This window comes from Geodermatophilus sp. URMC 61, from assembly GCF_052931555.1.
This window is the reverse complement of sequence record NZ_JBRFHZ010000002.1, coordinates 685,876-743,546: the sequence shown is the minus strand read 5'-3', so window position 1 is coordinate 743,546 and position 57,671 is coordinate 685,876. Positions and strand designations below refer to the sequence as shown.

Below are 57,671 nucleotides of genomic sequence, written 5' to 3'. Positions count from 1 at the left end.
GAGGCCGAGATCATCGAGCGGGTGGCGGTGCTGGATGTGGGCAAGGCCGAGGTGGTGTGCTGCGCCCGGGTGCCCGGCCCGGGCGGGCGGCGGATGCAGGAGGTCCGCACAGTCAGCACGATGACCCCGCGCTGCTGGCGCTGGGCGACTGGCTGGCCGGCCTCGGGGTGAGCCGGGTGGTCATGGAGGCGACCAGCGACTACTGGCGGGCGCCGTTCTACCTGCTGGAGGACCGCTTCGAGACCTGGCTGGTCAACGCCCACGACGTCAAGCACCTACCCGGGCGGCCCAAGACCGATCGGCTGGATGCGGTGTAGATGTGCAAGGTGGCCGAGCGGCAGATGCTGCGGCCCAGCTTCGTGCCGCCGCCGGCGATCCGGGTCCTGCGCGATCTGACCCGCTACCGCGTCGACCTGCTGGCCGCCCGCACCGCGGAGAAGCAGCGGGTGGAGAAGCTGCTCGAGGACGCGCTGATCAAGCTCTCGGTCGTGGTCAGCGACCCGTTCGGCGCCTCCGGGCGGGCGATCATGGCCGCGCTGATCGCCGGCGAGCGGGACCCCGCGGTACTGGCCGACCTCGCCCGCGGCAGCCTGCGGTCGAAGACCGCCCGGCTGACCGAGGCGCTGACCGGCCGGTTCACCGAGCACCACGGGTTCCTGCTGACCCAGATGCTGCGCCGGGTCGACGGCATCACCGCCGACATCGCCACCGTGCAGGCGCGAATCGACGCCCAGATGGGCGAGCTGGCGCCCGCGGTGGCCCGGCTGGATGCGATTCCCGGGGTCGGGCCGGTCGCCGCGCAGATGATCCTCGCCGAGATCGGCACCGACATGAGCCGCTTTCCGACCCCGGGCCATCTGGCCTCCTGGGCCCGCTTCGCGCCGGGGGTGAGTGAGTCCGCCGGCCGGCCGAAGGGCCACGCCGGCAGCGGACACGGCAACCCTTACCTGGCGCGGATCCTCGGCGAGGCCGCGGTCAGTGCAGGCCGCACCGACACCTTCCTTGGCGAGAGGTATCGGCGGATCGCCCGCCGCCGCGGCAAGAACCGCGCCATCGTCGCGATCGGACGCTCGATCCTCGTCATCGCCTGGGCGCTGCTCTCCGACGAGCAGGCGCAGTTCGTCGACCTCGGCCCGGACTACTACGCCGCCCGCACCAATCCCGAACGCAAGGTCCGCCAGCACGTCCGCGAACTGCAGGCCCTCGGCTACTCGGTGACCCTCAACCCCGCGGCCTGACCAGGAGCTCCGGACATTTTCGGACTAGCCGCCCTTAGAGACAGTCGCTAGGGGATCCCCGTCGGGACGACGGTTCCCGGTGAGTGAGCTTCCGGGCCACACGGGACCACCCACTGACAGACGTCCGCCGTCCGCACTCCCCTGCGCTTCCCACAACCCGCCCGGACCGGCTGCCGCTGGTCGGGGGAAGGGTCGGCCGCAGGCCGATCCCGAAGGGACGCGAAGCGCCCTTCCCGCGACCGAGGCAGCCGGCACGCTGATCGGGTGGGATGCGCATCGCCGACACCGCGGGCGTGCCGACGTGCGAGCCGGATCCCGGTCCGCAGCCACGGGTCAAGGCAGCCAACCCCGCGCCGCGCCGTCACCGGGGAGCTTGCCGCCAGTCCCCATCCAGTCCCCAAAAGGTTCAACAAGACCCATCCGTCTCTAAACGTCGCCAACCATGAAAGACCAGGTCAGAGCCCATATTAATGAAGAGCCACAAGTGCTCAATCACGCGGGGGGAGTTCGCGATGTACTACGACATCTGAGTCTCACCCGCCGCTGACCTGCGGGTTACCGCAGGTCAGCGGACTTGGTCCGCACAGAGTCCGCACGAGCAGCCAGCACCGCACCCACGGCTGCCCGTGCGGACTCGTCGCCGTCGGGCCACAGGTGCCCGTAGGTGTCGAGCGTCGTCTCTGCCGAGCCGTGCGGTGGCGGTGCTCAACGACCTTGACGTCCAGGCCGCTGCCGATCAGCAGGGACGCCAGGTGGTGCCGGAGGTCGTGGAACCGGAACGCCTCGGGTCGCCCCTCGGTCCTCGACCGCGCCGGGCTCACAGCCCGGTCGATCGCCCACGGGGACGTCTGTCGCCCGAGGCCGTCGGCGACGACGTGGTTGCCGCCCCAGCGAGCCACCGCGGCAGACGGTCCCAGCGCCCGATCCGGCGGGATGGGCAGCGGTGTCCGGCTCGTCTCCGCCGGCTCCCCCTCCGGCCCCTGTCTGCGCGAATAGTGATGAGGTCCGAGCGGTTGGCGCCGCCCTCGTCCGGCGACCCGGGATGGCAGTCCACGTTCGACCGCAGCGAGGACGACCTGGGCTGTGAGACCCCCGTGAACGACAGTGCTCCCTCGCCCGGACCGGCCGAGGGAGCACTGTTCCCGGCATCGGCCACCTGTGGCAATGGAGGGGCCTCGCCGTCGGCGGGACGGCGATCCGGCCCGGCGGCAGCAGTCCCCAGGAGCTCGACCGGGCCGGTGAGCTCTCCGTGCCCATCACCGGGCCATCGGTCACCGACTCGCTCGAACCTGTGCGGGACCGGTCCTCGTCACCAGCGTGAGACCGCTGTCCCTACAGGGTCAGGTCACCAGCGGCGCGTCCGGGAAGAACTCGCTGCAGCGGGCCAGTCCGTGGTCAAAGCCGTACTGCGTGGAGACGCCCCGTTCCTCGAGGGTTCCGTGGTCGCGTTCGGGGCCTTCGGCCGAGGCGATCCTCTGCAGGATGCTGGCCATGTCGCTGTAGTCGTCCGGCTCGAGCATGCCTTGCTCGTTCAGGTGCTTGAGGAAGGCACCGCCGATGCAGTCGGCCTGGTTCTCCAGCTGGATCTTCTCCGTAGGGGTATCGACCAGGTTCGATACGCCGGCGACATGCTGCACGTGGTGGCCCCACTCGTGAGCGATGCCGAAGGCAGCCGCCGCATCGCCATTGATGGTGTAGAAGCTCCAGAGTTGGTCTTGGCCGACGTAGATGCTGTCGTCAGGCCCACAGAAGTGAAATGCGGCCGAGTCTGCGATACCCGGATCGCAGCTCATCGGCATCGTGGTCCCGTTCGCGATGTAGTAGTAGGCTGCCGGTGATGGCATGGCCGAGTAGCTCGCCGCCGAGAACCCTTCGACCAGAACAATGATCTCATCGTAGAACGACTGCATGCTTGCGTAGTTGTAGCAGCCCTCGAGGCTGGGGCAAGGCTGTGATGACGACGCGCTCGGCGCCTCTGCCTGCGCCATGCCCGGCGCGAGTCCGACCGCGACCAGGGCGACCGCAAGGACGACCAACCACCTCTTGAGAACTCGCATTGCTCTGCCTCCTCTCCCTGCTGATGACCTGGATCGGCTCGGTCGTGGCTCGGTTCTGCTGCACTGGCTGCGGGTCGCGTACAGCATGCCGCGACACTCGCCCAGCGGAGTAGGAACGCCGTCCGCCAACGTGGTGCGATCGCCGCGATGACGGACGTGTCGAGCATCCGGCAGCCGCCCCTGGCCCCCCGGAAGCCTCGCATGGTGCTGCGGCGTGGTCGCCGCACCACCCGGGTTGGCCTCGAAGGCGAGACCAGCGATGCACGAGCCTGCGTTCTGCCGCGCGCACCGCAACGTGATGCCCAGCGTGTTCGGCCACAGCCCGCAGATGCCCATCGGCGACGGTGATCCACTCTCTGTTGCTGATCAGGTACCACCTCCCTCCAGCGACTCTCCACTTCTCTCAGCGAACTCATCCCGTGCCGATGGGTACAAGGACGGTGTTGTCATTGAAGGCGGGTGTCGAGGGAGAAACGGGCCGGCCGATGGAAGAACGGTCATCGCCGAAACGAGGTATGGGTCAACACAGCTCTGTGGTGATCCGCGGTCGTCAACCGGAGTACTCAGCCGCTGGGGAATCGGACGGCGCACCTTGTCCGGCGGGCAGGTCGGGACAGGTGCGCTCGTATGGGATGTCTGGTAACAGCTGCTTCCATTCGGTCATGGACAGGTTGCGGTTGACCAGTTCACAGCCGACGGACTGCCAATCCGAAAAATAGGGATTCCACAGTCGCACCGCGCCATCCCGGCTGGCGGTGGCCAGCAGAGACCCGTCCGGGCTGAACGCCACCCCCCACACCGTGTCGGTGTGGCCGCTCAGCGGTTGCCCGTGGGGTCGGCCGCTGGCCACGTCCCACAGCCGGACCGTCTTGTCGGCGCTGGCGGTGGCCAGCAGCCGCCCGTCCGGGCTGAACGCCACCCCCCACACCGTGTCCGTGTGGCCGGTGAGCGGCTCGCCGTCGGGTTGGCCGGTGGCCACGTCCCACAGCCGCACCGTCTGATCCCCGTGGGCGCTGGCCAGCAGCCGTCCATCGGGGCTGAACGCCACCGCGAGCGCTGCGTTACTGACGCCGGTCAGTGGTTGGCCGTGGGATTGGCCGGTGGCCATGTCCCACACCCGCACCGTGCCATCGCCGCTGGCGGTGGCCAGCAGCGCCCCATCCGGACTGAACGCCACCCCCCACACCGTGTGGGTGTGGCCGGTGAGCGGTTCGCCATGGGGTTGGCCGGTGGCCACGTCCCACAGCCGCGCCGTCTGATCGGCGCCGGCGGTGGCCAGCAGCGCCTCGTCCGGGCTGAACGCCACCGCGTACACCGTGTTGATGTGGCCTTGCAGTGGGGCGCCGTGCGGCTGGCCGGTGGCCACGTCCCACAGCCGCGGCGTGGTGTCGGCGCCGGCGGTCGCCAGCAGAGACCCGTCCGGGCTGAACGCCACCCCGTTCGCTGCGTCGGTGTGGCCTTGCAGTGGGGCGCCGTGCGGCTGGCCGGTGGCCACGTCCCACAGCCGCACCGTCTGATCCCCGCTGGCGCTGGCCAGCAACCGCCCGTCCGGGCTGAACGCCACCCCGTTCACCGCGTCGGTGTGACCTTCCAGCGGTCGGCTGACGGAGATGGTCTCGGCGACGTCCCACAGCCGCACCGTGGCATCTCCGCTGGCGGTGGCCAGCAGTTGCCCGTCCGGGCTGAACGCCACCCCCCACACCGTGTCGGTGTGGCCCGTCAGTGGGGTGCTGTGGGGTTGGCCAGTGGCCACGTCCCACAGCCGCGCCGTGCGATCAGAGCTGGCGCTGGCTATCAGCCGCCCGTCCGGGCTGAACGCCACCCCGTACACCGTGCTGGTGTGGCCGGCCAGTGGGGTGCTGTGGGGCTGGCCGGTGGCCACGTCCCACAGCCGCACCGTCGTGTCCCAGCTGCCGCTGGCCAGCAGAGACCCGTCCGGGCTGAACGCCGCCCTGGTCACCGCGTCGGTGTGGCCTGCCAGTGGGGTGCCGTGGGGTTGGCCGGTGGCCACGTCCCACAGCCGCACCGTCTGATCCCCGCTGGCGGTGGCCAGCAACCGCCCGTCCGGGCTGAACGCCACGCCGTTCACCCAGTCGGTGTGGCCGGTGAGCGGTTCGCCGTGCGGCTGGCCGGTGGCCACGTCCCACAGCCGCACCGTGGTGTCCTGGCTAGCGGTGGCCAGCAGCGCCCCGTCCGGGCTGAACGCCACCCCCCACACCGTGCTGGTGTGGCCGGTGAGCGGTTCGCCGTGCGGCTGGCCGGTGGCCACGTCCCACAGCCGCACCGTCCGATCAGAGCTGGCGCTGGCCAGCAACCGCCCGTCCGGGCTGAACGCCACCGCATTGACCCTGTCGGTGTGACCTTCCAGCGGTCGGCTGACGGAGATGGTCTCGGCGACGTCCCACAGCCGAACCGTCTGATCCCCGCTGGCGGTGGCCAGCAACCGCCCGTCCGGGCTGAACGCCACGCCGTTCACCCAGTCGGTGTGGCCGGTGACACGCTGGGACGCGTGGGTGATTCGGGCCATCCCCGCTATGAGTCCGGCTGAGGGCTCTGGTGATTGACCTCGGGCCAGGCTGAGGCTCTGCAATCCGGCCAGGATCGCAACTTCCGGCCGGGTGTCGACCAGTTGCTCCGCCTCCCCGGCCGCCTGCCGGGAGAGCGTCAGCCGGGTCAGTGCTTGAGCTTCCCGTTTCGCGTTCAGAGCCAGGACGCCGGCCACCAGCGCAACTGCCAGCAGCGCCGCCAGGCCGCTGGCCAGCGCACGCAGTCGTCGATTGGACCGGCGGGTGGTCTCCAGCTCGCGGGTAGCCAGGGCGCGACTGGCCTCCAAGAATTCTTGCTCCAGCGGGCCCAGTTCGCCGGGGTGCTGGGTGGTCCACTCGTCGACGGTGGTCAGCCGGCCCCCGCGCAGCAGATAAGAGTCGTCGCGCTGGCCGTGCTGCCAGTCGGCGGCCAGCCGTTCCAGTTCCGAGCGCAGCCGCAGCAGCTCCCGGTCGGCCTCGATCGCCTCCCGCAGCGGTGGCCACTGTCGCAGCAGCGCCTCGTGCGCCACCTCCACCACGGCCTCGGCGTCGGGAGCCGCGGGATCCTGGTCACTGACCAGCAGGGAGGCGTCGACGAAGGCGTCGATCACCACCCGCTCCTCGGCGCTGAACGCGTTGCAGCGCACCCGCCGGCGAGTGGGCTGCTCCTCGCCGGTGACGGTGGCCAGCCGGGTCAGCGTGGGCAGCACCGAGGAGCCCAGGCCGCGCCGGTCCAGCTCGTCAGAGAGCCGGTCGGCGCGGTGGCGCAGGGCGCCGACGACGCCGCCGACGGCGTCGTAGTCGGCCGCGGTGATGCGGCCCTCGGGTCCGGCTCTCTGGTAGAGCTCGTGCAGGGTGTAGCCCAGCAGCGGGAGCGCGTCCCCGCCGGCGGTGTCCTCCACCATCCGCTCGATCAGCCCGGGGTCGAGGTCCAGCCCGGCCCGCTGGGCGGGGCGGGCGATCACCTCGGCCAGCCGGGCGCGGCTGAGCGGCTCGATGACCAGTGGATCGTCGACGGCCTCGGCCAGCCCGGCGCGGTCGGGGGCGGTGCTGAGGAACTCCGAGCGCAGGGTGGCCACCGCCCACACTGGGCTGTCCTCGTGCAGCGCGCCGGCCAGCAGCTGCAGGAAGGCCTGCTGCTCTCGGGCGCCGGTGCGGGTCAGCAGCTCCTCGGCCTGGTCCACGATCACCAGCACGCCCGGCCGGCCGGTGCCGTTCGCGGCCAGCTCGGCCAGCTGCCCGGCCAGCTCGACCAGCCCCGCCGGGCCCCGTGCCAGGGCCGCGGCCACCTCCTCGGCCGAGCGCGGCCGGCCGCGGGCGGCGAGGGCCCGGGCCAGTGCGCCGGCCAGGTTGGCGGTGGGCTGCCGTCCGGGGCGTAGCGGCGGCAGCACCACCCACCGCTGCGGCTGCCGGGCCAGCCGGGGCAGCAGGCCCGCGTGCAGCAGCGAGGACTTGCCGCTGCCCGACGGTCCGATGACCGCCACCATCCGGCCCGGGCCGTGCTGCAGGGTCGGGGTGAGCAGCTCCATCAGCCGGTGGGTCTCCGGTTGGCGGCCGAAGAACACCGCGGCGTCCTCCGGGGCGAAGGGCTTCAGGCCCGGATACGGTGAGCGGGCCGGATCCCAGGCGAAGGAGTCGGCCGGATCCAGCCCGGCCGACCGCAGCCCGGCCAGCAGCCGGGCCAGCCCCGGCCCGGGGTCGGTCAGGTCGGTCAGGTCGGTCCACTGCACGTCGGCCAGCAGCGGCAGCTCGACCCCTGGCTGCAGCCGCACCGGGAACACCGGCCGGCCCAGCGAGCGGGCCAGGCCGATCTCGATCGAGCACCACCGGGAGGCGACCGACGCCTCGCTGGCTAGGAAGACCACCGCGTCGGCGCGGCGCAGCTGGGTGTACAGCTCCCGCTCCCAGCTGCGCCCGGCGGGAATGCCCTGTTCGGGGTCGAAGTCGACGAACAGCGCGGCGAACCCGGCGGCCCGCAGCCTCTCCACCACCCGCTCGGTGACCGTCTGATCTCGGCTGCTGTGGCTGACGAACACCGAGGCCATGGACCGTGCCCTTCGCTGGCGCGTCGCTACTGGCACGTGGACGACGCATCAAGGGTCGGTCCGGCACGTCACGATGACGTCACCTGTACGTCACCGCGCTCGACCGGTAGAGGCTGCAGCGGCCGCGTCAGGACAAGCGCTTGACGTGTAGCCGCAGGACAGCAGACGGCACGAGGAGTCGCCGTCCTCGGCCCGAGGACAGGTCGCGGTGCGCCTGTGGCGTGGAGGTGGCATGGAGGCGGCATGGAGGCGGCATGGAGGCGGCATGGCCGGGGGCAAGCGGCCCACGTACCGTGCAAGGCGAATGTGCCAATCCCATGGGACGGGGTCGTCCGGAACGGTCGGGGTCGTCCAGACCGCGTCGTCGTGGGTCCAACAGCGAGAAGGCGAGAGTTCATGACCACCGACGGCAACCGCCCCAGTGTGGCGGTGATCGGCGCCGGCCCCGCCGGGCTGACCGCCGCCTACGAGTTGGTGCGTCGCCAGGTCCCGGTCACCGTGCTCGAGGGTGACTCGATGGTGGGCGGGATCAGCCGCACCGCCGAGCGGGAGGGCTGGCGCTTCGACATCGGCGGCCACCGCTTCTTCACCAAGGTGCCCGAGGTCGAGGCCCTCTGGCACGAGATCCTCCCCGACGAAGACTTCCTGCTCCGGCCGCGGATGAGCCGGATCTTCTACGACGGCAAGCTCTACGACTACCCGCTCAAGGCGAGCAACGCCCTGGGCAACCTCGGCCCCGTCGAGGCCGTGCGGTGCGTGGCGTCCTACCTGTGGGCGCGGATCCGCCCGCCGAAGAACCAGGACACCCTCGAGGGTTGGATCGTCGCCCGCTTCGGCAAGCGCCTGTACCAGCACTTCTTCAAGACCTACAACGAGAAGCTCTGGGGCGTCCCGGTCGACCAGCTGCCGGCCGACTTCGCCGCCCAGCGGATCAAGAACCTGTCGCTGACCGGTGCGGTGATCAACGCGCTGACCCCCAAGCGCAACCAGAAGGAGATCACCTCCCTCATCGAGGAGTTCCAGTACCCGAAGTACGGGCCCGGGATGATGTGGGAGACCGCGGCGCGCAAGGTGCAGGAGCGCGGCGGCACGGTGGTCATGGAGGAGAAGGTCCGCACCGTGCACTGGGAGCCGGGCCGCGGGGTCACCGGCCTGACCACAGTGGTCACCGGCGGCTACGGCGCCGGCGCGGGCGCGCCCGAGGCCAGCCGCAGCGACATCGGCGCCGAGAGGCACTACGAGGCCGACGAGTTCATCAGCTCGATGCCGTTCTCCTCGCTGGTGAACGCCCTCGACCCGAAGCCCCCGGCGGAGGTGCTGGCAGCGGCCGACGGCCTGAAGTACCGCGACTTCCTCACCGTGGCGCTCGTGCTCCCGGTCGAGGCCGGCTTCCCCGACAACTGGATCTACATCCACTCCCCCGACGTCCAGGTCGGCCGGATCCAGAACTTCGGCTCCTGGTCGCCGTACCTGGTCAAGGACGGGCGCACCTGCCTGGGCCTGGAGTTCTTCGTCAACGTCGGCGACGACACCTGGAACCGGTCCGACGAGGACCTCATCGCGCAGGGTGCCCGTGAGCTCGAGCAGCTCGGGCTGGCCAAGGCCTCCGACGTCGAGCGCGGTTTCGTCGTCCGGATGCCGAAGGCCTACCCGTTCTACGACGCCGGGTACAAGGACAACGTCGAGGTCATCCGGCGCTGGATGGAGGAGAACACGCCGAACCTGCACCCGGTCGGGCGCAACGGCATGTTCCGCTACAACAACCAGGACCACTCGATGCTCACGGCCATGCTGACCGTGCAGAACATCGCCGACGGCACGCACCACGACATCTGGGACGTCAACGTGGAGGAGGACTACCACGAGGAGGTCTCGTCGCAGCGCACGGACGCCACGGCGGACGACCAGGGGAGTCCCCGCCCCACCGCGGCGTGACGCAGGCACCAGGCGCCCGTCGCCGGCCGGAGTCCCCCGAGGACCCCGCGCCGGCGGCGGGCGCGTCCGCGTCCGGGGCAGCCGACGCCCGCCCGGGCCCGGTGGCCCGCACGCTGCGGCTGGCCCGCCGGCACGCCGCCTTCCTCGTCGTGCTGGTCCTCGCCGCGATCGCGCGCGGCTACGTGACCGCGGCGTACTCGACGGCGCTGTGGTTCCCCGACTCGGGCACCTACGTCGACCGGGCCGCGTGGGTGGAGCCGGCCGTCGACCGGCCGTGGGGCTACTCGGCCTTCCTGGCCCTGCTGAACCCGGTGACCACGTTCCGCGAGGTGGCCGTCGTCCAGCACCTGCTCGGCCTGGCCGTCATGGTGCTGGTCTACGTGCTGCTGCAGCGCCGGGACGTCCCCCGCTGGCTGAGCCTGCTCGCCGTCCTGCCGCTGGGCTTCGACGCGCATCTGCTCAACGTCGAGCACTTCATCCTGGCCGAGACGCTGTTCGTGTTCCTCATGGCCCTCGCACTGGTGCTGCTGCTCGTCCGCGAGCGGCCGGGGCCCTTGCTCGTCGCGGCGGTCGGCGCGGTCCTGGGCCTGCTGACGCTCACCCGCACGGTGGGGCTCTTCCTCGTGGGCGTCGTGTTCGTCTACCTGGTCGTCCGGTTGCTGGTCCGGACGCTGCGCTGGCCGGTGGTCGTCGCCTTCCTCGGCGGCGTCACTGCGGTGCTGGTGCCCTACGCGGCCTGGTTCGGCAGCGTGCACGGCTCGTTCGCGCTCACCGACTACACCGGCCACTTCCTCTACGGGCGGGTCGCCACCTTCGTCCAGTGCGAGCGGCTCGACGTGCCGGAGCGGCTGCAGCCCCTGTGCCCGACCGAGCCGCCGGAGGAGCGCCGCCCCGGCGACCAGTTCGTCTGGTTCACCGACAGCCCGGCCAACGCCGTGGTGGACGGCGAGCGGGTGTGGTCGGAGGAGGACCTCGCGGAGTTCGCCACCATCGCCATCACGGGGCAGCCGTGGGACTACCTGCGCCAGCTGCTCTCGGAGACGGTCCACTACGTCGAGCCCGGCCGGGTCTCCGGCCCGCAGGACACCTGCCCGACTTGGTGGGCGTTCCCGTACCCGGAGCCGGTGGAGCAGTACAACTGCACGCCGGTGCTCGCCCCCGGGCCGTTCGGCTACGACGAGGAGATGGTCGGCGACCTGCGCTCGTACCAGCGCTACTTCTCCACCCCCGGACCGGTGCTGGGCGTGTGCCTGCTCCTGGGTCTGGGGGCGCTGGTGCTGCGCCGGCGTGACTGGCGGGACCGGCTGGACCCGGCGCTGCTGTCGCTGATCGGGCTCACCCTCATGGCGGGGCCGGCCGCGACCGCCTCGTTCGACTTCCGCTACGTGCTGCCGACGCTGGCCGTCCTGCCCCCGGCCGCCGCGCTGGCGCTGCGCGGGGTCTCGCTGCGGCGACGGCAGGACGAGCAGGTTCCCGTGGAGGAGCCCCGGCCCGAGCCCGCGCCGGCGGCCGGCTGAGCCGCCCTCTCCCGGAATGCACCGCGGCCCCGGTCCCCTGTGCAGGGGGCCGGGGCCGCAGTCGTCGTCCGCCTCAGCAGCAGCGGCTGACCGGGTTGCGCTCCAGCTCGTCGGCGCGGCGCCGCTCGAACTCGCGCCGGCTCATCGGCGCGTGCCCGTGGTCGGCACAGTGCCGCAGGTAGTCGTCCCAGCGAGCCTCGCCGCTCCACTCGCGCAGGTACCAGCGGACCCCGTGCCAGGCACGGCCGGCGGCCGACCGGACGGTGGTGGCCATCCCCCCGGTCACCGTGGCGGACCCTCCTCGGTGAAGGTGCCGTGGCCCCGCGTGCCCGCGCCGACCAGCCGCTCCTGCTCGGCCATGGCGCGCTTCTCCTCCGCGGTCGCGAACAGCCCGGAGGGCTCGACGATCGAGGACGGCACCGCCGGCTCCTCGGTCGTCGGCACCGGTCCCCCGGTCCGCAGGGCCCGGGCGATCACGACCACCGCGTTGACGACCACGACCAGGACGAGCAGGGCGAAGACCGCTTGGAGCACGCCGTTCAGCGTGGAGTTGTAGATGATCCGGTCCATCTGGTCGGCGCTCTTCGCCGGCGCCAGGAGCTCTCCTGCCGCCGCGGCGTCGGCGTACCGCTGGCGCTGCGCGAAGTAGCCCACCGCCGGGTCGGCCGAGAACACCTTCTGGAAGCTCGCCGTCATGGTGACCACGAGGTCCCACGCCAGCGGGACGGCGGTCACCCAGGCGTACTTCACCTTGCCGTGCTTGATCAGCAGCACCGTGACCAGCGTCAGCGCGATGGCCGCCAGCAGCTGGTTGGCGATGCCGAACAGCGGGAAGAGCTGGTTGACGCCGCCGAGCGGGTCGGTGACCCCGACGTAGAGGATGTAGCCCCACAGCGCGACCACTGCGGCGCTGGCCAGGATGTTGCCGGGCCGCCACGACAGGTCACCGAAGCGCTTCCAGACGTTGCCGATCGTGTCCTGCAGCATGAACCGGCCCACGCGGGTGCCGGCGTCGACGGCGGTGAGGATGAACAACGCCTCGAACATGATCGCGAAGTGGTACCAGAAGGCGGCCATGCCGGCGCCGAACGCGTCGGACAGGATGTTCGCGATGCCGACGGCGAGGGTGGGCGCGCCACCGGTGCGGGAGACCAGGCTCGGCTCCTGGACCGCGGCCGAGGCCGCGGCGAGGTCCTGTGCCGAGGTGGGGAACCCGAGCCCGGTCACGTAGGCCGCCGCCGTCTCCGGTGTCCCGCCGGTGGCGCCGGCCGGCGCGTTCATCGCGAAGTAGAGCCCCTGGTCGATGACCACCGCCGCGATCAGCGCGCTGATGGCGACGAAGGACTCCATGAGCATGCCGCCGTAGCCGATCAGGCGGACCTGGCTCTCCTTGGCGACCATCTTCGGGGTCGTCCCCGAGGAGATCAGGGCGTGGAAGCCCGACAGCGCGCCGCAGGCGATGGTGATGAACACGAACGGGAACAGCGACCCGGCGAAGACCGGGCCGGTGCCCTCCCGGGCGAACTCGCTGACCGCGTCGGCCTGCAGCACCGGTCGGGCCAGGATCAGGCCGATGGCGAGCAGGACGATCACGCCGACCTTCATGAAGGTCGACAGGTAGTCGCGCGGGGTGAGCAGCAGCCACACCGGCAGCACCGAGGCGACGAAGCCGTAGACCACCAGGGCGAGGACCAGCCACTCCTTCGACAGCGTCAGCGCCGCGCCGAGCCCGGTGTCGTCGATCAGGCCGCCGCCGATGACCGCGGCCAGCAGCAGGACGACGCCGATGGCGGTGGCCTCGAGGACGCGGCCCGGGCGGATGGTGCGCAGGTAGACGCCCATGAACAGGGCGATCGGGATGGTCAGCGCGATGGAGAAGACACCCCACGGCGACTCGGCGAGCGCGTTGACCACGATCAGCGCGAGCACGGCCAGGATGATGATCATGATCGCGAAGACGGCGATGAGCGCCGCGATGCCGCCGACGATCCCGATCTCCTCGCGGACCATCTGGCCGAGGCTCTTGCCGTTGCGGCGCATCGAGAAGAACAGGACGGTCATGTCCTGCACCGCACCGGCGAAGATGACGCCGACGATGATCCAGATGGTGCCGGGCAGGTAGCCCATCTGGGCGGCGAGCACCGGCCCGACCAGGGGACCGGCGCCGGCGATCGCGGCGAAGTGGTGCCCGAAGAGCACGCGCCGGTCGGTGACGTCGAAGTCGATGCCGTTGTGGAGCCGCTCGGCCGGGGTGGCCCGCCGGTCGTCGACCCCCAGCACGCGGCGCGCGATGAACTTCGCGTAGAAGCGGTACGCGATGGCGTACGAGCACAGCGCGGCGAACAGGATCCAGAGGGCCGAGACGGTCTCCCCGCGGGCCAGCGCGAGCACCGTCCACGCGACGGCGCCGACGATCGCCACCGCCGTCCAGACCAAGATGCTCTTCAACGTCGGACGGCGACGGCCGGCCCCTCCGGGGGGTCCTCCGTCGGTGTCGTGCCTGCTGACGGTGGTGGACACGTTCGCCCTCCCTGCGTGTGCAGACAGCGCCCGGACGACGCCGTCCTGTGGACGCTGGGAGCATGCCAAGCCCTCCGCCGTCCCACCAGCAGGGGGCCGGGTCGTGACCGGCCCGTGATCGAGGATCTCCTCGCCCCCCCACCACTCGCACGCTCGCGACGGGGCCGGCAAGGGGCCGGAGTCCTCCTAGCAGCCCCAGACCTCCTGGGCGGTCTCGACGACGAGCGCCAGCTTGGCGACCTGCTCGTCCCGGGTCAGCGCGTTGCCCTCCACGGTCGAGGAGAAGCCGCACTGCGGGGAGAGCGCGAGTTGCTCGAGCGGCACGTACCGTGCGGCCTCGTCGATGCGCCGCTTGAGGTCGTCCTTGTCCTCCAGTTGCGGGCGCTTGGTCGTGACCAGGCCCAGGACGACGCGCCTGCCCGGCGGCACGAAGCGCAGCGGCTCGAACCCGCCGGAGCGGGCGTCGTCGTACTCCAGGAAGAACCCGTCGACCTCCAGCCCGCCGAACAGCGCCTCGGCGACGAAGTCGTAGCCGCCCTCGGCGACCCACGAGGAGCGGAAGTTGCCCCGGCACATGTGCGTGGTGACGGTCAGTCCCTCCGGCCGGCCGGCGAGCGCGGCGTTGATCTGGTGGATGTAGCGCTCGTGCTGGTGCTCGGCGTCCCGGCCCTGCGCGGCCAGCTCGGCGCGCTGCGCGGGGTCGTTGAGGTAGGCCAGGCTGGTGTCGTCCAGCTGCAGGTAGGTACAGCCCTGAGCCGCGATGCCCCGCACCTGCTGGGCGTAGGCCGCCGACAGCGCGTCCCAGAAGGCGTCCTCGTCGGGGTAGACGGCCGGGTCGATCGCCGCGGCGCCCCCGCGGTAGTGGACCATCGACGGCGAGGGGATCGTGAGCTTCGCCGTCTGTCGCCCGGAGACCTGCCCCTGCAGGTACGCGAAGTCCGCGGCGAAGATAGGCTCGTCGATCGACAGCGGCCCGTCGACGTGCAGGCCCGCCGGCGTGAAGTCGATCGTCCCGTCGGCGTTCTTGAAGTGGACGACGATGTCCTCGCCGGTCACCTTGCTGATGCCGCCGATGGCGTAGATGAAGTCCATGTGCCACGAGGCGCGGCGGAACTCGCCGTCGGTGGCGGTGCGCAGGCCGACGTCGGCCTGCATGCGGACGGCGTCGGCGATCGCCCCGTCCTCGACGCCGCGCAGCTCGGCCGCGTCGATCTCCCCGGCGGCGAAGCGGGCCCTGGCCTCGAGCAGGCCCTGCGGCCGCAGGAGGCTGCCGACGTGGTCGGCGCGGAACGGCGGTCCGGAGGTGTCGGTCATGTCCCCGAGCTTGCTCCCCGGCGCGGTGCGTCGCAGCGCCTCCCCCGCTGCGGTGCGCCACCCCCGCGACGGGGTAGACCACCCACATGACCGACCCCTTGGAGATCGAGGCACAGGGCGAGTCGGAGTTCCTCGTCCGGCTGCGCGGCGACGGCGGGGAGACCGAGTCCTGGTTCCGGCTCACGCCCGAGCTCCGCGAGGAGCTCGACCTGGACGTGGACGACGAGGAGCTGGTCCGGCGGACCGTCCACTTCCTCCTCGGCCACCAGGACGTGGCCGACTTCCCCGACATCGTCGAGATCGAGGACGTGGCCGCGGCCTACCCCGACTACCTCGACGCCGTCCGCGACTGACCGCTCCGGGCACTCCGGTGATCCGGATCATGCGGGTCCACGAGCTCGACCCCGACGTCCCCGGTGCCCGCTTCCTCGTCGACCGGTTGTGGCCGCGCGGGGTCGCCCGGGACGCCCTGGCGCTGGACGGCTGGCTCCGCGACGCCGCACCCAGCGACGAACTGCGCCGGTGGTTCGGCCACGACCCGGCCCGGTGGGCGGAGTTCCGCCGCCGCTACGTCGCCGAGCTCGAGGCGTCCCCCGAGAGCTGGGCGCCGCTGCGGGCCGCGGCCGCCGAGGGCGACGTCGTCCTCCTGTACGCCGCCCGGGACCGCGAGCACAACAACGCCGTCGTCCTGCGCGACCACCTCGAGGGCCGGCTCAACCGGTAGCCCGGGTCACGGCGGCCCGTGGCGGAGGTCGCCGAGGGCCTCCGGCGGGAAGGTGCAGGTCGTGTCGCCGAGCAGCAGGGCGCGGTAGGTCGCCGTGGCCGCCTCCTCCAGGTTCAGCGCCCGCCGGTAGGCCATCCCGACGTCGGGTCCCACGGTCGAGCAGCCGTGGTGCGACAGCACCAGGCAGTCGTGCTCGCGGAGCTGCTCGGCGGCGGCGTTAGCGAGCTCGTCGGAGCCGTTCGGGAGGTACGGCACGGTCCCGACCGACCGCACGTAGGCGGCGTGGTCGAGGGTGATCAGCCGGATCCGGTGGCCGAGCGCGTCGACCAGGACGGCGTGCTGCGGGTGCAGGTGGACGACGGCGTTCACGTCGGGCCGGGCGAGATAACTGCGCTGGTGCAGCTTCCACTCGGTCGACGGTCGCCCGGCGCCGCCGGTGACCTCGCCGTCCAGGGTCACCACGCTGAGGTCCGCGGGCGTGAGCCGGTCGAGCCAGGTGCCGGCCGCCGTCACGAGGAACTCGCGGTCGTCCGGCAGCCGGGCCGAGAGGTTGCCGCCGCTGGCCAGGGCCAGGCCGCGCTGGACCGCCAGCCGGCCGACCTCGACGAGCTGGTCGACCACCTCGTCGCGGGTCGTGGGCGCCCTCACGCCGAGAAGTAGGAGGCCACGTCGGACGGCGCGAACCGCCCCCGGTCGGTGACCACGACGCTGACGAAGCGCGGGGGTGTGACGTCGAAGGCCGGGTAGACGCCGGTGACCAGCTCCGAGGCCGTGCGCTGCCCGAGGCAGTGCAGCACCTCGCGCCCGTCCCGGTCCTCGAGCTCGACGGCGGCCGCGTCCGGCGCCAGGGGATCCGGGGCCTGCACCAGGGCCAGGTACGGCACGCCGAAGGCGTGCGCCGAGACGGCGATCTGCAGCGTGCCGATCTTGTTGACGACGGAGCCGTCCATCGTGACGCGGTCGGCCCCGGTCACGAACACGGAGACCTCGCCGCGGCTCATCAGGTGCGCCGCCATCCCGTCGGTGACCACCCGCGTGGCCACGCCCATCTCCGCCAGGCTCTCCGCGGTCAGCCGGGCGCCCTGCAGGTAGGGACGCGTCTCGGTGCAGACGGCGTCGATCCGCCGGCCCGAGCGCAGCACCGCCGCGACGGTCTCGGTGAGATAGGACTCCGCCCAGCAGTGGGTCAGGACCGTGGCGCCGTCGGGGACCAGCGCGGCGGCGTGCTCGCCCAGGCGCCGGTGGCCGGCCCGGTGCCGCTCGGCGGCGTCCCGGGCGGCCTGCTCGACGGCCGGCCCAGGCGGCTCTCCGGCGTCCACGGCGGCCGTCCCGACCGCCAGCAGCTCGGCGACGACGTCCCGGATGCCGTTGTTCGTCGGTCGGGTGGACACCAGCCGGTGGCCGGCCGCCGTCAGGAGGTCGCGGCGGGCTCGTGCCGTGGGGAGCCGGTCGGCGTCCCGGGCGGCCAGCGTCATCCCGCCGGCCGCCGCGAACAGCGGACCGAGGCTCTGGGTCACCATGTCCTCGATCGCCCGGGCGACGTCCTCGTGGCTGCGGCAGGTCACCCACCGGCGCTGGAAGGGGAAGACGCGGCGATCGAGGATCCGCACGGCGTCCGGTTCCACCACCACGCTCTGCCCGACCAGGGTCGGTACCGGGATGTCCACGGTGGCGGTCACGGTCGGTCGCTCCTCGGGGTCGATCATCGGCGAGTGGCCGGCCGACGTGCCGGCGGGGGCAGCCACTCGACGATGATCGCGGCCCGATCGGGCGTCGGCTAGATGCCGGTGACGCGCGTCGGTTCGGGAATCTACAGCCGCCACTGGAGGTTCACGGAGGTGTCGGACACGACGAGATCTCGAGAGGAGGACGCACCATGACGCTCCCCGTCCGTTCCCCGTCCCGCTCCACTGCGCGATGGGACCCCTTCCGTGAGCTGGACGAGCTCTACGAGCGGGTGAACACGCTGTGGCAGTCCGGGCTGACCGGCGCCCTGGACCACTGGTCCCCGCTGGCCGACGTCGAGGAGGCCGACGACGCCTACACCGTCGAGCTCGACCTCCCGGGCGTGGCGCGCGAGGACGTCGACATCCAGCTCGACGACCGCCGGCTGACGGTCTCCGGCGACATCGAGGAGAAGGAGCGCAAGGGCATCCTGCACCGGCGCACCCGCCGGGTCGGCCGCTTCCACTTCTCGGTGACCCTGCCCGGCGACGTCGACGCCGACAACGTCAGCGCCCAGCTGCACGACGGCGTGCTGACCGTGCACGTCCCGAAGGCCGCGCAGGCCAGGCCGCGGCGGATCGCCATCAGCAGCTGACCCCTGACGCGAGTGCGCGCTGCTGGTCGCCTCCCCGCACCGGACGCGTCCACCAGCGCGCACTCGCAGGGGCGCTCAGACCCCGGTGATGTGCTCGGGGCGGATGGGCACCCGGCGCAGCGGCTTCCCGCAGGCGGCGCGCACCGCGGCGGCGACCGCCGGGCCCGAGGAGATGGTCGGCGGCTCCCCCACCCCACGGACGCCGTAGGGCGCGTGCGGGTCGGCGTACTCGAGCACCTCCACCCGCATCGGCGGCATGTCGAGGATCGTCGGCAGCAGGTAGTCGGTGAAGGACGGGTTGCGCACGTGGCCGTCGCTCACCACCACCTCCTCCATGAGCGCCAGCCCCATCCCCTGCGCCGACCCGCCGTGGATCTGGCCGACGACGGCGTCGGGGTTGATCGCCCTCCCCACGTCCTGGGCGGTGTCGAGGGCGACCACCTTGACCAGGCCGAGCTCGGTGTCGACGTCGACCACCGCGCGGTGCGCCGAGAACGCGAACTGCACGTGCGCGTCGCCCTGGCCGGTCTCGGGGTCGACGGCGTGGGTGGGCCGGTGCCGCCACTCGACGGTCTCCTCGACCGCGTCGTCCCCCAGCACGTCGGCGAGCCCGGCGAGCACCTCGCCGCCGGCGCCGACGACCTTCTCGCCGTCCAGCGCGAGCCCGGCGACCGGCCGGCCGAGCGCGACGGCGGCCCGCCGCAGCACCGCCGTCCGCACCGCCTCGCAGGCGGCCTTGACCGCCCCGCCGGTCACGTAGGTCTGCCGGGACGCCGACGTCGAGCCGGCCGAGCCGACCGTGGTGTCGGCCGGGACGACGACCACCCGTTCCACGCCCAGCTCGGTGCGGGCGATCTGCTGCTGCACGGTGACCAGTCCCTGGCCGACCTCGGCGGCCGCGGTGTGCACGGTGACCACCGCCTCGCCGGCGACCACCTCGAGCCGCACCCGTGCGGTCGAGTAGTCGTCGAAGCCCTCCGAGAACCCGATGTTCTTGTAGGTGACCGCGTAGCCGACGCCTCGGCGCACGCCCTCGCCGTGGGTGGTGTTGCCGACGGCCCCGGGCAGGTTCCGCAGGTCGGAGGTCTCCAGCGGCGGTGGCAGCGGCATCGCCGCCACCCGCTCCAGCAGCTCGGCGACCGGGGCGGCCGAGTCGATCACCTGGCCGGTGACGTTGCGGTCGCCCTCGCGCATGCCGTTGCGCCGGCGGATCTCCACCGGGTCGACGCCGACGGCGGCGGCGAGCTCGTCCATCAGCGCCTCGTGCGCGAAGGCGGCCTGCACGCAGCCGAAGCCGCGCATCGCCCCGCACGGCGGGTTGTGGGTGAACACGCCGCGGGCGTCGACGGCCACCGAAGGGAGGCGGTAGGGGCCCAGGCCCAGCAGCCCGGCGTTGCCGACCACGGCGGCGGTCGAGGAGGCGTAGGCACCGCCGTCGAGCAGCACGTCCGCCTTCGCGTAGACGAGCGTCCCGTCGCGCTCGGCGCCGAACTCGTAGGTCATCGTCGCCGGGTGCCGGTGCACGTGCCCGTAGAAGGACTCCTCCCGGCCGTAGCTCATCTTCACCGGCTTGCCGGTGCGCAGCGCCAGCAGGCAGGCGTGCACGTGCACCGAGAGGTCCTCGCGGCCGCCGAACGCGCCGCCGACCCCGGCCAGGGTCAGCCGCACCTTCTCGGGCGGCATGCCCAGGGCCAGGCACACCTGCCGCTGGTCGACGTGCAGCCACTGGGTGGCGACGTAGAGGTCGACGCCGCCGTCCTCGGCCGGGACGGCGAGCCCCGACTCCGGCCCGAGGAACGCCTGGTCCTGCATCCCGACCTCGAAGTCGAGGCTGACCACGACCGGCGCGGTGGGCGCGGGGTCGCCGCGGCGCAGCCGCAGGTGGCGGACCAGGTTCCCGCCGGGGTGCACCTGAGGCGCGTCGTCGTCCAGGGCCCGGCGGGGGTCGGTGAGGGCGGGCAGCACCTCGTAGTCGACGCGGATGCGCGCCGCGGCCCGGCGGGCGGTCTCGGGGTGGTCGGCGGCGACGAGCGCCACCGGCTCGCCCTCGTAGCGGACGACGTCGGCGGCCAGCACCGGCTGGTCGGCGTGCTCCAGCCCGAAGGCGTTCTCGCCGGGGACGTCGTCGGCGGTGAGGACGGCGCTGACCCCGGGCACGGTGAGCGCCTCGGCGACGTCGATGCGCCGGATGCGGGCGTGCGGGTGGGGGCTGCGCAGCGTGACGCCCCAGACCATGTCGTCGTGCCAGAGGTCGCTGGCGTAGGCGAACTCGCCGGTGACCTTGAGCGTGCCGTCGGGTCGCTGCGCGCTCTCGCCGATGCGGCCGGTGGTGCGGGCCCCGGTCTGCGTGGTGGTCATCGGGTCGCCTGCCGCCGGGCGGCCAGCCGGACCGCGTCGAGGATCTTCTCGTAGCCGGTGCAGCGGCACAGGTTGCCGGCCAGCGCCTCGCGGATCTCCGGGTCCGACGGCTCGGGCACCCGCGCCAGCAGGTCGGAGGCCATGACGACCAGTCCGGGCGTGCAGAACCCGCACTGGACGGCGCCGGCCTCGACGAAGGCCTCCTGCACCGGGTGCAGCGCCTGCCCCTCGGCCAGCCCCTCCACGGTGGTGACCTCGCGGCCGATGGCCTGCCCGGCGGCGACCAGGCAGGCGCACACGGGCTCGCCGTCGAGGTGGACGGTGCAGGAGCCGCACTCCCCCTGCTCGCAGGCGTTCTTGGCCCCGGGCAGGCCCAGCCGCTCGCGCAGCAGGTGCAGCAGGCTCTCCCCCGGCCAGACGTCGTCCGCCGTGCGCTCGATGCCGTTGACGGTGGTGGTGACGCGCATCAGGCAGCCCTCCTCAGGTCGTCCCAGGCCCAGGTGACGGCGCGGCGGGCCAGCACTGCGAGCGAGTGCCGCCGGTAGGCCGCCGTCCCCCGGACGTCGTCGATGGGTGCGGCCGCGCCGGCCACCCGCTCGCCGAAGGCCTGCGCCAGGCCCTCCGGCAGCGGTCGGCGGGCGGCCCAGTCGAGCTCGCCGGCGAGGAACTCCTCGGCCTCGGTGGCGCGGCGCGGGGTGGGCGCGGCCGACCCGATGCCGGTGCCCACGGCCTGCCGGTCGGGGTGCAGGGCGAGGGCGAACGCCGACACCGAGATGACCATGGCGTTGCGGGTGCCGACCTTGCAGAACTGCTGCGGCCCTCGCGCGGTGCGCACGTGGACGGCGGCGATGAGCTCGTCGGGGGCGAGGGCGTTGCGCTTGACGCCGGTGAAGAACTCCGCGACCGGCACCCGCCGGGTACCGCGGGCGGCCGAGGCCACCTCCACCTCGGCGCCGGCGGCGAGCAGCGGCGGGTGCGCGTCGCCGGCCGGGGACGCCGACCCGAGGTTGCCGCCGACCGTGCCGCGCACCCGGATCTGCGGCGAGCCCACGGTGCGCGCGGCCATGGCCAGGCCGGGCAGCCGGTCGCCGAGCTCGGTGATCACCCGGGCGTAGGGGACGCCGGCGCCGAGCCGGACGACCCCGTCGTCGACCGACCACTCCCGCAGCTCCGCGATCCGGGTGAGGTCCAGCAGCGCCCCGGGACGGCGGCGGTCGAAGTTGAGCTCGACCATGACGTCGGTGCCGCCGGCGATCGGCAGCGCGTCGGGCCGTTCGGCCCGGACCGCGAGTGCCTCGTCCCACGACGACGGCTGCAGGAAGTCCATCGCCCCTCCTCGTCCCCCGCTCGGTGTGCCGAGCACTGTGCACGAGGTCCGTCACGAAGAGGGAACAGCGCGTCGCGGGCGCTGACAAGGAGGGTCAGCCGGCGGTCGGCTCCAGGGTCTGGACCATCTCGTCGAGGACGGCGACCGCGCGCTCGTGGTCCCCGCCGGGCAGCTCGACGGCGTCGGCGACCAGGGTGCGGCCGTCGAGGTCCAGCGCCCAGGTCGTGATGCGGGTGCCCTCCGGGTAGAGGCCGACGGTCGTCACCTGCTCGGTGCGCACCGCCGAACGGCCGCCGACCTCGAGCTCGGTGCGCGCCACCTCGTCCGGCACCCGCACGGCGACCTCGGCCAGGAGTGCGTCGACGACCTGCAGGGTCACCGGCGCGGTCCGCACGTCGGAGGCCTCGGGGACCACGACCTCCCCGCCGGGCCCGAACCAGCTGCACTGCGGCAGCACGCCGGCCTCGTTGGTCGACCAGTCGGCCGGGTACGAGACCCGGTGACCGGCGGGGCCGGTACACAAGTTCTGCCCCCCGGTCACGGCGACGGCCTGGGCGACGGGCGAGACGCTGACGGCCTGCGGCGCGGGGCCGGTGGCCGGGGCCGCGCAGGCGGCAAGAACGAGCAGTGGGGCGGCGGCCGCGGTGGCGCGGAGGTGGCGCACGGTCTGGGCGTCCTCCCGGTCGGGTGCACGGACCCCCTCCCCCTGCCCACCCGCCGTACCTGCCGAAACGCGACGGCGGCGGCCCCCGCGAGGGAGCCGCCGCCGCGGTGCAGGAGCTGCGGACTACTGGACGGTGATCCGGTCGGTCGCGGGCGGCGCCACCGGCGACCGGTCGGTCAGGTAGGCGGTGAAGGCGTCCAGGTCGATCGGACCGGTCACCGCGTTGGTGCCGCCGGTGAGGACGGTGAACCCGTCACCCCCGCCGGCGAGGAAGTTGTTCACGGTGACCCGGTAGGTCTGCCCGTCGACGACGGCGGCCCCGCCGATCGTCACCGTCTCGTTGAGCACCCGCCCGCCGGCGCAGTTGCCGGTGGTGCTCGGCGCGCCCGAGGCGGTGACGGTGTAGCGGACCGTGTCCGAGGGCTGCAGCACCTTGGCGGTCGTGTACTGCTGCTCGAGCAGGCACTGGACCTGGGCTCCGGTCAGGTCCAGGGTGACCAGGTTGTTGGCGAACGGCTGGACCGTGAACGCCTCCTCGTAGGTGACCTCGCCGGCCGGCAGGTCGGCACGGACGCCGCCCGGGTTCATGAAGGCGGCGACGGCCCGCTGCTCGTCGTCCGTGGCGGCCAGCTGGGCGTCGGCGATGAGGTTGCCGAGGGGGGACTCACCACTCGGGACGGCCGTCCTCGTGATCGTGCTGCTGGCCGTGCCCACGACCCTGCTCGCGATCGGGCCCAGCGCCTGCCGGTAGCCGGCGATGAGCTGCGTCTGCGCGGGGTCGCCGGCCCCGTCCCGGGTGACGACGACGTTCTCGGCGCTCGCGGTGAGGACGTCGCCGGTGCGCCGATCGATCGACAGGTCGATGTCGGTCACCAGGCGGCCGAACGAGCTGCCGCTCGTGACCAGCTTGCCGCCGATCTCGCAGTTGTAGGCCTGGTGGGTGTGCCCGCTGGCCACCACGTCGATCGCGTCCGACATGCCCTCGGCGATGTCGACGACCGGGCCGGTGAGGCCGTTGCAGCCGTTGACGTCCCAGGCGTTCGGGCCGGACTGGGCGCCTCCCTCGTGCAGCAGCACGACGATCGTCTCGACGCCACGGGCCTGCAGCTCCTGGGCGTACCGGTTGGCGGTCTCCACCTCGTCGGCGAAGTCGAGCCCGGCCACGCCCTGCTGGCTGACGATGTCCTCGGTGCCCTCGAGGGTCATGCCGATGAAGCCGATCTCGACGCCCTCGACCTCGTCGATGGCGTACGGCGCCAGCAGGGGCTCCCCCGTCTCGGTGACGAACGCGTTGGCCGACAGGTACTGGAAGTCCGCGCCCGCATACGGCGTGCCGTCGGCACACCCGTCGACCGGGTGGCAGCCGCCGTTCTGGATGCGCAGCAGTTCGGCCGCACCCTCGTCGAACTCGTGGTTGCCCACGCTGGCGTAGTCCAGCCCGGCCAGGCCGAGCGCCTCGATGGTCGGCTCGTCGTGGAAGGCGGCCGACAGCAGCGGGGAGGCGCCGATCAGGTCTCCCGCGGCCACGGTGATGGTGTTCTGCTCCTGCTCCGCGGCGAGTTGCGCCAGCTGGGTGCTCAGGTACTCGACGCCACCGGCGTCGACGGTGACCGCCGTCCCGTCGGCGTTGACGCCGGTCTGGATCCGCCCGCTCGACCCGGTCGGCGGCTCCAGGTTGCCGTGGAAGTCGTTGAGCGCGAGCAGCTGCAGCTCGACCGGCTCGGGTCCGGCACCGGGCTTCGCCCCGCGCCCCGGCTCGGCGGCGGCGGGCACGGCTGCGGCCACGGCGAGGCCGGCGATCGTGGTCGTCACGGCGGCCGCGACGGTGGCGCGGCGGGCGGTGGGTCGCATCGGTTCCCCCAGGGAGACAGACCGGACCGTTCCGGCACGACCTGACTGTGTAGTCGGAGATGATCGTCACGTGCCGGCCCCGAGGCCGGACGAGCGACTCACCGTCGCCGGGACCGGAGCCCGGCGTCAAGGTCGCCGGCCGGGTCAGCCGGTGCGCCGCTGCACCGTCCGAGCGGTCACCCGGCGGATCCGGTCGGCCTGCCGGGAGAGCAGGTGGTCCAGCACCCGGTCCACCGGGGGCACCTCGCCCAGCCGGGCCAGCCCCATCCACCGCGGGACGGCGACCGTGCGCGACCACGGCGCGGTCAGGCAGCCGGCGATCTGGTCGGCCACCCGCTCGGGGCGGATCCCCCGGGAGAGCCGGCCCCGGGCGTCGTCGTCCGACACCGGCGGCGACCCGTGCCCGCGGGCCAGCCACTCGGTCCGCACGGGGCCGGGGTTGACCGTGTGCACCCGCACGCCCCGGGCGGTCACCTCCCGCCGCAGCCCCTTGACGAAGCCGTGCACGCCGGCCTTGGTCGCCGAGTAGACGGTCAGCGGCGGCACCTGCGACCAGGCCGCCGCCGAGGCGACCGTGACCACGTCGGCCCTCCCCCGCTGCGCCGCCGCGCCGAACAGGTGCGGCAGGGCGATCCGGGTGAGCTCCACGACCCCGGTCAGGTTGAGCGCGATCAGCCGCTCGACGGCGTCACCGGGCATGTCCTCCACGAGCCCCGCCCAGCCGAGCCCGGCGTTGAGGACGACGGCGTCGAGCCGCCCGTGCTCGTCGAGGACGCGGTCGAGCAGCCGTTCGCGGTCGGCGGCGTCGGCGACGTCGGCCACCACCGTGCTCACCCCCGGCAGACCGCTGACGGCCTGCTCCAGCCGGTCGCCGCCGCGGGCGCAGGTCACCACCCGCGCGCCGTCGCGGGCCAGCCGGGTCACGGTGCTGCGGCCGATGCCGGCGCTGCCGCCGGTGACGAGGACGACACGGCCGGGAGAGCTGGGGTCCATGGACCCCCTCTACCCGTGGACCAACACCACACCCCTGACGTGCTTCGACGGCGCCGGCCCTGGGCATGGTCGCTCCATGCGCCTGCCCGAGCCTCGGGGTCCCTTCACCTCCGCCCTCTGCGCCGACCTGACCCGCGGCGCGCTCGCCGCTGCGACCGTCGAGCTCGCCGAGCGGACCGCGGCCATCGCGACCTACCCGCTCCTCGACGAGGACCTCCAGCTGGCCCTCGCGATCTGCTACGAGCTGCACTACCGCGGCTTCGACGACGTCGCCGAGACCTGGGAGTGGGACCCCGACCTGCTGCGGCTGCGCGCCCACCTGGAGCGGGCGCACACCGCGGCACTGCGCGCGCTGGTCGGCGAGCCCGAGGTCACCGACGAGCCGGTCGACCGGCAGCTCACCGCCCTCATCGCGGCCGACGACAGCCCCTCGCTGTCGTCGCACATGTCACGCAGCGGCTCGCTGGAACAGTGGCGCGAGTACCTCACGCTGCGCTCGGTGTACCACCTCAAGGAGGCCGACCCGCACACCTTCGCCGTCCCCCGGCTGTCGGGGCGGGCGAAGGCGGCGATGGTCGAGATCCAGGCCGACGAGTACGGCGGCGGGTCGGCCGCGCGCATGCACAGCCGGCTGTTCGCCGACATGATGCGCGATCTCGGTCTCGACGACACCTACGGCGCGCTGTGGGACGACGCCCCGGCCGCCGCGTTCGCCTCGGTCAACACGATGTCGCTGTTCGGGCTGCACCGGCGCTGGCGGGGTGCGGCGCTCGGCCACCTGGCCTGCGTGGAGATGACCTCCTCCGAGCCCTCGCGCCGCTACTCGGCGGGGCTGCGCCGGCTGGGGTACCACGGGACGACGACGGTCTTCTACGACGAGCACGTCGAGGCCGACGCCGTCCACGAGCAGATCGCCTCGGTCGACATGTGCGGCTCCCTGGTGGCCGAGGAGCCCGCGCTCGCCGCCGACGTCCTGTTCGGGGCGGCCTGCTCGCTGGCGATGGACGGCCTGGCGGCTCGCCACCTGCTCGGCGCCTGGGAGGCCGGGCGGTCGGCCCTGCGCGGGGAGCGTCCCCTGGCCGCCTGAAGGAGGACCACCCTTCCCCCCGCCTCGTGGAAGGGCCCCGTCCTGCCCACCCCTCGCACGCTCGGGGCGGGGCCCGGGACGGGGCCGGCGGGCTCCTGGAGGGTGGCCGTTCCACCACGTCACAGGAAGGCGTTCCGGGTGGACTCTCCGGTCCGGCTGCCGATGACAGAGCCGGACCCCAGGAGAGGACGCCGATGAGGATCCGCAGCACCCGCACCCCCGAGGTCGCCGCACCGACGGGGCCGCCGCCCCGGGACAGCGAGGCCCTCGAGCACGTGCTCGAGGCGCTCGACGCCGGTGTGACCGGCGAGGCCGACGCCCACCGGCGCGTCGTGCGGGCCCTCGCCGAGGCGCTGGAGCTGCCCTACGCCGCGGTCTGGCTGGCCGACCCCTCCGGCGGGTTCCGCCTCGACGGCGAGTTCGGCCGGCTGGCCGGGCGGCTGGCACGCGACCCGCGCGCCGGCGCGACGCTGCCCGCGACGTCGGCGCTGGTGCGGCGGGCGACCGCGTCACGGGTGGCCGTCGCCAGCGACGACGGCGGGCCCGACGCGGCCCGGCGTCGGGACGCGGCCGCGGCCCTCGGCACCCCGGAGGGAGCCTGGCTGCCGGTGTTCACCGGCGACCGGCTCGTCGCGCTGCAGGAGTTCTACGCCGACTTCCCGCTGCCCTTCCTGGGGGCCCGGGGCCAGAAGTGGACGTCGCTGAGCCGCGTCGCCGCCCATGCGCGACAGGGGGCCGTGGCCACGGTCGCCCTCCGCGAGGCCGTCGACGACCGCGTGGCCGTCGCCGAGGTGGCCAAGAGGCTCGGGGAGGCGCAGGACGTGCGCACCGCGGTGCGGACGGCCCTCGAGACGGTCCGCGCCGCGTTCGGGTGGGCCTACGGCTCCTACTGGGAACTCGACGAGCAGGAGCACGTGCTCCGCTTCGGTGTCGACTCCGGCTCGGCCGGCGAGGAGTTCCGGCGGGTCACCCTCGCCGCGACCTTCGCCGAGGGCGCCGGGCTCTCCGGCCGTGCCTGGCGGGAGCGCGACCTGGTCTTCGTCCGCGATCTCGCCGACGTCCCCGACTGCGTCCGCGCACCGGCCGCGCAGCGGGCCGGTGTCCGTTCGGGGGTGTGCTTCCCGGTCGAGGTGGAGGGGCGCGTCCTGGGGACGATGGACTTCTTCGTCACCGAGACCGTGGACCTGTCCGAGTCCCGCGCCTCGGCGCTGCGCAACGTCCAGCAGCTGGTCTCCCAGCGCATCGAGGTGCTGCGGCGCACCGAGCTGGACGCCGAGAACGCGCGGGCCCTGCTCGACACGGTCGCCCAGCTCCGGGAGGCCGCCGCGGACGCCGGCCGGGTGGCCGAGGAGGCCGTGGCCCGGGCCTCGGCGATGACCGGCGAGGTGGAGGCGCTGAGCCATGCGTCGGCCTCCGTCAGCGACGTCATCCGGATCATCTCCTCGATCGCCGACCAGACCAACCTGCTGGCGCTCAACGCCACGATCGAGGCCGCCCGCGCCGGGGAGCTGGGCCGCGGCTTCGCCGTCGTCGCCGGGGAGGTCAAGGACCTCGCGCGGGAGACGGCCGCGGCCACGCAGCGCGTCTCCGCCCAGATCACCGGCATCCAGACCAGCACCGGGTCGGTGTCGGCCGGCATCCACGCGACCAGCGAGGTGATCGGTCGGCTCGACGCCGTCCAGGCCCGGATCGGCGCGGCCCTCGAGGCGCAGGAGCGGATGGCCCGGACGTTCGAGGGACGCTGAGAGCTACGGCGCGTCGCGCGGGACGTCGTCCCGCCGGGCCTCGCACAGGATGCGGGCGGCCGGCCGCGGGCGGCTGGGAGCGCTCGGGGCGGAGAAGCCGGCGCGCTTGTGCGAGCCGTCGCAGAACGGCTTGATGCCGGACTTCCCGCACCGGCACAGCGCGATCGTCTCGCGGCCCGGGTCGATCTCGTTGCCGTCCTGGTCGAGCAGGCGGAAGTCCCCGCGGACGATCAGCGGACCGTCCCGGTAGGGCGTGATGGTGGCGCCGCGCTCCGACGTCGGGGCGGCGTCCTCGGGGCTGACCGGGTGGGGGTCCGACACCCCCCTGCCCTGCCCCGGCCGGGCGCCGCGCACACCCGGCCTCGCCCTCCGGGGCTACGCCGTCCTCCGGGGCTACGCCGTCAGGGCCGGTCCTCGCCCCAGCGCACCCATGAGGCGAGCAGCGGGTGCTCCGCCGCGAACTGTTCGGCCGCACTGGGCTGCCGGGGTGTGCGCCGCGGGTGCGGGTGGTCGCGGTGGTGCAGCTCCTCCGAGCAGCGGCTGTGGCTCAGGTAGTGCTGGAGTGCCGCGGCGGGGTCGATCCGCCGACCGCGGGCGGCCACGTCGTGGCGGGCCTCCCACTCGGCCATCAGCTTCTCGGCCACCGACATGGAGTCCGCGCCCGACGGGCGCTCCGGCGAGCGGTGGACGGGATCTGACATCGCGCTCTCCTCCCGGACACGGGGCGTGCCCCGATCGTCCTCCCGAAGGCGTCCGGGTTCCAGCCCCTGGGCCGCCGGAAGGGCCCGGCCTCAGGAACCGGAGGCGGGCTGCCCGTAGAAGACCTGCTCGACGACGCCGCGGGCCTGTCGGGTGGCCCGCCGGTAGTCGTCGAGGAACTGGCCCGGGTCGGCGTCCGGACCGTACCCGCTCGCCCGGGCGACGCCGGCCAGCTCCACCCCTGGCCGGGGCAGCTGGTCGCGGGGCCGGCCGCGCACGAGGAAGACCGCGTTGCGCGCCCGGGTGGCCAGCTCCCACGCCCGCTGCAGCGCCTCGGCGTGCTCGCTCCCGAGCAGGCCGTCCTCGCGAAGCGCGCTCAGCGCCCCCACCGTCGAGGTCCCCCGGAGCTCGGGGTGCTCACCGGCGTGCTGCAGCTGCAGCAGCTGGACGGTCCACTCGACGTCGGCGAGCCCGCCGCGGCCCAGCTTGGTGTGCGTGGTCGGGTCCGCGCCGCGCGGCAGCCGCTCCCGCTCGACCCGGGCCTTGATCCGGCGGATCTCGGCGACCTGCTCGGCCGTGATCCCGTGAGCCGGGTAGCGGATCGGGTCGATCAGCTCGACGAACGCCGCGCCGAGGGCCTCGTCGCCGGCCACGGGCGCGGCCCGCAGCAGCGCCTGGACCTCCCACACCGACATCCATCGGTCGTAGTACTCGCGGTAGGAGTCCAGGCTGCGCACCAGCGCGCCCTGCCGGCCCTCCGGGCGCAGGTCGGCGTCGACCTCGAAGGCCGGGTCGGGTGCCGGCTCGCCCAGCAGCCGGCGCAGCGTGTGCGCGACGGCGTTGGCCGCCGCGGTCGCCTTCCCGTCCTCGGTTGTGCTCGCCCCTGCCCCACCACCCCCGACGACCCGCGGCCGGTGCACGAACAGGACGTCGGCGTCCGAGCCGTAGCCCATCTCGCCGCCGCCGAGCCGTCCCATGCCGATGACGGCGATGTCGGTGGGCAGGTCCTCGGGAGCGGTGCCGGTCTCGGCGGCGTGCGCCCGCACCGCGATGTCCAGGCCGACCTGCAGCGTGGCGACGGCGATGTCGGTGAGGGCCCGGCCGACCTGCTCGACGTCGAGCATGCCCAGCAGGTCCGCGGCGGCGACCCGCAGCAGCTCGGACCGGCGCAGCCCGCGCACCACCCGGATGCCGTCGGTCGGGTCCGCGGCCCGCCCGGCCGCCCGGCCCCAGGCCGAGGCGAGCGCGGCGGCGGTGCGCGGGCGCAGCTCGTCGTCGTCGGCGAGGATCCGCAGCGCCTCGGGCGTGCGGGTGAGCAGCGAGGCGACGTACTGGCTCGACCCCAGCAGCGCGGCCAGCCGCTCGGCGACCTGGCCCTCGTCGCGCAGCAGCCGCAGGTACCACTGGTTGCCGCCCAGGGCCTCGCTGACCTTGCGGTAGGCCAGCAGCCCGGCGTCGGGGTCGGCGCAGTCGGCGAGGGTCTGCAGCACCACGGGCAGCAGGTACTTCTGCATGGACGCCGACCGCGACACCCCGCCGGTGAGGGCGGCCATGTGCCGCAGTGCGCCGTCGGGGTCGGCGAAGCCCAGCGCGCGCAGCCAGTCGCCGGCCGCCTTCGACCCCAGCTGCGCGGCCTCCGGCGGCACCTTCGCCACGGCCGAGAGCAGCGGCCGGTAGAAGAGCTTCTCGTGCAGCCGGCGCACCTCGCGGGTGTGCAGCGACAGCTCGGCGTCGAGGACGGCGACGGCGTCCCCGCGGTGGTCGGGCTTGTACCCCAGCGACCGGGCCAGCCAGCGCAGCTGTTGCTCGTCGGTGGGCAGCAGGTGGGTGCGGCGCAGCCGGAACAGCTGCAGCCGGTGCTCGACGGTGCGCAGGAACCGGTAGGAGGCGATGAGGGTGTCGGCGTCGTCGCGACCGACGTAGCCGCCGGCCCGCAGCGCGTGCAGCGCCGGCAGCGTGCCCCCGACCCGCAGCCGCGCGTCGACCCGCCCGTGCACCAGCTGCAGCAGCTGGACGGCGAACTCGACGTCGCGCAGCCCGCCGCGGCCCAGCTTGAGCTCGCGCTCGGCCTGGGCCGGTGGGATGTTCTCCAGCACCCGCCGGCGCATCGCCTGCACCTCGGCGACGAAGCCGGGGCGCTCCCCCGCCTGCCAGACGAGCGGGAACAGCTCCTCGACGTAGGCCCGGCCGAGGTCGGGGTCACCGGCGACCGGGCGCATCTTCAGCAGCGCCTGGAACTCCCAGGTGCTAGCCCAGCTGCGGTAGTAGGCGGCGTGCCCGTGCAGCGTGCGCACCAGCGCACCGGCCTTGCCCTCGGGGCGCAGCGCCGCGTCGACCTCCCAGGCCGCCTCGCGGCAGATCCGCATGAGCGCCGCCGCCACGCGGCTCGCGCTCCGCACCGCGGGGCCGGTGTCGACCTCCTCGCCGGCCTGCCCCGACGGGCCGACCGGCTCGGCGACGAAGACGACGTCCACGTCGCTCACGTAGTTCAGCTCCCGGCCACCGGTCTTGCCCAGCGCGATGACGGCCAGCCGGCAGGCGGGCGCGTCGGCGGGCTGCTCGGCGACGGCGACGGCCAGCCCGGCGCTCAGCACCGCGGCGGCGATGTCGGCGAGCTCGGCGGCGACGTCCTCGGCGGCCAGGCCCTCGCCCAGGTCACGGCCGGCGACGGAGAGCACCGCCCGCCGGTAGGCCAGCCGCAGGTCGGCGACCCGCTGCGGGCTCGCGTCCGGCGCGGCCTTCCCCAGCCGCACACCCCACGGCGGGTCGTCGGGGTCGGCACCGACGGCGACGAGCATCTGCCGCTCCAGCGCCTGGGGCGTGGGCCGGGTCGGCCCCCGGGAGGCGCCGTCGCCGTCCCCGTCCAGCACCGTCCAGTCGCCGGGGTGGGCCGCCAGGTGATCGGCGAGCCCCGAGCTGGCGCCGAGCACCCCGAGCAGCCGGGCGCGCAGCAGGGCCGAGCCGCGCAGCCGGGCGAGCAGGGCGGCGGCCGAGCCGCCGGTGGGGTCGGCGGAGTCCAGGGCCTCGATCAGCCGGCGCAGCGAGCGGACGGCGAGGTCGGGGTCGCCGGTGCGGGCCAGCGCGGAGACGACCGGGCCGGCCTCCGGGTCGGCGGGCTCGTTGCGCTCGAGGTCCCACAGCCCCATCTCCGGTTCGGACAGCAGGCGGGCGGCCCGCTCGCCGTCGAGGAAGCCGAAGCGCACCAGCCGGACGACGGCCCGGCGCGGGATCTCCGGTGCGCTGCTGGCGGTCACGCCGTCCCCACCCCGGCCGTGGCGCGGCTGCGGACGAGGTCGGCGAAGCGGCCGGCGAACGGCGCCCACGCCTCCTCGAGGTCCGGGTGCACGGCGGTGGCGCGGGCGCAGATCGTCTCGCGACCCAGCCCGCTGGCGGCCACGCCGACCGTGTCCCGCTCGGCCCACTCCGCGACGATCTCGGGGGTGGTCTCGATGTGGAACTGCAGGCCGTAGACGTGCCGGCCCACCCGGAAGGCCTGGTGCGGGTAGGCCGGGTTGCTGGCCAGCAGCGTCGCCCCGGGCGGCAGCTCGGCGATCTCGTCGTGGTGGAACTGGATCACGTCGGGACTGAGCGGCAGGGGCCGGAACAGCGGGTCGGCGTCGGCGGCGTCGCGCTTGGCGACGAGGGTGGCGCCGACCTCGGGTCCGTCGACCCCCTTCCGCACGCGGCCCCCGCCGACCTCGGCGAGCAGCTGGGCGCCGAGGCACACGGCCAGGGTCGGGACGTCGCCGGCCAGTGCCTCGGCCAGCAGCCGGCGGACGCCGACCAGCTCGGGGCTGGTCCGCTCGTCGTCCGTCGCCGACTGCGGGCCGCCGAGGACGAGCAGCCCGTCGAACCCCTCGAGGGTCGCCGGGAGCTCGTCGCCGGCGCCGAGCCGGCGCTCGTCGAGCTCCAGTCCGGCCTGCGCGAGCCAGGTGCCGAGCCGGGCCGGCGGATCGGTCTCGGACGGGACGACGACGAGCAGGCGGGCCACGCGCCGAGCGTAACCAGCCGACCTCCGGCGATCTCCGCGGAAACCGCCGGAGGGTGCTCCTTCAGAGGCCGGGCAGGTAGCGCGTGAGCTCCCACGGGGTCACGTTCTGCCGGTAGGCGTTGAACTCGGCCCACTTGTTGCGCAGGAAGAACTCGAACACGTGCTCGCCGAGGGTCTCGGCGACCAGCTCGCTGCCCTGCATCGCGGTCAGCGCCTCGCCGAGGGAGACCGGCAGGTCGTCGTACCCGGCGGCGCGGCGCTCGGTGTCGGTGAGCGACCAGACGTCGTCCTCGGCCTCGGGCGGCAGCTCGTAGTTCTTCTCGACGCCGCGCAGGCCGGCGGCCAGCAGCACCGCGAAGGTGAGGTACGGGTTGCAGGCGGAGTCCGGCGAGCGGACCTCCACGCGGGCCGACTGCGCCTTGCTCGGCTTGTAGGAGGGCAGCCGCACCAGCGCCGAGCGGTTGGCCCGGCCCCAGGTCACCGCGGTCGGCGCCTCGGTGCCGGCCAGCAGCCGCCGGTAGGAGTTGACCGTCTGGTTGGTGACGGCGGTGAACTCCTTGGCGTGGGCGAGCAGCCCGGCGATGAACTGCCGGCCGGTCGCCGAGAGCTTCATCGGGTCCGACGGGTCGTGGAAGGCGTTGCGGTCGCCCTCGAACAGCGACAGGTGGGTGTGCATCGCCGAGCCGGCCAGGTCGGTGAACGGCTTGGGCATGAACGTCGCGTGCACCCCCTGGGCCAGCGCGACCTCCCGGACGACGTGCCGCAGGGTCATGATGTTGTCGGCCATCGACAGCGCGTCGGCGTAGCGCAGGTCGATCTCCTGCTGGCCGGGCGAGACCTCGTGGTGGCTGAACTCCACCGAGATGCCCATGGCCTCGAGCGCGAAGACCGCCTCGCGGCGGAAGTCGTGGGCCACGTTGTGGGTCGACAGGTCGAAGTAGCCGCCGGTGTCGGCCGGCTCGGGGGCGCTGCCGTCGGTGGGCAGGTCCTTGAGCAGGAAGAACTCGACCTCGGGGTGGGTGTAGAAGGTGAACCCCATGTCGGCGGCCTTGGACAGGGCCCGCCGCAGCACGTGCCGCGGGTCGGCCCAGGACGGCGAGCCGTCGGGCAGCGTGAGGTCGCAGAACATCCGCGCGGTGTCGCTGGGCTGCCCCTTGGCCGACGGCATCACCTGGAAGGTCGCCGGGTCGGGCTTGAGCAGCATGTCCGACTCGTAGACGCGGGCGAACCCCTCGATCGCCGAGCCGTCGAAGCCGATGCCCTCCGCGAAGGCCGCCTCGATCTCGGCCGGCGCCACGGCCACGGCCTTGAGGTAGCCCGAGACGTCGGTGAACCACAGCCGCACGAAGCGGATGTCGCGTTCCTCGAGAGTGCGCAGGACGAACTCCTGCTGTCGGTCCATGCTCGGCATGATCGCGTCCAGTCGTTTCCGGGGTGTGACGTCGTTCCCAGCCTGCCTCCTGCGCGGGAACGGCGGCACCCCGGCACGCCCGACGGCCCGGAGTCCTACCCGGCCAGGAGCTCCAGCGGCGTGTCCGGGTCGGCCAGCCTGGCCGGCTGCACCTGCCGCCGCGACCGGATGAGCTGCTGGATGGGCGCGGTGACGTCCCAGACGTTCACGTTCATACCGGCGGTCACCCGGCCGTCGGCCGTCCAGAAGGCGATGAACGCACCGTCGTCGGGGTCGCCGCGGCACACGACCGTGTCGCCGGGACCGGCGAGGCCCGAGTACTCCATGCCCAGCTCGTACTGGTCGGTGAAGAAGTAGGGCACCCGGTCGTAGGCGACCTCCTGTCCCAGCATCGAGCGCGCCGCGGCCGGCCCCTGGTTGAGGGCGTTGGCCCAGTGCTCGACACGGACGTGCCGCCCGTGGTGGGGGTGGAACGCCGAGGCGACGTCCCCGGCCGCGTAGACGTCGGGGGCCGAGGACCGCAGCGCCTCGTCCACGACGACGCCGTTGTCGACCTCGAGCCCGGCCGCAGCCGCGACCTGGCTGTCGGGGACCACACCCACCCCGATGACGACCAGGTCGGCAGGCAGCCCCGCGTGGCCGTCGGTGACCACCGAGGTGACCCGGCCACCGGACCCACGGATCTCCCGGACGACGGTGTCGGTCAGCAGCTCGACGCCGTGGTCGCGGTGCAGTCGCGCGAACACGCGGCCCATCTCGGCGCCCAGCACTGCGTGCAGCGGCGTGGGCTGCGGCTCGACGACCGTCACGGTGTTGCCGTGGGACCGCGCGGCGGCGGCCACCTCGAGGCCGATCCAGCCGGCGCCGACGACCACGACCCGGCGTCCACCGCCGGTCAGGTCCGTCACCAGCCGGTCGGCGTCGGCGAGGGTGCGCAGGTACCGGACGCCGTCGAGGTCGGCGCCGGGCACCGGGAGCCGCCGGGCCGAGGCACCGGTGGCCAGCAGCACACGCGCGTAGGAGAGCTCCTCGCCGGTGTCCAGGGTCAGCCGGTGCGCGGCAGGGTCCAGCCGGGTGGCCCGGACGCCGGTACGCAGCTCGACGTCGTGCTCGGCGTACCACCCCGCGTCGTGGACGAAGGCGTTGTCGCGGTCGGCGCGGCCGAGCAGGTACTGCTTGGACAGCGGCGGCCGCTCGTAGGGCCGCTCGGGTTCGGCGCCGACGAGCACGACCGGCCCGTCGAACCCCTCCTCCCGCAGCGTCTCGGCCGCCTTGGCGCCGGCGAGTCCGGCGCCGACGATGACGAAGGGAGCCTGTGTGGGCACGGCGTCCTCCTCCCCGGTGTCGGGGTCAGGTGGTTCCGGTGAGTGCGAAGAACTCGGCGCGGGAGCGCGCGTCGGAGCGCAGCACCCCGTGCAGCGCGGAGGTCACGGTGCGGGCCCCGGGAGCCCGGACGCCGCGCAGCGACATGCACAGGTGCTCGGCCTCGACGACCACCCCGACCCCGCGCGGGGCCAGGTGCTCCTGCAGCCAGTCGGCCACCTGCTGGGTCAGCCGCTCCTGGACCTGCAGGTCGCGGGCGAAGAGCTCGAGCACCCGGGCGAGCTTGGACAGGCCGAGGATCCGCGCGCCGGGCACGTAGCCGATGTGCGCGACCCCCGAGAAGGGCAGCAGGTGGTGCTCGCACAGGGACTGCAGCGGGATGTCCCTGGCGATGACCAGCTCGTCGTAGCCCTCGTCGTTGGGGAAGGTGGTGAGGTCGAACTGCCGGGCGGTCAGCATCTCGGCGTAGGCGGAGGCCACCCGGCGGGGCGTCTCGGCCAGGTGCGGGTCGGACGGGTCGCGGCCCAGCGCCCGGAGGAGCCGGCCGACCGCCTCCTCGGCCGCGAGCAGGTCCACCGCCCCGGTCCGGCGCACGACGCGGAGTGCGGGGTGACGGCTCGCGGGGTCAGCCGCCACCGCCGGCCCGGCCACGGTCACGACCGGCGCCCCGCGGTGCGACCCGGCGCGTAGCGCGCCGCGAGCCTGGCGAGGGCGACTGCGGCGACGAGGAGCCCGAAGTCGCGCAGGGCCACGTCGTAGAAGCCGGGGACGGTCAGCAGGTTCACGATGATCCCACCGAGCCAGGCGGCCACCAGCCAGCCGCCGAACCGTGGCGCGACGGCGACCACGACGCCGGCGACGATCTCGACGACGCCGACGGCGTACATGGCCTGCTGCGCGGTGCCGGGCACCAGGTCGTCGATCCAGGGCGCGAGGTAGCCGGGCCAGTCGGTGAGCAGGCCGGCGAACTTGTCGAGACCGAAGGCGATGGGCGCGATGGTGAAGACCGTCCGCAGCAGCAGGAAGGCCTGGCGGGCCGGGTCGATGGCCGTGACGGCGCCTCGGGTGCGGTCGAGGTGGGTGGTCATGAGAACCCTCCTTCTAAAACCGGTAAGGGTTAGAAGTAGAGACCTCAGGGCCTCCGCTGTCAACGCCTCTCAGGCGGGCGGCGATGGCTCCAGGCGAACGCAGCAGACGCCCGGGGCCGGCGCGAGCCGGGCGGTGAGCCCGGTGCCGTCGATGCCGGCGAGGACGCCGTCGAGCAGGCGCAGGTTCATCCCGCAGACCAGGTCGGTGTACTCGCCGGCCAGCGCATGGAACGGGCAGTTCGCGAGGGTCACCCCGCCGTCCTCGACCCGGGGCTCGAAGCCGTGCTCCTCCAGCACCGCCAGCACGGCATCCCGGCCGCCGAGCGCCCGGCCCACCGCCCGACCCAGCTCCCGACCCCGGGCGTGGGCCCGTCGGCCGAGGACGGTCCGAGGTGACTCGCCCGACGCCTCGGCCTCCTGCAGCGCCCCGGCGAGCAGGTCGCCGGCCAGGTCGTAGCGGCGCTCGGGCAGGGAGACCCCGACGGTGCACGCCGCCCGCCGGTAGAGCTTCGCGGGACGGCCGGCGCCGGGCCCGCTGCGGCCGGTGCGCCGCTCGTAGTGCACGTCGAGCAGACCGTCGGCCACGAGCCGGTCGAGGTGGAAGGCCGTCGTCCCGCGCGGCACGCCCACCGCCGCCGCGGCCTCGTCCCGGGTCACCGGAGCCGACTGCCGGACGACGTGGTCGTAGAGCCGTCGGCGGGTGGGCTCGGCCAGCGCGGCGACCGCGGCGACGTGGTCCTCCATGCCGGAAGTCTAAGACCGGTACATGTCGGCGGAAGAGTTCGGCGCGTCCTCCCGGAGCCGCACGAACCGACACGGCCCGGCGCGGGCGGTGTGACGGGGACCACGTGCGGTCCGGGCAGGAGGTCCCTTCTCAGCTCTTCCCCAGGTCGGACAGGCTGCTGCGGCATGACGACCGTCGAGACCAGTCCGGTGGCCACCTCCGTCGACGCCCTCGCGCGCCAGCAGGCGCGTGTCGACCTCCTCCTCGCCCGCGTGGCCGCCAGCGAGCTGTGGGGGGTCCGCCTCGCCGCCCGTGACCGCGAGCGCCTGGTCCGGCACGGTCACTTCCCCGAGTACGCCGCGGAGCTGGAGTGGACGCCGCGCGAGGTGGCCGGACACCTGCGCGACAGCGCCCTGGTGTTCACCGAGCGCATCTACCGCCTGCGGACGGAGTCCGGACCCCTGCTGGCCGACTTCGCCCCGGACGAGCCCGAGCGGGTCGCCGGCTACCGCGCGGTCCCGCCGGTACAGCTCGTCCAGCAGCTCCGGACGGCGCAGGCGGCGCTGTTCGACAGCGTCGCCAGGCTGACGCCGACCGACCTGGACCGGGACGGCGTACACGCGGTCGACGGCCCGGTGACCCTCGCCGACATCGTGTGCTTCCTCCCCGGCCACCAGCGCGACCACGCCGACCAGCTCGCGGCACTGCTCGGTCGGGCGTGAGGCGCGAGATCCCGGCACGGTGATCGCCCGAGGAGCCCCGCGACGGCCGTAGCGGATCTAGCATGTGGCCGCCATCAGGAGGGCGGCGCGGCCACGGGCCCGATCCCGCGCCCGGCCGCGACGCCGCTGGCGGAGGGCGAGATGGACGTCGTTCTCGCACTGGTCATCGTCGTCGTCCTCGGGCTGTCGGTGCTCGTGGGCGCCAGCGTGCGCGTCGTGACCCAGTACCAGCGCGGGGTGGTGCTCCGGTTCGGGCGGCTGCTCGGCGACGCGCGGCAGCCCGGCCTGACGCTGATCGCCCCGGGCATCGACCGGATGCACAAGGTCAACATGCAGATCGTCACCATGCCGGTGCCGGCGCAGGAGGGGATCACCCGCGACAACGTCACGGTGAAGGTCGACGCCGTCGTGTACTGGCGGGTGTACGACCCGGTCCGCGTCGTCGTGGACGTGCAGAACTACCAGGCCGCCATCGCTCAGGTGGCCCAGGCGTCGCTGCGCTCGATCATCGGCAAGAGCGACCTCGACGACCTGCTGTCCAACCGCGAGCGGCTCAACCAGGGCCTGGAGCTCATGATGGACAGCCCCGCGGTCGACTGGGGCGTCCACATCGACCGCGTCGACATCAAGGACGTCGCCCTGCCCGAGTCGATGAAGCGGTCGATCGCCCGGCAGGCCGAGGCCGAGCGGGAACGCCGCTCGCGCGTCATCACCGCCGAGGGCGAGCTGCAGGCCTCCGAGAAGCTCGCCCAGGCCGCCCAGGTGATGAGCACCCAGCCGACCGCGCTGCAGCTGCGCCTGCTGCAGACGATGGTGGAGGTGGCCGCGGAGAAGAACGCGACGGTCGTGCTGCCGTTCCCGGTCGAGCTGCTGCGCTTCCTCGAGCACGCCACTCCCCCGGCGTCGGCCGGCCCCGAGCCCGCCCCGACGGTGAACGGGCTGCCCGTCCCGCGGCCGACGACCCCACCGGTGGCCACCGGCTGAGGAAGGACCCCGTCCTCCCCCGCGTGGCCGCCTGCCGGGGGCGCGGACCAGGATGGGCACGTGAGCGAACCCGTACAGCTCCGCGTGGCCCTCGCCCAGGTCGACACCCGCGTCGGCGACATCAGTGGCAACGCCGAGCTGGTGACCCGCTGGACGGCGGACGCGGCCAGCGCCGGCGCCCACGTCGTCGTCTTCCCCGAGATGACCCTGACCGGGTACCCGGCCGAGGACCTCGTGCTCCGCGAGTCCTTCGCCCGCGCCAGCGAGACCGCGCTGGTCGGCCTCGCCGCCGACCTCGCCGAGCGGGGCCTGGGCGGGACGGCCGTCGTCGTCGGCTACCTCGCGCACACCGAGGGCAGCGGCCCGGCGCCGGCGGAGTCGATGCCGGGCGAGGACGATCGCCCGGCCGACGCCAACCCGCGCCACGGCGCACCCCGCAACGCCGCGGCGCTGCTGTACGGCGGCGAGGTCGTCGTCCGGTACTACAAGCGGCACCTGCCCAACTACGGCGTCTTCGACGAGGCCCGCTACTTCGTGCCCGGCACCGAGCTGCCGGTCGTGCGGCTGCACGGCGTGGACGTCGCGCTGACCGTGTGCGAGGACCTCTGGGTCGAGGGCGGGCCGTGCGGCGTCGCCGGGCAGGCCGGGGTCGACCTGGTGCTCTCCCCCAACGCCTCGCCCTACGAGCGGGCCAAGGACGACCTGCGGCTGCCGCTGGTCCGCCGCCGGGCGGCCGAGGCACGGGCCACCGTCGTCTACTGCAACCAGGTCGGCGGCCAGGACGAACTGGTCTTCGACGGCGACTCGATGGCCGTGTCCGGCGACGGCGAGCTGCTCGGGCGGGCGCCGCAGTTCGTCGAGCACCTCATGTGCGTGGACCTGCGGATGGACCGGTCGTCCGTGCCGGAGCGGCGCGAGGGCCGCATCGGGCCGATGACGGTGACCCGGCACGTGCTGTCCGAGGAGCCGGTGCCGGCGTTCGAGCCGCGGCCGGCGCCGGTGGCCGAGCCGCTGTCGGACTGCGAGGAGGTCTGGCGCGCGCTGGTGCTGGGCCTGCGGGACTTCATCGACAAGAACGGCATGCCCTCGGTGGTGCTCGGGCTCTCCGGCGGCATCGACTCGGCCGTGTGCGCAGCCCTCGCCGTCGACGCGCTGGGCGCCGACCGGGTGTACGGCGTCGGCCTGCCCTCGAGGTACTCCAGCGAGCACTCCCTGGCCGACGCCGAGGACCTCGCGCGGCGCACCGGGCTGCACTACTCCGTCGTCCCGATCGCGCCGATGGTCGAGGCCTACCACGCGTCGGTGGAGCTCAGCGGCGTCGCCGCGGAGAACCTGCAGGCCCGCATCCGGGGCACGCTGCTCATGGGGTTGTCCAACCAGCACGGGCACCTGCTGCTGACCACCGGGAACAAGAGCGAGATCGCCGTCGGCTACTCGACCCTCTACGGCGACTCGGCCGGCGGGTTCGCACCGATCAAGGACGTGCCGAAGACGCTGGTGTGGGAGCTGGCCCGCTGGCGCAACGCGCACGCCAGGGGCCGCGGCGAGACCGAGCCGATCCCGCAGAACTCCATCGACAAGCCGCCGTCGGCCGAGCTCGCGCCCGGCCAGGTCGACACCGACTCGCTGCCGTCCTACGAGGAGCTCGACGCGGTCGTGGCCGACTACGTCGACCGCGACCTCGGGATGGCCGACCTGCTCGAGCGCGGCCACGACCCCGAGGTGGTGGCGCGGGTGCTGCGGTTGGTGGACGCCGCGGAGTTCAAGCGCCGCCAGTCGGCCCCCGGAACGAAGATCAGCCTCAAGGCGTTCGGACGCGACAGGCGGCTGCCCATCACCAACCGGTGGCGGGAGACGCTGCCCACCGTCCGCGAGGGAGCGGCATCACACACATGAGCGAATCGGTGCTCTACGGCGGGAAGTCCACCGCCCGGGTGCGGGTGCACCACCTGCAGCAGGCCAAGGAGCGCGGCGAGAGGTGGGCGATGCTCACCGCCTACGACACCTTCAGCGCGGCCGTCTTCGAGGAGGCCGGCATCCCGGTGATGCTGGTCGGCGACTCCTCGGGCAACGTCGTGCTCGGGCACAGCTCGACCGTGCCGGTCACCGTCGAGGACCTGCTGGTGCTGACCAAGGCGGTCACCCGCTCGACCCAGCGGTCGCTGATCGTCGCCGACCTGCCGTTCGGCAGCTACGAGGCCTCGCCGCAGCAGGCCTTCGACACCGCCGTCCGGATGATGAAGGAGGGCGGCGCGCACGCGGTCAAGCTGGAGGGTGGCGAGCGGGTCGCCCCGCAGATCCGGCTGCTGCACGACTCCGGCATCCCGGTCATGGCGCACATCGGCTTCACCCCGCAGAGCGAGCACGCCCTGGGCGGCTTCCGGGTGCAGGGCCGCGGGGCCGGCGCGGAGAAGCTGCTGGCCGACGCGCACGCCGTCGAGCAGGCCGGGGCGTTCGCCGTCGTCCTCGAGATGGTGCCCGCTCCGCTCGCCGCCCAGGTGACGAAGGAGCTGGCCATCCCGACCATCGGCATCGGGGCCGGCGCCGACTGCGACGCCCAGGTGCTGGTCTGGCCGGACATGGCCGGGCTGACCAGCGGGCGGGTGCCGCGCTTCGTCAAGAAGTACGCCGACCTGCGTGGTGAACTGCTGCGCGCGGCCCGCGAGTACGCCGACGAGGTGCGCGACGGCCTGTTCCCCGGTCCCGAGCACTCCTTCGAGTAGCCGGGCGCGCCCCGTGATGTGCACCTGCGGCGCGTCCCCGGCCGGGGAGCCGCCACAGGTGCACATCACCTCCTCCCGAGGGCCCCTCGTCCGCTGAGCCCGGGCGAGCACCGCCGGCGTTCCTCGCGGATCGCCGCTCCTGCAGCACCGGCGACGCACGAGGAACCCCGGCAGTGGCAGGGGCTCACACGTCGGTGACGCGGATGCCGGCGTGCGCCTTGTACCGGCGGTTGACCGACACCAGGTTGATGGTCAGCGCCTCGACCTGGCGGGCGTTGCGCAGCCGGCCGGCGTAGATGCCGCGCATGCCCGGCAGCCGGCCGGCCAGCGCCTGCACCGCGTCGGTGGCCTCGCGGACGTCGCCGACCACCATCACGTCGCCGTCCAGGGTGGGGCGGGAGAGATCCTCGAGCAGCCGCGCCGACAGGTGGTGGAACGCGCCGACCACGTGCGAGTCGGGCAGCAGCGCGGCCGCCTCCTGGGCCGCCGAGCCCTCGGGGACGTCGAGCACGTAGGCCCCGAGCTCGTCGAAGGCCATCGGGACGACGCAGTCGACGACGACCTTCCCGGCCAGCGGGGTGGCGAGCTCGGCGAGGGTGTCGGCGTGCCCGGCGTACGGGACGGCGACGATGACGAGGTCGGCCGCGCCGGCGACGTCGACGTTCGAGCCGCCGGTCACCGAGACCTCGATACCCCCGGCTGCGGCGGTGGCCCGCTCGGCGACCTGCGCGGCGACCTCACCGGCCCGCTCGGCGTCCCGCGAACCCAGCAGCACGCGCTGCCCCGCCGCCGCGAGCCGGACGGCGAGCCCGCGGCCCTGCGGACCGGTGCCGCCGAGCACGCCGACGACCAGGTCCTCCACCGAGCGTCCGTCCGACACGTCCCACCTCCTGCGCCCGCCGGACCCCCCGGCGTTCCGCAGGGATCATGCCCCGGCGGGCAGGCGGCCCCGTCCCGAGGCTCGCCGCGAGCCCCTGACGGCCCCCTTGCAGGAGGACGGGGTCCTTCCTCAGTCGCCGTCCCTCCACGCGCGGTCCTCGGCGTTCAGCCGCTCCTCGCGCTCGGCCACCGACTGCAGCGCGTGCTCGGCCTCCTCGCGGGTGGCGTACGGGCCCAGGCGGTGCCGCTCGGCGCAGCCGTCCCGGTCCTCCACGGTGTGGTGCTTGAGGCAGTAGAACCACGGCCCCTGCGCCATGTCGTCCTCCCGGTACGTGGCCTTCCGACGTCACGCTCGACGGTAGGCCCAGTCGGGCCGGACGAAACCCGGTGGACGAGCGAGCAGTCCGACGTCGTCGGCGCCTGCCGGAGGCGCCGACGGGCTCCGGTCGGTCCGCCGACCGACCGCACCCGTTCAGACGTCGACCATCACCTGGTCGTGCCGGGCGTAGAAGGCGGTCATCTCCTCCGGTGAGAGGGTCCGGCCGCTGCGGCGCAGCTCGGCCATCTCGGCGAAGAAGTGCTCCCGCGCGATGCCCGGCGCGAAGAGGATGAGGAAGTCGGCCGGCTCCTCGCCGTCGTTGCGGAAGCCGTGCACGCCGCGCTCGTGCACCAGCGCGAAGTCACCGGCCGAGTACGGCCGCCAGGCGCCGTCGGCGTAGACCGTCAACCGGCCGGAGAGCACGTAGAACGACTCGGAGAACGTCTGGTGGTAGTGCGGCGCGGCCCCGGGGCTGTGCGGCGCGAGGCGGTACTCCACCAGACCGAAACGGCCCGCGGTGTGCGAGCCGGGCGCGACCATGCGGAGTGCGCTGGTCTCCCCCGCCGCCACCATCGGGTGCTCGGCGAGGGTGCGGACGACGGCCGTACCGGGCTCGGGGTGGGACACGGCCGTCACCCTGGCACCGACGTGCGGCGCCGTCGACCCGTCCCGGCGACTGGGACGTTCGGTGACGACCACGCAACGGAACTGTCCGTGGGCCCACTGTATGCGGCATGCTGCCCGCGTGAGCGGGTGGCGACGCGGAGACACCGACACACTGGCGCGGAGGCACGAGACCTCCGTCAGCCGGGGGCCGGAACGCCGGATCGCGGCGCTCGTCCTCGCCGCGCTCACCTTCGTCGCCGGCCTCATCGGCACGGCACACCTCTTCGTCGACGGGACGCTGCACCAGGGCGCCACCCGCATCAGCTACGCGGTCGCGATGGCGGCGTGCCTGGTGGCGGCCGCCGCACTGGCGGTCCGCCCGCGCGCCGGCCGATGGCAGACCTCCGGGCTGGTGATGCTGGCCGAGGTGGTCTACGTGATCGTCGTCCTCAGCGTCTCCGTGCCGGCGCAGGCGACCCCGCTGATGCTGCTCTTCCCCTCGTTCGTCGCCGCCTGGTTCCTCGGCACCTGGATGCTGGGCGCCACCATGCTGGCGACGGTGGTTGCCTGCACGATCGCGCTGACCCACACCTACGACGGCGCGCTGTCGATCGCCGTGCAGGTGACGATCAGCGCCGGCGCCCTGAACAGCGCCGCGTTCGGCGTCTACGTGCTGCGGCGCCGGGTGCAGCGGCTGCTGGAGGCCACCCAGGCGCTCTCCCACCAGGACCCGCTCACCGGCCTGGCCAACCGTCGCCTCCTCGTCGAGCAGGCGCCGCGGGTGTGGCGGCAGGCCCGCCGCGAGGGGTCGCGGGTCGCTGCGATGGTCCTCGACCTCGACCGCTTCAAGCAGCTCAACGACGCCCACGGGCATGCCGCCGGTGACGCGGTGCTGCGCACGGTGGCGTCGTCGCTCGCGGCCACGGTGCGGCCCAGCGACGTGCTGGCGCGCACGGGCGGCGAGGAGCTGATCGTGCTCGGCCTGGTCAGCGACCCGGCCGAGGCCCACCGCCTGGCCGAGCGGCTGCGCGCGGCGGTACGGACCAGCCGCACGGACGACGGCCACTCGGTGACCGCCTCGATCGGCATCGCGCTGGCCCGGCCGGTGGACGGCGAGGACGCCGCCGACGCGATGTGGCGGCTGGTGGACCGCGCCGACGGGGCCATGTACGAGGCCAAGCAGGCCGGCCGCGACCGGGTGGCCGCGGCGCTGCCGCGGCAGCGCTCCGGGGCGTTCGCCGACAGCCTCCGGCCCGCCCGCCGCGCGGCCGGTTGAGGAAGGCCCCCTCTGCCCCTGTGAGTCGCAGGCTCGCGGCGGGACCCTGCACAGGGGCCCTACCAGCACCTCACCAGGCTCGGGGCCAGACCCGGGACGGGGCCGCCCCGCTCGACCGGTGGGGACGCCGGTTCTCTGCTCCACTCTTCCCATGACGCTCGTCGCACCGGACCCGACGCGGACGGTGCCCCTGCCGCTCCGCGAGCAGGCCGACGTCCGCGACCGGTGGCTCACCCAGCGGCTGCTGGACCTCCTGCCCGGCCTCATGGACCGCGCCGGCATCGACCTGTGGCTGGTGGTCGGCCGCGAGTACAACGAGGACCCGGTGCTGGCCACGCTGCTGCCGGCCACCTGGCTCTCGGCCCGCCGGCGCACCATCCTCGTGCTGCACCGCAGCGACGACGGCGTCACCGCGGCCGCGGTCTCGCGCTACCCGGTGGGCCAGTTCCTGCCGGCCTGGTCGCCCGAGGACGGCGGACGGCTCCCGGCCGAGGACACCCAGTGGGCCGAGGTGCGCCGCATCGTCGAGCAGGCCGCGCCGCGCCGGATCGGCATCGACGTCTCGGTCGACTTCGCGCTCGCCGACGGGCTGTCGCACACCGAGCACCGGCTGCTCGCCGAGGCGCTGGGCCCCTGGGCCGACCGGCTGGTGTCGGCCGAGGAGCTGGCCGTCGGCTGGCTGGAGACGCGGCTGCCCGAGGAGATCGCCGCGCTCGACCGGCTCAACCACCGGGCGCGCGAGGTGGTCGAGGAGGCCTTCTCCCCCGCCGTCCTCACCGCGGGCGCCTGCACCGCCACCGACCTGGCGTGGTGGATCCGCCAGCGGCTCACCGACCTGGGCGTCGAGCCGTGGTTCCACCCGGTGGTCGACGTGCAGCGCGCGGGGGTGCCCCCGCTGCGCGGGCAGGGCGCGCTGCTGCCCGCCGTCCCCTACGACGTGCCGGTGGAGCCCGGCGACCTGGTGCACTGCGACGTCGGCCTGGCCACCTTGGGCCTCAAGAGCGACAACCAGCGCAACGGCTACGTGCTGCGTGGCGGCGAGACCGAGGCGCCGGCCGGGCTGCGCCACGCGCTGGCCGTGGGCAACCGGCTGCAGGACCTCACGACGGCGGAGCTGGTGCCCGGCCGCACCGGCAACGAGGTGCTGGCCGCGGCCCGGTGCGCAGCCGCGGCCGAGGGCATCGACGGCGTCATCTACTCGCACCCGGTCGGCGTGCACGGCCACGGGGCGGGGCCGGCGATCGGGCGCTGGGACGACCAGGACGGCGTCCCCGGCGCCGGTGACCGGGTGCTGCACCCCGGCACCGTCTACGCCCTCGAGCTGTGCGTCCACGTGCCGGTGCCCGAGTGGGGCGACCAGCCGGTGCGCATGGCCCTGGAGGAGGGCGTGGTCCTGACCGACGGCGGCGTGACCTACCTCGGCGACCGGCAGACCGAGCTGCTGCTCATCCCCCACGCCTGACGACAGCGGCGGGAGCACCGCAGCGAGCTCTGCGAGCGAGGAGCGGACCGGCGCGCGGAGTCAGGCCGAGGAACGCCGCCGGATGGCCCGCAGCAGCAGCTCCCCGGGCCGCGCCACGGCGCCGGCGACCCGGGTGACCGGGCTGGTGGTGAGCGCCTGGTCGGCGAAGGCGCCGCGCACCCGGCCGGGGCCGGGGGTCGGGCTGTCGAGGATGTCGGTGCCGTCGTCGGGCCGGTCGGTGGTCTGCAGCTGGCGGCCGGTCACCGACAGCAGTGCGTCGGTGAGCGCGGGGCTGAACCGCTGGCCGGCGATGAAGCCCAGCGCGGCGTCGCCCACCGGGATCTCCCGCCGCGGGTGCACCGACGCCCGGACGACGGCCTCGGCGACCAGCTCGGGCGCGTACACGGGCGGTGGCGGCTTGGGCATCGAGCCGAGCTTGGTGCGGGCGTGCTCGAAGAACGGCGTGGCGATGCCGGCGGGCAGGATCTGGCTCACCTCGACCGGCGACTTCTCCTCGGCCAGCTCCATCCGCAGCGCGTCGTAGAAGGCGCGCAGCGCGAACTTGCTCGCCGAGTACGGCGCGTGCAGAGGGATGGAGCGGTAGCCCTCCACCGAGCCGATGCCGATCAGCACGCCGCCGCCGGCCCGCTCCAGCGCCGGGACGGCGGCCTGCGCGGCGGCCACGTGGCCGAGGTAGTTCACCTCGGTGACCCGGCGGAACTCGTCCAGGTCAATCTGCTTCACCGACCCCCAGATGCCCACGCCCGGCACGGTGACGAAGGTGTCGATCCGGCCGAAGCGGGCCTCGGCGGTGTCGACCAGTGCCCGCACGGCGGCCTGGTCGGTGATGTCGGTGGGGACGGCGACCGCCTCGGCGCCCTCGCGGGTGAGCTCCTCGACCAGCGTGCCGAGAGCCTCCTCCCCGCGGGAGGCGACGACGATCCGGGTGCACCCCTGCCGGACGAACTCCAGCGCCGTCGCGCGCCCGATGCCGCTGGAGGCACCGAGGACGACGACCACCTGGTCGCTGACGGGACGTCGGGTGTCGGCCATGCCGCCGGGCTACCCGCCGGGCCCGGATCCGGAACGCCGCCGTGGGGCGCGTCCACCGGGCGGCCGGGTGGACGCGCCCCACCGGTCACCGGGTGACCGGCTTGCCCGCGTGCCGATCCGGCTGATACGGAGGCTCGACCGACCTGGTTCAGCCGGCTGCGGTGGTCACCGTGCCGAGCTCACCCTCGACGTCCTGGGGGGACGCCACTGCCAGCACGTCCGAGACGGGTGCCGCGTCGGCCGCGGTGACCTGCACGACGTACGTGCCCGGGGCCGCCTCGCCCAGCTCCACGTCGTTGAGGGCGTCCCGGGTGAGTGACACCTGGCGCCGGACGACGGTGCCGCCGCCCTCGAGGCGCAGGGTGATCTCTGCGTCGACCTCGGGTCGGAGGAGCTGCGAGGGCAGGCTGCTGAGCGGCTTCACGCCGACCGTGACGGGTTCGCCGGGCAGGACGACGTCGTCCAGGACCAGGCTGAACCGGGTCCCGATGGCGCGGAGGTCGGAGACCTTGGCGTCGTGGAGGGACCTGAGGAGTCCTCCGAGGTGACCGAGGAGTCCGTCGTTGCCCTGCAGGCGGGAGTGCCGCTCCGGTCCGAAGGTCCGCATCGGTTCCGTGCCCGACAGCGCCGCGGAGATGAGCGGTACCGTCCCGTCCCCGCCCTCGTCCTCGCCCTCCCGGTCGAAGAGCACGGCCAGGGTGCCGTCCCGCAGCCGGGCCGACTGGCGGGTCTGCTGATCACATCCCGTGATGGGGTGGTAGGCGACGGGGTCGGCCGCGAAGCGGGGATCTGCGCGGTTGCTGCGCGCCGCGTCCTCCATCTCGCTGTGGAACCGGTCCAGGTGATCGGTCCACTCCGGGCGCCAGTGCGGCAGCCCGGCAGCGCCCGGGGCCACCGCTCTCACCCCGCCTGCGTCGATGCACCGGTAGTAGGGCACGAGCTGGTGCAGTGAGGTCATCGATCGCAGCAACGGCGTGAGGTCGGACCGGAAGGGGCCGAGGCCCTTCCGGTAGCCGTTGACGAGGAAGTCCACGGCGTTCAGCGAGCCGTAGAAGGGGGTGCCGAACGTGACGACCGCCCTCGTCGTCTCCCATCCGCCCAGTGCCTCGACGAAGTAGCGGGAGACGAGGCCGCCCATGCTGTGGGCCACGAGCACGAGTTGGGCGTCGGCGTTGCCGGAGCGGTCCCGCCAGGCGCGCAACCAGGCCCCGGCCTGCTGCTGCAGCCGACGTGCGCTGGCGCGGTTGTCCCGGCGCCAGTCGTAGGGGAAGGGGAAGTAGTTCTGTCCTCGGGTGAGCCCCAGCCTCTCGATCAGGGCGGTCTCCACCCCGGAGTAGACATCGATCTTCCAGAGCCCCGGGATGATGTGGGCGGCGTCGACGAGCGCGGTGGCGCGCACGCCGTCCCCCAGGTCGTCGACCCGCCAGTCGTCGTTCTCGACCGTGAGGGTCTGCAGCGAGCGGCCGAGGCTGAGCAGTCCGCGGAGCACGGCCCCGGGCTTCGGCGCCCAGATCTCCTCCGCGTCCCGGCCGTCTCCTTGCACCAGGACGCTCCCGGTGATGCCGGGCAGGAGGACGACGACGTCGCCGAACGTCGACCGGGACATCTCACCCCCTCGGGACGTCGGTGCTGGAGAGCACTCGCGTCCGCAGCCCGTCGCCGGGGTCGCCGTAGTGCTGGTAAGCCGCCCAGGCGTTCCGCTGTTCCGGCGTCGCCTGGGGCCTGGTGCGGGAGGAGGTCCACTGTTCCCGGCGGGCCTCGAGGAGGGCTCGTCCGACGTTCTCCCGCGCGGCCTCCCCCTCCCCGAGCAGTCGCTCGTAGAAGCGGACGGCGAACTCCCGGGCGTTCCCGTCGGGCACGCGCCAGGACGCTCCGATGAAGTGACCGACGCCGACCCGCAGGAACTCGTCGGCCAGCACGGGTGCCAGTTCACCCTCGCGGCCCCGGGCCGGTTGCGGGGCACCCGCATCGAGGCGGCCGGTGTCCGGCCTGGCGGCCGACCAGCATGCGTTCGCCATCACGAGCCACGGCGCTCGGGACATCTGGGTCAGTTCCCGCGCGGTGAGCAGGCCGTCGGCGAACAGCCATCCCGACAGCTCCGGCTTGACGGGGTCGAACACGCCGTGTCCCGCATAGTGGATCAGGTCGTAACGACCGGTGAGCACCTTCGCCAGCACGTCGAGCCTGGTGGCGGGCCGCGATTCCGCTGTGGGCGGGGAGTCGGCGCTGCCGATGTAGGCCTCGACCCGGATGCCGTGCCGCTTGAGCACATCCGCTACCGCGACGGCCTCCTCACGCGCTCCGTTCAGGCTCAGATCCCCGTCGCCAGGGTCACCGATGACCAGAGCACGCATCTCCTGAGGCGCCGGGGCGTCGATGTCGGTGCGCGCGTACGTCGTTCGCATCTGACGCGCCAGGGGTTGTCGAACGGCCAGCGGCTCGAGGTTCTCCCCGGCCTCGGTGGCCGGCATGAGGAACTCCCACGGCACCCGCGCGGTGCGCGGATCGACCTCGACGATCAGGGGGGCATCGCCGTTCAGGTAGGCCCGCAGGTCCAGCGGGACCAGGAGGCGGGTCAGGAAGGGCGGTAGTTCCTCGGCGTCCCGCTCCTCCGGGGCGGTCAGGCGTCGGATCAGCTCGGCCAGCAGGTTGCGGTCGAGACGCACCTCGCGCTCCGGCACCGTCGCCCGGGCGGTCAGTGCCGAGAGGCTCACCCCGCCTGCGTCGGTCGGCTGCAGCGCCGTGATCCTGGTGGGCACGGCGTCCTCCGAGGGAGAGCCCTTGGCCGGCGGATCGATGTCCTCCGCCGCGCGCAGTCGCACGTCGACGACCTCTGCGGGTTCGGAAGCCAGTTCCGCCAGCTTGGCCGCCATCTGGTCCCTGATCTCTCCGGGGAGGTCCGCGCGGACGTCGTCGAGCAGCCGCCCGGTCGCCTCGTCCCCGTGGTGTCGGGTGAGTCGGGTCAGCAGCGACCTCGCCAGGTAGAGGACGACGGCGTCCGGCCCGACCTCACCACCGGGTGCGGTGGCCATCTCGGGGAGGACCCGGACTCGTGCGCGTCCGTGAGCCGCCTCTGCTCGAGCGGCCTCGATGCGTGCAGCCTCGGTCAGGGCGGCGTGCAGCTTCTCGGCCCGGAGTCGGTTCATCTCCACGACCGACACCTGCCGCAGGCGCCGGTCCTCCGGCGACAGGCCGGCCAGTCCTTCACCGCATCCCACGACGAGCGCGCGGGCGACCTGGTCGATGGTGAGGTTGCCCGCCCCCGCACCGATGGGGACGGTGACCGCGTGCTCCACGCAGGCCAGGCCCGCGAGCTCACGGACCAGCGACGCGTACAGCCGCACGGCGTTGCTCTCGCTGAAGGTGCCGACGCGGCCCATGCCGGCCACCGCGGCTCGGACCACGAGGGAGTCGCCGGCTCCTCCAGGGGTGTGCCCGGGGAAGTACGAGACCTCCCCGAGCGCACCGACCAACCAACGACGGCGGGTGTGCTCGGCGATGAGCTGTCGGCCACCGGGCACCGAGATGGCCTCGTCGAGGGCCCGCTCCGCGGCAGTGGGCATGACGCCGAGGTAGTGGCCCGTGACGTGGATGTCCCCAGGTGTGCGCGCGAGATGACCCCAGACGACGTCGATGAGCAGCGGAGGAGCCACCGGGAGGGGTGCACTGGCCTGCTGCAGGTCCACGGCCGGCGCCGCCGACGACACCGGTGGAGTGGGGAGCAGGTCGCCGACGGTCGTTCCGGTCATCAGCGCTCCATCCGCGGATGGTCAACGACCCGGGGCCGCGGCCTCTCCGTCGCATCTGCCTCGAGCTGACAACTGATCCGTCACGGTGGCAGCACGACCGTCACCCGTGCGTCACGTCCACGTCACCGGCCGGGTCGACACGGTCACGCGCCCCGGGAGTGACCGGTCGTGCAGCCTCTTGGGGTGGATGTCGAGCTCGGCAGCGACTGCGGAGGACCAGCTGCGCGGCCGGCTGCCGGAACTCCTCGGGACACCAGGGTCGCGCTCCTCTCCAGACGGTTCGGATCAGTACTTGGTGGCGGGGGCGTCGTCCGGTGCGCCTTCCCCGTTGGGGAGTCGCGGACAGGTCCGCTGGTACGGCCGATCCCCGGCGAACTGGTTCCACTCGGCCTGGGACAGGTTGCGGTTGACCAGCCGGCAGCCGGCCTGGGCCCAGTCCGCGGCCGGCCGATCCCACCAGCGCAGGTCCCACAGCAGCACCGTCTGATCGGTACCGGCGGAGACGAGCAGGGCGCCGCGTGGGCTGAACGCCACCGCGGTCACCGGGCCGCTGTGGCCGGTCAGCTCACCGCGCTGTTCCCCGGTGGCGGGGTCCCACAGCCGCACCGTGCCGTCGGTGCCGGCGCCGGCCAACAAGGTCCCGTCGGGGCTGAACGCGACGCTCCACACGGCACCGCTGTGGCCGTCCAGCGGCTCGCCTCGCTGCTGGCCGGTGGCGGGATCCCACAGCCGCACCGTTCCGTCGGTACTGGCGCTGGCCATCAGGGATCCGTCGGGACTGAACGCCACGGCGGTCACCGCGCCGGTGTGACCCTTCAGCGGCCAGCCGTGCGATTGGCCGGTGGCGGGATCCCACAACCGCACCGTCCCGTCGCCGCCAGCGGTCGCCAGCAGGGCGCCGTTCGGGCTGAACGCCACCCCTAACACCGCGCCGAGGTCGCCGACCAACTCGCCGCGCGGTTCCCCGGTGGCGGGATCCCACAACCACACCCTCCCGTCCAGCCCTTCGGAACCGGCGGTCGCCAGCAGGGCGCCGTTCGGGCTGAACGCCACGCCCCGCACCACGCCGAGGTCGCCGGCCAACTCGCCGCGCGGTTCCCCGGTAGTGGTCCTCCACAGCCGCACCGTGCCGTCGGTGCCGGCGCTGGCCAGCAGGGCGCCGTCGGGGCTGAACGCCACGGCGTTCACCGGGCCGGTGTGGCCGGTCAGCGGCTGGCCGTGCGATTGGCCGGTGGCGGTCTCCCACAGCCGCACCGATCCGTCCTCGCCGGCGCCGGCCAGCAGGATCCCGTCGGGAGTGAACGCCACGCCCCGCACCGTGCCGGGGTCGCCGGCCAGCCGTCGGCTGACGGTATAGGTGTCGTCGACCTCCCAGACTCGCGCCGTCTCGTCGGTACCGGCGCTGGCCAGCAGGGATCCGTCCCGGCTGAACGCCACGGCGGTCACCGCGCCGGTGTGGCCTTCCAGCGGCCGGCCGTGAGACCGGCCGGTGGCGGTATTCCACAACCGCACCGTTCCGTCCTCGCCGGCGCCGGCCAGCAGGCTGCCGTTCGGGCTGAACGCCACGCTGCGCACGGCACCGGTGTGGCCGGTCAGCTCACCGCGCTTCTGACCGGCGGCGGAATCCCACAACCGCACCACACCGTCGTCCCCGGCGCTGGCCAGCGAGGTCCCGTCGGGGCTGAACGCCACGCCCAGCACCGGGCCGCGGTGGCCGGCCAGCGGCTCGCCGCGCGGCTGGCCGGTGGCGGGATCCCACAGTCGCACCGTTCCGTCGGTACCGGCGCTGGCCAGCAGGGATCCGTCCCGGCTGAACGCCACGGCGGTCACCGCGCCGGTGTGGCCTTCCAGCGGCCGGCCGTGAGACCGGCCGGTGGCGGTATTCCACAACCGCACCGTTCCGTCCTCGCCGGCGCCGGCCAGCAGGCTGCCGTTCGGGCTGAACGCCACGCTGCGCACGGCACCGGTGTGGCCGGTCAGCTCACCGCGCTTCTGACCGGCGGCGGAATCCCACAACCGCACCACACCGTCGTCCCCGGCGCTGGCCAGCGAGGTCCCGTCGGGGCTGAACGCCACGCTGCGCACGGCACCGATGTGGCCGGTCAGCTCGCCGCGCGGCTGGCCGGTGGTCACATCCCATGGCCGCACCGTTTCGTCGGCGCCGGCGGTGGCCAGCAGGGTCCCGTCCGGGCTGAACGCCACGCCGTTCACCGCCCCCGTGTGGCCGCGGAGCAGGCCCGTGGTGCGGTGGGTGAGCTCGGCCAACCCTGTGACTAGTCCGCGGGGAGGGGGCTCGTGCTGACCACGCGCCAGGCTCATGCTCTCCAGGCCCAGCAGGATGGCCAGATCCGGCCGAGTGCTCACCATCCGGTCGGCATGGGCCCCCAGCTCCCGCGCCGCGGCCAGAGCGGACGCCTTGTTCGCGTTCACGGCGTATCTCCAGGCGGCCACGCTGGCCACGCCGACGGCGACCAGGAGCAGGGCCATGGTCGCCGCGACGAGGCGCGCCCGATGGAGACGGTGGCGGGCGTTCCTCTCTGCTGCCCGTGCCTGCTCGATCTCGCGTTTCGCGGCCGCCTGCTGTTCCTTGGCGACGTATCTGCGGCGCCAGTCGAGGATCGCGGCGCCCATGACGTCATGGAAGATCTCGTACCGTGGCGGCCCGGCGACGCCGGTGGCCGGGGGGACTGGGCGGAGGATCCGCTTGGGACCCGACGACAGGGCCTCGAGCAGATCCTGTACGCGGTCGGACGACAGATCGGCCCAGTCGGCGAGGTCCTCGGCCGTGAGCGCGGTCTTGCTCCCGGACGCCGTGATGAGGTGGTGGAACACGGCGGCGGCCACCTGCACCTGCTGCGGGGACAGGCCGGCCATGACGGCGTCCAGGTGGGACTGGACGATGGTCTGCGCACCGCCGAGCTCGGTGAGCGTGTCCCGTCGCAGTACCGTCGAGCCCCGAGCTCGCTCCTCCTCCCACAGCCGAGTGAGCACGAGCTGGAGGTAGGGCGCCTCGATGTCGCCCCGGTCTGGGGGTCCGAGCCGAACAGGGAGGTTTCCTCCCTCACCCACCTGCACACGGCCGGCGCGCACCTCCTCGAGCAGGGCCTCGACGAGTTCCGGCTCGACGGACATCTGCCCGCTGGGTGCGGTGAGCTCGTTGTAGCGCTCCAGGGGGCCCTCGATCGCCGCTCGGGCCGACTCGAGGTCGAGGTGGGCAAGCCGGAAGTAGTTCTCCAACAGGTGCGGCACGTGGCCCTCGAACCGGTCGAGGGCAGCGAGGGCGTCCTCGCGGATCGACAGGAGGACGTGCACGTTGAGGTCCCGCGCGGCGAGGACCTCGCCGAGCTCGACGGGCAGTTCCTCATCACACGGGTGGTAGAGGAAGTACTCCTCGAACTGGTCGAGGATCAGGTACACCACGGGGATGCTGGCCCGCTCGGGACAACCACGCAGCCAGGTTCCCAGCGGTTCGGCGGATGCCGGACCGTCCACGCTCGCGCCTGTCGCCCGCAGCGCCCGACCTAGCTCCGCTTTCACCCGCTCGAGCGGCGGCCCGCTCCAGTCGCTGACGTAGGCCACGGCCGCGCGGCGCAGGCCCAGGTCGTCGTCCTCCTCACCGATCAGGTGCAATCGCGGCACGACCCCCGCACGCAGGACCGACGTCTTGCCGACCCCGCTCGGCGCGTACAGCAGCGTCAACCGTGCCGCCACCAGGTTGGCCGCGATGAGCTCGATCTCGTTCTCGCGTCCGAAGAAGAAGGCTGCGTCGCCCTCGTCGAAGGGCACCAGCCCGACGTACGGGCAGGCCGGGACGGCGTCCTCGGGGGCCGCCTGCTGCGGAGGCCGCGTCGCGCTGGTCACGCCGCCTCCGCTCCTTCAGCCTGGAGCAGCTTCTGGACCTCGACCTCGAGCGCGCCGACGAAGTCCTGACAGGAAACCGGGAGGATGTCGACACCACGCTCGTCCCACGCGCGCTCGTCGATGGGATCCGGGTCGGCTTGGATGGCCCAGGAGTTGTACGTCATGCCCTGCTGTTCCGCCCACAGCCGATACAGCATCACCCGCAGGTTCCAGTCCCGCAGGCTGTAGCCGAGAAAGAGGAAGTGGCTGGCCCTCAGCTTCATGCCGAGGTTGACGGGGAACAGCCCGCCGACGTCCGCGCGCGTGAGGTAGTCGATGTAGTGGTCCTCCGTGATGACGTAGCTGTCCAGGTGACTGCGGCGGTCCACCGCGCCGTGGATCTTGGCGATGACCGGTGACCGGTCGAGCCGGAGTTCGTTGTACTTGTTGGGCCGGTCGATCACCGTGACCTTGCCATCGGCACGGAAATGACGGAAACGGCCCCGATCCTTTCCCTCGGCGATGTAGGTGACCAGCTCGTAGGGCTCGCCCTCGTCGGCGAAGGCCCGCTCGAGCGCGTCGTCGTAGTTGGTCGTGACGAAGAGCATGCAGCCGCGGCCGGCCGTGCGGGTGTGCCGAGACATCCGGGCCAAGAACCGGTGCAGGCGGGTGGGGGGATAGTCGGCGTCGAAGACGTCGTGGAGCTCGTCGTACAGCGGCCCCTGACCGGCCAGCGCGGCGATGTACTGGGCCACCTGTGCGAGGTCCCGCGTCTTGATCATCGGGTAGTCCTTCGCCAGCACCGCGGCCAGCTCCGCCCCGCTGGGTAGGTAGTGCCCCGGCTGGAAGACGGCCTCCGGAGGCCGTTCGCAGAGGTTCACCCCCGCCCCCAGCACCGGGACGACCTTGCCCTTCAGCAGGCGCTTGGCGATCAGCCTGTACACGTCAGCCGGGTCGCTAGGCATCTGGCGCCGTCCCGTTGTCGTCATCCGTTGGCATTTCCAGCCGGACGGGGCGACCCGTCGCCCCCCGGCTCGGACAACGGAGCAGGAGTTCGGCCGCGTAATGCTGATTTACTTGGGCGTTCGGCCGCCCGGCGTCACGCCGCCAATCCATACGAGCCACGATCAGCTCCGGGGCGCAGTCCACGTGAACACCTCCGTCCCAGCACAAATCATCGGACCTCATGCGGCCTACAGAGTCACGCAGGTCGCCTCAGATGCGATGGCAGAAGCAGGGTCTTCCCGGAGCGGCGTTCCTTGACCGTGCACAACCCCCTCAGTACGGAGAGCCATCGCCATGGTCCAGCAGGCGAAAGCCCACGGTGTCCACTTTTCCGTGGACCCGCCGAGTTATCCGTGGACCCGACGGGGATCGCGCACTCGGAACACGTCTCAGGTGATGAGGGCTGACCAGTAGAGTGCTGTCGGCCGTGGGAGAACGACAGGGGAGCGAGCTGGTGCCCGGCGGCCTGTGGAACACCGTCGCGCAGCTGAGCCGGCGCAGGGAGGCGGTACCCGGTACGTCGGTGATCGGGCGTCGTCCACCGCGGTCGTTCACGTGCTGACCACCGGCTTGCGGCCTGACCGAACGTCTCCTGACCCGTCAGGAGACGGCTGAAGGGACCCGTTGCGCCTCCTGGAGCAGCCACCGCGCCAGGGAGAGGGCGAGGTTGAGCTGGTGCATGTCCGCGACGCCGAGCCCCCCCAGAGCACCTCGATCTAGGGTGGCGGCCACGGCCTCGACGTCCAGGATGCCCAGACCGGCGACTGCGGGACCGCGGACCAGCTCGACCAGCCGGTCCCGGTTGCGCAGCAGCCCGCGGTAGTAGACCTCGTTGAAGTGTCCTTTGCGCCGTCGCGTCAGGATGGGCTCGGGCAGAGCGCCGCGCATCGCGGCGCGCAGCAGCGGCTTGCTCGGCTCCGGGTCCGGCCTCGTGTTCGCTATGGCCTTCAGCCCCGTCCGCAGGACCCGCAGGTCGAGGAACGGGTGCGCGACGACGAGGCCGACGGGGTGTGCGACCGCCCACCGGACCGGGTCGCCGATCCGGCTGCGGATGCCGGCCAGGGCGAACTCGACCGCGGCCATGGGATGCGGGGCGGATTCGGCGGCAGCTCGTTCCGAGAGGCGTTCGGCCAGAGCCGTGTGCCGGGCGAACTCCGGCCTGACATACGGGGGGACGTCGGGTTCGCGACGGCGCCGGTGAGTGAGCAGGGGGTCGAGCCCGAAGGGACGGAGCACGGTCCAGGGGTTGGTGTTGTCCGCTGCCGCCCAGCGACGCGCCTCCCGCCACGCCCTGGCCAGCCGCCATCTCCGCAGGTCGTCGGCGAGGTGGAAGGGGTGGATGTCGAGCACCTCGTCGGCGCCGATGCCGGTGAGGACCCGCTCGGCCCCCGCGTCGGACGCCGCCAGGGTCAGCGCCCGGTCCATGCTCATGCGCCACAGGCCGGGGTGGGGCTCGTCGTGCTGCGGGGGGTCGGCGAAGGCGTCGAAGTCCAGCAGGTCGTCCCCGTCGAGTCGCACGGAGGGCATGCCGGGTGCGATGCCGAGCGCGTGCTGGACGTACGGCGTCTCGCGCGCGAGCAGGCGCAGGTCCCTGTAG

The 57,671-nt window shown here is 73.4% G+C and carries 47 protein-coding genes (2 of these 47 only partly in view); 16 read left to right on the top strand and 31 right to left on the bottom strand.

Annotation, left to right across the window (positions count from 1 at the left end; translation table 11 throughout):
• The 3 genes in view from ACU610_RS03500 to ACU610_RS03490 are tightly spaced (each overlapping or abutting the next) and all read left to right on the top strand, a layout consistent with a single transcriptional unit that may run on beyond the window.
• A protein-coding gene (locus ACU610_RS03500) for a hypothetical protein (protein ID WP_446766328.1) crosses the window boundary here: on the top strand, positions 1-171 show its 3' portion. 18 nt of this gene lie to the left of the window's left edge; the window shows 171 of its 189 coding nt (coding positions 19-189); the start codon falls outside the window, past its left edge; the stop codon is at positions 169-171.
• The gene (locus ACU610_RS03495) at positions 168-317 is read left to right on the top strand and encodes a hypothetical protein (RefSeq protein ID WP_446766327.1); all 150 of its coding nucleotides are present in this window, start codon (positions 168-170) and stop codon (positions 315-317) included. The genes ACU610_RS03500 and ACU610_RS03495 overlap by 4 nt, the downstream gene beginning before the upstream one ends.
• Entirely contained in the window at positions 318-1,238 is a 921-nt protein-coding gene (locus ACU610_RS03490) for an IS110 family transposase (RefSeq protein WP_446766326.1), read from the top strand.
• Between the two features lie 1,340 nt (positions 1,239-2,578).
• Here the strand turns inward: ACU610_RS03490 and ACU610_RS03485 are convergent.
• Complete coding sequence (locus ACU610_RS03485; RefSeq protein ID WP_446766325.1) at positions 2,579-3,295, bottom strand: neutral zinc metallopeptidase; 717 nt, start codon at positions 3,293-3,295, stop codon at positions 2,579-2,581.
• Positions 3,296-3,845: 550 nt separating this feature from the next.
• Positions 3,846-7,865 (bottom strand): nSTAND1 domain-containing NTPase, encoded by a 4,020-nt coding sequence (locus ACU610_RS03480; RefSeq protein WP_446766324.1) that lies wholly within the window; start codon positions 7,863-7,865, stop codon positions 3,846-3,848.
• 396 nt (positions 7,866-8,261) lie between these two features.
• Here ACU610_RS03480 and ACU610_RS03475 point away from each other — a divergent pair, with 396 nt between their 5' ends.
• On the top strand, positions 8,262-9,800 hold the full coding sequence (locus ACU610_RS03475; protein WP_446766323.1) for an NAD(P)/FAD-dependent oxidoreductase: 1,539 nt from the start codon (positions 8,262-8,264) through the stop codon (positions 9,798-9,800).
• Positions 9,797-11,317, top strand: coding sequence for a phospholipid carrier-dependent glycosyltransferase (locus ACU610_RS03470; protein WP_446766322.1), 1,521 nt, complete (start codon positions 9,797-9,799; stop codon positions 11,315-11,317). Before ACU610_RS03475 ends, ACU610_RS03470 begins: the two co-directional genes overlap by 4 nt.
• A 73-nt stretch (positions 11,318-11,390) precedes the next feature.
• Here ACU610_RS03470 and ACU610_RS03465 read toward each other — a convergent pair whose 3' ends face one another.
• From ACU610_RS03465 to ACU610_RS03455, 3 genes are all read right to left on the bottom strand, one after another.
• Positions 11,391-11,591, bottom strand: coding sequence for a YbdD/YjiX family protein (locus ACU610_RS03465; RefSeq protein WP_446766321.1), 201 nt, complete (start codon positions 11,589-11,591; stop codon positions 11,391-11,393).
• Positions 11,592-11,599: 8 nt separating this feature from the next.
• Complete coding sequence (locus ACU610_RS03460; RefSeq protein WP_446766320.1) at positions 11,600-13,765, bottom strand: carbon starvation CstA family protein; 2,166 nt, start codon at positions 13,763-13,765, stop codon at positions 11,600-11,602.
• Between the two features lie 258 nt (positions 13,766-14,023).
• The gene (locus tag ACU610_RS03455; RefSeq protein ID WP_446766319.1) at positions 14,024-15,151 is read right to left on the bottom strand and encodes a 5-methyltetrahydropteroyltriglutamate--homocysteine S-methyltransferase; all 1,128 of its coding nucleotides are present in this window, start codon (positions 15,149-15,151) and stop codon (positions 14,024-14,026) included.
• 86 nt (positions 15,152-15,237) lie between these two features.
• On the opposite strand from ACU610_RS03455, the gene ACU610_RS03450 reads away from it, so the two are divergent.
• Entirely contained in the window at positions 15,238-15,504 is a 267-nt protein-coding gene (locus ACU610_RS03450; protein ID WP_446766318.1) for a hypothetical protein, read from the top strand.
• A 29-nt stretch (positions 15,505-15,533) separates the two neighbouring features.
• The gene (locus ACU610_RS03445; RefSeq protein WP_446766317.1) at positions 15,534-15,875 is read left to right on the top strand and encodes a DUF488 domain-containing protein; all 342 of its coding nucleotides are present in this window, start codon (positions 15,534-15,536) and stop codon (positions 15,873-15,875) included.
• Positions 15,876-15,881: 6 nt separating this feature from the next.
• Here the strand turns inward: ACU610_RS03445 and ACU610_RS03440 are convergent, their stop codons facing one another.
• Together ACU610_RS03440 and ACU610_RS03435 are read right to left on the bottom strand one after the other, a co-directional pair.
• Complete coding sequence (locus tag ACU610_RS03440; protein ID WP_446766316.1) at positions 15,882-16,523, bottom strand: class II aldolase/adducin family protein; 642 nt, start codon at positions 16,521-16,523, stop codon at positions 15,882-15,884.
• Entirely contained in the window at positions 16,520-17,620 is a 1,101-nt protein-coding gene (locus ACU610_RS03435) for a s-methyl-5-thioribose-1-phosphate isomerase (RefSeq protein WP_446766315.1), read from the bottom strand. The genes ACU610_RS03440 and ACU610_RS03435 overlap by 4 nt, the downstream gene beginning before the upstream one ends.
• Positions 17,621-17,751: 131 nt before the next feature.
• Here ACU610_RS03435 and ACU610_RS03430 point away from each other — a divergent pair, with 131 nt between their 5' ends.
• Positions 17,752-18,195, top strand: coding sequence for an Hsp20/alpha crystallin family protein (locus ACU610_RS03430; RefSeq protein ID WP_446766314.1), 444 nt, complete (start codon positions 17,752-17,754; stop codon positions 18,193-18,195).
• A gap of 75 nt (positions 18,196-18,270) precedes the next feature.
• On the opposite strand, the gene pucD is transcribed toward ACU610_RS03430, so the two are convergent.
• The 6 genes from pucD to ACU610_RS03400 all read right to left on the bottom strand — a co-directional run bounded on the left by pucD (position 18,271) and on the right by ACU610_RS03400 (position 25,388).
• Positions 18,271-20,553, bottom strand: a complete 2,283-nt coding sequence (pucD, locus tag ACU610_RS03425) for a xanthine dehydrogenase subunit D (RefSeq protein ID WP_446766313.1) — start codon at positions 20,551-20,553, stop codon at positions 18,271-18,273.
• Positions 20,550-21,020 (bottom strand): (2Fe-2S)-binding protein, encoded by a 471-nt coding sequence (locus ACU610_RS03420; RefSeq protein WP_446766312.1) that lies wholly within the window; start codon positions 21,018-21,020, stop codon positions 20,550-20,552. Before ACU610_RS03420 ends, pucD begins: the two co-directional genes overlap by 4 nt.
• Positions 21,020-21,880: an FAD binding domain-containing protein gene (locus ACU610_RS03415; protein ID WP_446766311.1), complete on the bottom strand. Its 861-nt coding sequence runs from the start codon at positions 21,878-21,880 to the stop codon at positions 21,020-21,022. Before ACU610_RS03415 ends, ACU610_RS03420 begins: the two co-directional genes overlap by 1 nt.
• A 94-nt stretch (positions 21,881-21,974) precedes the next feature.
• Positions 21,975-22,544 (bottom strand): hypothetical protein, encoded by a 570-nt coding sequence (locus tag ACU610_RS03410; RefSeq protein ID WP_446766310.1) that lies wholly within the window; start codon positions 22,542-22,544, stop codon positions 21,975-21,977.
• A gap of 123 nt (positions 22,545-22,667) precedes the next feature.
• Entirely contained in the window at positions 22,668-24,356 is a 1,689-nt protein-coding gene (locus ACU610_RS03405; RefSeq protein ID WP_446766309.1) for a bifunctional metallophosphatase/5'-nucleotidase, read from the bottom strand.
• Between the two features lie 183 nt (positions 24,357-24,539).
• Positions 24,540-25,388 (bottom strand): SDR family oxidoreductase, encoded by an 849-nt coding sequence (locus ACU610_RS03400; protein ID WP_446766308.1) that lies wholly within the window; start codon positions 25,386-25,388, stop codon positions 24,540-24,542.
• Between the two features lie 76 nt (positions 25,389-25,464).
• On the opposite strand from ACU610_RS03400, the gene ACU610_RS03395 reads away from it, so the two are divergent.
• Together ACU610_RS03395 and ACU610_RS03390 are read left to right on the top strand one after the other, a co-directional pair.
• Positions 25,465-26,475 (top strand): iron-containing redox enzyme family protein, encoded by a 1,011-nt coding sequence (locus ACU610_RS03395; protein WP_446766307.1) that lies wholly within the window; start codon positions 25,465-25,467, stop codon positions 26,473-26,475.
• 194 nt (positions 26,476-26,669) lie between these two features.
• Entirely contained in the window at positions 26,670-28,220 is a 1,551-nt protein-coding gene (locus tag ACU610_RS03390; RefSeq protein ID WP_446766306.1) for a methyl-accepting chemotaxis protein, read from the top strand.
• Between the two features lie 3 nt (positions 28,221-28,223).
• On the opposite strand, the gene ACU610_RS03385 is transcribed toward ACU610_RS03390, so the two are convergent.
• The 9 genes from ACU610_RS03385 to ACU610_RS03345 all read right to left on the bottom strand — a co-directional run bounded on the left by ACU610_RS03385 (position 28,224) and on the right by ACU610_RS03345 (position 37,476).
• Positions 28,224-28,541, bottom strand: a complete 318-nt coding sequence (locus ACU610_RS03385) for a CDGSH iron-sulfur domain-containing protein (protein ID WP_446766305.1) — start codon at positions 28,539-28,541, stop codon at positions 28,224-28,226.
• A gap of 80 nt (positions 28,542-28,621) precedes the next feature.
• Positions 28,622-28,921 (bottom strand): hypothetical protein, encoded by a 300-nt coding sequence (locus tag ACU610_RS03380; protein WP_446766304.1) that lies wholly within the window; start codon positions 28,919-28,921, stop codon positions 28,622-28,624.
• A gap of 90 nt (positions 28,922-29,011) precedes the next feature.
• Entirely contained in the window at positions 29,012-32,173 is a 3,162-nt protein-coding gene (locus ACU610_RS03375) for a bifunctional [glutamine synthetase] adenylyltransferase/[glutamine synthetase]-adenylyl-L-tyrosine phosphorylase (RefSeq protein ID WP_446766303.1), read from the bottom strand.
• On the bottom strand, positions 32,170-32,910 hold the full coding sequence (locus tag ACU610_RS03370; RefSeq protein ID WP_446766302.1) for a type 1 glutamine amidotransferase: 741 nt from the start codon (positions 32,908-32,910) through the stop codon (positions 32,170-32,172). Before ACU610_RS03370 ends, ACU610_RS03375 begins: the two co-directional genes overlap by 4 nt.
• 61 nt (positions 32,911-32,971) lie before the next feature.
• On the bottom strand, positions 32,972-34,312 hold the full coding sequence (locus tag ACU610_RS03365) for a glutamine synthetase family protein (RefSeq protein ID WP_446766301.1): 1,341 nt from the start codon (positions 34,310-34,312) through the stop codon (positions 32,972-32,974).
• 104 nt (positions 34,313-34,416) lie between these two features.
• The gene (locus ACU610_RS03360) at positions 34,417-35,646 is read right to left on the bottom strand and encodes an NAD(P)/FAD-dependent oxidoreductase (RefSeq protein WP_446766300.1); all 1,230 of its coding nucleotides are present in this window, start codon (positions 35,644-35,646) and stop codon (positions 34,417-34,419) included.
• A 25-nt stretch (positions 35,647-35,671) separates the two neighbouring features.
• A complete protein-coding gene (gene folE / locus ACU610_RS03355; RefSeq protein WP_446766299.1) occupies positions 35,672-36,238 on the bottom strand; it encodes a GTP cyclohydrolase I FolE in 567 nt (188 codons plus the stop codon).
• A gap of 59 nt (positions 36,239-36,297) precedes the next feature.
• Positions 36,298-36,732, bottom strand: coding sequence for a hypothetical protein (locus ACU610_RS03350; protein ID WP_446766298.1), 435 nt, complete (start codon positions 36,730-36,732; stop codon positions 36,298-36,300).
• A 69-nt stretch (positions 36,733-36,801) separates the two neighbouring features.
• Positions 36,802-37,476 carry a helix-turn-helix transcriptional regulator gene (locus ACU610_RS03345; protein WP_446766297.1) on the bottom strand — a complete coding sequence of 225 codons (675 nt, stop codon included), beginning with the start codon at positions 37,474-37,476 and terminating at the stop codon, positions 36,802-36,804.
• A gap of 165 nt (positions 37,477-37,641) precedes the next feature.
• On the opposite strand from ACU610_RS03345, the gene ACU610_RS03340 reads away from it, so the two are divergent.
• From ACU610_RS03340 to panB, 4 genes are all read left to right on the top strand, one after another.
• Positions 37,642-38,178 (top strand): DinB family protein, encoded by a 537-nt coding sequence (locus ACU610_RS03340; RefSeq protein WP_446766296.1) that lies wholly within the window; start codon positions 37,642-37,644, stop codon positions 38,176-38,178.
• Positions 38,179-38,319: 141 nt separating this feature from the next.
• The gene (locus ACU610_RS03335) at positions 38,320-39,162 is read left to right on the top strand and encodes a slipin family protein (RefSeq protein WP_446766295.1); all 843 of its coding nucleotides are present in this window, start codon (positions 38,320-38,322) and stop codon (positions 39,160-39,162) included.
• Between the two features lie 60 nt (positions 39,163-39,222).
• Complete coding sequence (locus tag ACU610_RS03330) at positions 39,223-41,058, top strand: NAD+ synthase (RefSeq protein ID WP_446766294.1); 1,836 nt, start codon at positions 39,223-39,225, stop codon at positions 41,056-41,058.
• Positions 41,055-41,885 (top strand): 3-methyl-2-oxobutanoate hydroxymethyltransferase, encoded by an 831-nt coding sequence (gene panB / locus ACU610_RS03325; RefSeq protein ID WP_446766293.1) that lies wholly within the window; start codon positions 41,055-41,057, stop codon positions 41,883-41,885. The genes ACU610_RS03330 and panB overlap by 4 nt, the downstream gene beginning before the upstream one ends.
• Positions 41,886-42,069: 184 nt before the next feature.
• On the opposite strand, the gene npdG is transcribed toward panB, so the two are convergent.
• The 3 genes from npdG to ACU610_RS03310 all read right to left on the bottom strand — a co-directional run bounded on the left by npdG (position 42,070) and on the right by ACU610_RS03310 (position 43,710).
• The gene (gene npdG / locus ACU610_RS03320) at positions 42,070-42,765 is read right to left on the bottom strand and encodes an NADPH-dependent F420 reductase (RefSeq protein ID WP_446766292.1); all 696 of its coding nucleotides are present in this window, start codon (positions 42,763-42,765) and stop codon (positions 42,070-42,072) included.
• Between the two features lie 129 nt (positions 42,766-42,894).
• Entirely contained in the window at positions 42,895-43,080 is a 186-nt protein-coding gene (locus ACU610_RS03315) for a hypothetical protein (RefSeq protein WP_446766291.1), read from the bottom strand.
• 156 nt (positions 43,081-43,236) lie between these two features.
• Positions 43,237-43,710 carry a cupin domain-containing protein gene (locus tag ACU610_RS03310; RefSeq protein ID WP_446766290.1) on the bottom strand — a complete coding sequence of 158 codons (474 nt, stop codon included), beginning with the start codon at positions 43,708-43,710 and terminating at the stop codon, positions 43,237-43,239.
• A gap of 118 nt (positions 43,711-43,828) precedes the next feature.
• On the opposite strand from ACU610_RS03310, the gene ACU610_RS03305 reads away from it, so the two are divergent.
• A complete protein-coding gene (locus ACU610_RS03305) occupies positions 43,829-44,965 on the top strand; it encodes a diguanylate cyclase domain-containing protein (protein WP_446766289.1) in 1,137 nt (378 codons plus the stop codon).
• Between the two features lie 151 nt (positions 44,966-45,116).
• Positions 45,117-46,427, top strand: a complete 1,311-nt coding sequence (locus ACU610_RS03300; RefSeq protein WP_446766288.1) for a M24 family metallopeptidase — start codon at positions 45,117-45,119, stop codon at positions 46,425-46,427.
• A 60-nt stretch (positions 46,428-46,487) separates the two neighbouring features.
• Here the strand turns inward: ACU610_RS03300 and ACU610_RS03295 are convergent, their stop codons facing one another.
• The 6 genes from ACU610_RS03295 to ACU610_RS03270 form a co-directional block, all read right to left on the bottom strand.
• Positions 46,488-47,480 carry an SDR family oxidoreductase gene (locus ACU610_RS03295; protein WP_446766287.1) on the bottom strand — a complete coding sequence of 331 codons (993 nt, stop codon included), beginning with the start codon at positions 47,478-47,480 and terminating at the stop codon, positions 46,488-46,490.
• A gap of 148 nt (positions 47,481-47,628) precedes the next feature.
• On the bottom strand, positions 47,629-49,086 hold the full coding sequence (locus tag ACU610_RS03290) for a lipase/acyltransferase domain-containing protein (protein ID WP_446766286.1): 1,458 nt from the start codon (positions 49,084-49,086) through the stop codon (positions 47,629-47,631).
• A 1-nt stretch (position 49,087) separates the two neighbouring features.
• Complete coding sequence (locus ACU610_RS03285) at positions 49,088-51,229, bottom strand: CHAT domain-containing protein (protein WP_446766285.1); 2,142 nt, start codon at positions 51,227-51,229, stop codon at positions 49,088-49,090.
• 285 nt (positions 51,230-51,514) lie between these two features.
• Positions 51,515-55,090 carry an nSTAND1 domain-containing NTPase gene (locus ACU610_RS03280; RefSeq protein WP_446766284.1) on the bottom strand — a complete coding sequence of 1,192 codons (3,576 nt, stop codon included), beginning with the start codon at positions 55,088-55,090 and terminating at the stop codon, positions 51,515-51,517.
• Positions 55,087-56,013, bottom strand: a complete 927-nt coding sequence (locus ACU610_RS03275; RefSeq protein WP_446766283.1) for an SIR2 family NAD-dependent protein deacylase — start codon at positions 56,011-56,013, stop codon at positions 55,087-55,089. Before ACU610_RS03275 ends, ACU610_RS03280 begins: the two co-directional genes overlap by 4 nt.
• 661 nt (positions 56,014-56,674) lie before the next feature.
• On the bottom strand, positions 56,675-57,671 hold the 3' portion of the coding sequence (locus tag ACU610_RS03270; RefSeq protein WP_446766282.1) for an asparagine synthase-related protein. The gene runs 758 nt beyond the window's last position; the window shows 997 of its 1,755 coding nt (coding positions 759-1,755); the start codon falls outside the window, past its right edge; the stop codon is at positions 56,675-56,677.

Excerpts from the sequence above, each read along its gene's own strand:
- ACU610_RS03395 (WP_446766307.1), top strand. The coding sequence starts at position 25,465 with ATGCGCCTGCCCGAGCCTCGGGGTCCCTTCACCTCCGCCCTCTGCGCC.
- ACU610_RS03400 (WP_446766308.1), bottom strand. The coding sequence starts at position 25,388 with ATGGACCCCAGCTCTCCCGGCCGTGTCGTCCTCGTCACCGGCGGCAGC.
- ACU610_RS03490 (WP_446766326.1), top strand. The coding sequence starts at position 318 with ATGTGCAAGGTGGCCGAGCGGCAGATGCTGCGGCCCAGCTTCGTGCCG.
- pucD (WP_446766313.1), bottom strand. The coding sequence starts at position 20,553 with ATGACCACCACGCAGACCGGGGCCCGCACCACCGGCCGCATCGGCGAG.
- ACU610_RS03315 (WP_446766291.1), bottom strand. The coding sequence starts at position 43,080 with ATGGCGCAGGGGCCGTGGTTCTACTGCCTCAAGCACCACACCGTGGAG.
- ACU610_RS03455 (WP_446766319.1), bottom strand. The coding sequence starts at position 15,151 with ATGACCGACACCTCCGGACCGCCGTTCCGCGCCGACCACGTCGGCAGC.
- ACU610_RS03300 (WP_446766288.1), top strand. The coding sequence starts at position 45,117 with ATGACGCTCGTCGCACCGGACCCGACGCGGACGGTGCCCCTGCCGCTC.
- ACU610_RS03465 (WP_446766321.1), bottom strand. The coding sequence starts at position 11,591 with ATGGCCACCACCGTCCGGTCGGCCGCCGGCCGTGCCTGGCACGGGGTC.
- ACU610_RS03475 (WP_446766323.1), top strand. The coding sequence starts at position 8,262 with ATGACCACCGACGGCAACCGCCCCAGTGTGGCGGTGATCGGCGCCGGC.
- ACU610_RS03485 (WP_446766325.1), bottom strand. The coding sequence starts at position 3,295 with ATGCGAGTTCTCAAGAGGTGGTTGGTCGTCCTTGCGGTCGCCCTGGTC.
- ACU610_RS03340 (WP_446766296.1), top strand. The coding sequence starts at position 37,642 with ATGACGACCGTCGAGACCAGTCCGGTGGCCACCTCCGTCGACGCCCTC.
- panB (WP_446766293.1), top strand. The coding sequence starts at position 41,055 with ATGAGCGAATCGGTGCTCTACGGCGGGAAGTCCACCGCCCGGGTGCGG.
- ACU610_RS03345 (WP_446766297.1), bottom strand. The coding sequence starts at position 37,476 with ATGGAGGACCACGTCGCCGCGGTCGCCGCGCTGGCCGAGCCCACCCGC.
- ACU610_RS03420 (WP_446766312.1), bottom strand. The coding sequence starts at position 21,020 with ATGCGCGTCACCACCACCGTCAACGGCATCGAGCGCACGGCGGACGAC.
- ACU610_RS03335 (WP_446766295.1), top strand. The coding sequence starts at position 38,320 with ATGGACGTCGTTCTCGCACTGGTCATCGTCGTCGTCCTCGGGCTGTCG.
- ACU610_RS03430 (WP_446766314.1), top strand. The coding sequence starts at position 17,752 with ATGACGCTCCCCGTCCGTTCCCCGTCCCGCTCCACTGCGCGATGGGAC.
- ACU610_RS03350 (WP_446766298.1), bottom strand. The coding sequence starts at position 36,732 with ATGACCACCCACCTCGACCGCACCCGAGGCGCCGTCACGGCCATCGAC.
- ACU610_RS03365 (WP_446766301.1), bottom strand. The coding sequence starts at position 34,312 with ATGGACCGACAGCAGGAGTTCGTCCTGCGCACTCTCGAGGAACGCGAC.
- ACU610_RS03450 (WP_446766318.1), top strand. The coding sequence starts at position 15,238 with ATGACCGACCCCTTGGAGATCGAGGCACAGGGCGAGTCGGAGTTCCTC.
- ACU610_RS03290 (WP_446766286.1), bottom strand. The coding sequence starts at position 49,086 with ATGTCCCGGTCGACGTTCGGCGACGTCGTCGTCCTCCTGCCCGGCATC.
- ACU610_RS03380 (WP_446766304.1), bottom strand. The coding sequence starts at position 28,921 with ATGTCAGATCCCGTCCACCGCTCGCCGGAGCGCCCGTCGGGCGCGGAC.
- ACU610_RS03285 (WP_446766285.1), bottom strand. The coding sequence starts at position 51,229 with ATGACCGGAACGACCGTCGGCGACCTGCTCCCCACTCCACCGGTGTCG.
- ACU610_RS03480 (WP_446766324.1), bottom strand. The coding sequence starts at position 7,865 with ATGGCCTCGGTGTTCGTCAGCCACAGCAGCCGAGATCAGACGGTCACC.
- ACU610_RS03295 (WP_446766287.1), bottom strand. The coding sequence starts at position 47,480 with ATGGCCGACACCCGACGTCCCGTCAGCGACCAGGTGGTCGTCGTCCTC.
- ACU610_RS03445 (WP_446766317.1), top strand. The coding sequence starts at position 15,534 with ATGCGGGTCCACGAGCTCGACCCCGACGTCCCCGGTGCCCGCTTCCTC.
- ACU610_RS03390 (WP_446766306.1), top strand. The coding sequence starts at position 26,670 with ATGAGGATCCGCAGCACCCGCACCCCCGAGGTCGCCGCACCGACGGGG.
- ACU610_RS03415 (WP_446766311.1), bottom strand. The coding sequence starts at position 21,880 with ATGGACTTCCTGCAGCCGTCGTCGTGGGACGAGGCACTCGCGGTCCGG.